The organism is Mycobacterium sp. Aquia_216 (genome assembly GCF_026723865.1).
In the GTDB taxonomy this organism is placed as follows: domain Bacteria; phylum Actinomycetota; class Actinomycetes; order Mycobacteriales; family Mycobacteriaceae; genus Mycobacterium.
The window spans coordinates 1,147,402-1,203,679 of record NZ_CP113529.1 but is presented as its reverse complement, the minus strand read 5'-3'; the positions used below and the strand labels follow the sequence as shown (position 1 = coordinate 1,203,679).

Below are 56,278 nucleotides of genomic sequence, written 5' to 3'. Positions count from 1 at the left end.
GTGAGCCCGACCGCCGGGGCCATCGCAGTGGCATCCCCGATCAGTGGTGCGGCCGCGATCGCGGCCCCGCGGGCCAGCGCGAAGGTGGGGTCTTCGGGAATCTGCACCCGCATCGTCGCGTCGCGAAGCTGGTCGGCGACCTCGGTCGGATCGGACGAGGCGTCCACCAGATACACGTCGTCCGTGGCGTCCGGGTGCTCGCCGAGCTGGGCCATCATCGTGTCCAACGTGCCGGTGGCGTCGCCGCCCAGGAACTCGCTGGCCAACATGGTGGGCGGCGCGTCCTGGTCAACTTCGGCCGAGCCCAGCACCGACAGCGTCGCCGTGTTGTCGTCGACCACCAGTACCCCGCCGGATCGGCCCGCGGCACGCATCAGGGCCGTCACCGCCTGCGACTGCGACAGCACCGCGACGTTGTGGACACCGGAGTCCTCCAGCGCCTGACGCAGCCGGTCGGCACCGGAATGGTCGGTCCAGCACAGCCGGGTCCCGACCAGCCGGTGGTTCTCGTTCGCCAGGAGCCGATTCGTACCGACCACGGTCTCCGTCAGTTGTGCGATCGGGTTGTTAGCCAGGTCGACGACGGATTGGTCGATCACGTCACTACCGCCCGCACCCGCTCCGACGAGCGCCAGGCGGGCGACGGGGCCGGTGACCGCGACCCCCAAAACGACGTCCATCCCTGCTCTCCTTCGGCTGGCCACCCCAGAACCAGCATCTCCCGGCATCATTACACTTCGGTACCGTCGGCAGTAACAATCATTCGGGCGACCCCGTTCGCCTTACAGGCGCAGCGTAACCGCGTTCCCAGACCGGGGACGCACTCCCGCGTCGTCCGAACGGAGATTATGTTTCCAAGTAAGCAACGGAGTCGCCGCGGCAGGGGGTTCCCTCGCCACCCAAGCGAAATCGCGCCGTCCGTAACCGTCCTCGACACCCGGGGGGAACCGTGAGTCAGAGCAGCGACGAGGCGCCCACCGGCCCCATCCGGGACCTGCCCCCGCAGCAGACCGCTCCGGGTCCGCCGGCTGACGCAACCCCGGCCCGGCGACGCAACGTCGTGGCCGACCTGAGCGCAGCAGTCTTGCTCCTCCTCGCGCCGCTACTGCCGTGGAACCTTTACTTCGGCATTGCGATCCCCGATAGCAACCCGACGGTGTTCGCGGTGCTGATCGCGGTGACGCTGCTGTCTTTGATCGCTCTTGCTTTGCCCAGTTCGGGGCACACTGCCCGCGGACTTCGGCTGGCGCTCAACGTTCCCTATTTGCTGCTGGTGCTCGCCTTCGTCGGATTCGACGTCTTCGAGACCGTCCGGTTCGGCGGGACCGTGACCGTGCCGGGCGGTGTCGGACCGGGGGCCTGGCTGGGTGTCGCCGGTGCGCTGTTGAGCGCGCAGTCGGCCGGCAGCGCCGCGGCGGACGACGACGCCTCGAACGGGCGGCAGAGGTCTGCCCAGGCCATCGGTTACGTATCGATGGTGGCCGCGGCACTGAGCTTCGGCTTCACCCTGTACTGGCGGGTGAAGTACGCGCTGGGCGACTCGGCCGACTTCGGTAAGCAGAACATCGCGGTCATCGCGACGGCGACGGTGTACGGCCTGGTCGCGTTGCTCGCCGTGCTCGTCGCCTCGCGGTGGCTGCTGCGCGGGACCCGGGCGTCCCGGCTGGCGACGATCGCGCTGGGGGCCTCGACGCTGGTCGCCGGGATCGTCGTCTGGTTCCTCCCGGTCGGCCGCGACATCGACGCATTCCATGGCATCGCGCAGAACACGTCGACGGCCGGCGTCGGGTTCGAGGGCTATCTGGCGTGGGCGGCGGCCGGGGCGATCTTCCTACCGCGGACGCTGTTCGGCCGGGCCGGCACCGTGTCGTCCGAGGAGGGCGCGTGGCGGGGGGCGACCCGAACCGGCTTGCTGCTGATCGCCGTCTGGTGCCTGGGATCGACGGCGATGCGGATCACCGACCTCGCCGTCGCGGTGAGCCTGGACTACCCCTACTCGCGGTACGACAGCGTGGTGCTGGCCATGTTCGATGCTGCCACCGCGGGGCTGGCGATCTGGCTGCGGATCACCCTGCGCAACGACTCCGCCTCCGCACGGCTGATCACGACGGTGTCCGGACTTGTTGCCACGCTGAGCATTTCGCGCGTGATCGTCGGCGTCGTGCTCGCGCCGCGCTTCCTGGAAGCACCCAATGCGGCGCAAAATCCAGTCTACGGAAACGATCTCGCCCAACAGATCACCAGCATCTTCGACGTGGCGTTGTCCGCGTTGGCCCTGTGCATCCTTGCGGCGGCGATCGTCACCGGGCATTTCAGCGCCCGGCGCCGCCGGCGGCGTGCCGCCCGCAGGCACGCCGTCGCACAGAACGCTGCGGCGCCGACGACCCGCATCCCGACCGGCGCTGCCCCGCCCTCGGCCGCCGCGACCACCCGGATCCAGACCGGCGACTCACCCACCACCGCAATACCGCAACTGACCGGCTCGCCCCGCATCTTCCGCGGTGACGACTCGGCCACCCGGCAGATACCGATCTCGAAGCCCAAGATCTACCGGCCGCCGCACGACCCGTCCTAAACGTGGATTACCGCAGCGGCGCGAACGCGAAATCGCGCAGGCCCGCGCGCGGGTCCACGGCCGCACGGAAACCCAATACCTCGGCCGCGCGTGCGGGGTCGGCGACGATGTGGCGCACGTCGCCGCTGCGGTACTGCCCGGTGATCACCGGCGACACCGCCTCGTCGCGCGCGGCGCAGAGCGCGGAGGCCACCTCCAGGATCGAAATCGGCCGGCCCGAGCAGACGTTGACCGCAGTGAAGCCGGAACCGTCGGTTGCCAGCAGCTGCGCCGACGCCAGGTTGGCGGCCGCCACATCGTCGACGTGGACGAAGTCACGCATCTGACCGCCGTCCTCGAAAACCCTTGGCGGCTGGCCTTTTTCCAGCGCTGAGCGGAAGATGGCCGCCACTCCGGAGTACGGGGTGTCGCGCGGCATGCCGGGACCGTAAACGTTGTGGTAGCGCAACGCCAGCACCGATCCGCCCGTCGACTCCGACCACGCCAGCGCGTAATGCTCCTGGGCCGTCTTGCTGGCGGCGTACAGGCTGCGCGGCCGCAAGGCGGCATCCTCGTCGACCAGCCCCCAGGACAGCTCCTCGCCGCCGAGCGGGCAGCGGTGCTCGAAGGTCCCGGCGTCGAGGTCCGCCCGCCGCCGCGGCAGCGGGTCGACGTCCCCGTGCTCGGGGCAGCGATAACGGCCCTGCCCGTACACCACCATCGACGACGCCAGCACCAGGCGGCGCACCCCAGCGGCGAACATCTGCGCCAGCAGCACCGTGGTGCCGTAGTCGTTGTGGCCCCCGTAGGCGGGGGCGTCGGCCGCATCGACACCGGCGCCCACCATCGCGGCCTGATGACACACCACATCGATGCCGTGCAACACCGGCGGCAGCGCCTCGGCATCGCGGACGTCGACCCGATGACATCCGTTCGGCAGCAACGAGTTTGGCCCGTGAGCGGCAGGCAACAACATGTCGATGCCGACCACCTCATGACCCGCCGCGCGCAGCGCCGCGTCCACCCGCGACCCGATGAATCCGGCCGCGCCGGTCAGCAATACCCTCACGGCAGCTCGAACGGCAGGGTGACGCCGGTGTGCGCCAGGCAGTGCGTGCAGCCCCGTTCGACCGCCACCCGGCCGATGGCTTCGCGCACCAGCTTCTTGAACAGCTCCATGTTCTTTTCGAATTGCGCGTACACGTCGACGGCCTTGACACCTTCGCCGACGCTGACCCCCGCATCCAGATCTGTCACTAAAGCTATTGCCGCATAGCAAACTTCGAGTTCACGCGCCAGCACCGCCTCCGGGTATCCGGTCATGTTGACCAGAGTGAATCCCGCCGAGGCGTACCACTGACTTTCGGCGCGGGTGGAGAATCTCGGCCCCTGGATCACCACCATGGTGCCGCCGTCGACCACGTCCGCCAGCCCGGTGACCGCCTCGCGCAGCGTCGGGCAATAGGGGTCGGCGAAGTCGACGTGAATCGCACCGGAATCGAAGTAGGTGTCGGCGCGGCCGTTGGTGCGATCCACCAGCTGGTCGGGCACCACCACGGCGCCGGGCCCGTACGCCGGGTTCAGGCTGCCCACCGCGCACGGTGCGAACACCCGCCGCACCCCCAGCGTGCGCAGGGCCCACATGTTGGCGCGGTACGGCACGGTGTGCGCCGAGTATTCGTGCTTGGCGCCGTGCCGGGGCAGGAAAGCGACTTCGTGCTCCCCGATGGTGCCGATGGTGACCGGGGCGCTGGGCTGGCCGTAGGGGGTGTCCGGATTGACGTGGTGAACGTCGGAGCCGAAGAACGTATAGAAGCCGCTGCCGCCGATCACTCCGAGCATCTGCGCCGCTCCTCCTCATCGCTCCGCTCTGCATCGTCGCCGGCGGGCATTCGCCCATTGTGGTGCATAGGGCAGGATGCCCTGGTGGCCAGTTTTGCGCAGTGGATCTCGGGCGCCCGGCCGCGGACGCTGCCCAACGCGATCGCGCCGGTGATCGCGGGGACAGGTGCCGCGGCCTGGCTGCATTCGGCGCTGTGGTGGAAAGCGCTGCTGGCGCTGGCCGTCGCGGTCGCGCTGATCATCGGCGTCAACTACGCCAACGACTACTCCGACGGCGTCCGGGGCACCGACGACGTCCGGACCGGCCCGGCGCGACTGGTGGGCTCGCGACTGGCGACCCCGCGGTCGGTGCTGACCGCGGCGGTGGCCTCGCTCACGATCGGTGCGGCGGCCGGTCTGGCACTGGCGCTCCTGTCCGCGCCGTGGCTGATCGCGGTCGGAGTCGTGTGCATCGCCGGGGCCTGGCTGTACACCGGCGGGTCCAGGCCCTACGGGTACGCGGGCTTCGGCGAGATCGCGGTGTTCGTGTTCTTCGGCCTGGTCGCCGTGCTGGGCACGCAGTACACCCAGGCGCTACGCGTGGACTGGGTGGGACTGGCGCTGGCGGTGGCGACGGGCGCGCTGTCGTCGTCGGTCCTGGTGGCCAACAACCTGCGGGACATCCCGACCGACGCGCAGGCGCACAAGATCACGCTGGCGGTACGCCTCGGCGATGCCCGCACCCGGGTGTTCTACCAGGCACTGCTGACAACGGCCGGGATGCTGACCCTGGTGCTGATGCTGGCGACGCCATGGTGTGCGGCGGGGCTGGTCGCCACGCCGTTGGCGCTGCGCGCCGCCGGGCCGGTGCGGTCCGGCCGCGGCGGCCCCGAACTCATCCCGGTGCTGCGTGACACCGGGCTGGCGATGCTGGTCTGGGCCGTCGCGATAGCCGGCGCGCTGACGCTGGCCCACTGACGCACCCGCGGCGATTTGGCACGCGCCGATCGACGACGGGTTAGCGTCAGCAGTGACCCGCATTACACAGCTAGCTGGATAACACCGAGCGAGGAGCGCAATGCAGCAGATCGCCGCGACCAGTGGGCCCAGGAACATCGGACTGCTCAGCGTCGGGGCATACCGCCCCGAACGCGTGGTCACGAACGAGGAGCTGTGTCAGAACATCGACTCGTCCGATGAGTGGATCTACACCCGAACCGGAATCAAGACGCGCCGGTTCGCCGCCCGCGACGAATCCGTCGCGTCGATGGCGACCGAGGCCAGCCGAGCAGCCATTGCCAAAGCCGCATTGCAGGCGACCGACATCGACGGCGTCATCGTCGCCACCAGCACCCAGTTTTTGCAGACCCCGGCCAGCGCCCCGGCCGTCGCGTCGGCGCTGGGCGCCACCGGTGTGCCCGCATTCGACATCTCGGCCGGATGCGCCGGCTTCGGCTACGCGGTCGGCGTCGCTGCCGACATGATCCGCGGCGGCAGCGTCGCCAAGATGTTGGTCATCGGTTCGGAGAAACTGTCCCCCACCGTGGACATGTTCGACCGCAGCAACTGCTTCATCTTCGCTGACGGCGCAGCCGCAGTCGTGGTGGGCGAGACACCGGAGCAGGGTATTGGGCCGACCGTCTGGGGTAGCGACGGCGAACAGGCCAGGGCCATCCGCCAGGACATCGACTGGATCGCTTATACGGAGAATCCCACCGGCCCGCGCCCGTTTCTTCGGCTGGAAGGCAGCGCGGTCTTCCGTTGGGCCGCATTCGAGATGGGCAAAGTCGGGCGCCAGGCCATGGACGCCGCGGGTGTGCGACCCGATCAGATCGACGTGTTCATCCCGCATCAGGCCAACGCCCGGATCAACGAGGTACTGGCCAAGAATCTGGACCTGCGGTCGGACACGATTGTCGCCAATGACATTGAGCACACCGGCAACACGTCCGCGGCATCCATTCCGCTGGCGATGGCCGAACTGCTCGCCACCGGGGCGTCCAAGCGCGGCGATCTGGCCCTGCTGATCGGATACGGCGCGGGCCTGAGCTATGCCGCTCAGGTCGTGCGGATGCCCAATTACTGAGCTCGGCTCTCGTCGGCTTCGTCGTCGGATCTGTCTTCGGGGACCACCTCGCCGCGCAGCCGCGCTTGCAGCTGTTCGCGTTCGGCGCGCCGACGTTCGCCGGCGACGGCAAGCGCGGCGGTGGCCCGCCGGCGCAGCGGGCTGAACAGCCAGATGCCCAGCGGCATCGCAATGATCAACGCGAACAACGCCGCGACGACGACCGGGAGCTGGGTGACGCCGAGCAACCGCGCCGCCAGGCAGATCACTGCGGTAAGCGCGACCGCCAGCAGCAGCCGGGCCGCGGCGTAGCGCAAAACGTCGACAACCACGCGGTCTCGCGTCCGCTGCTGCGCGCCGTCCGCCGGCTTGTCCCCAGTGCTGTTGTCGCTCGGCCCTTCTGACACGGGTCGAGCCTACGGCCCGGGTATATTCGCTCACAGGAGGTGTCGAGTGCTCTACCTGGTAGTCGTCCTGGTCCTGGGGACGCTGATCTATATCGGCTGGCGCGCGGCGCGGTCGCAGGCCCACCGACCGAAGACGCGCGTCATCGGACCCGACGACGATCCAGACTTCATGCGACGGTTGGGAAGCGGAGACGACGACTCCCGCTGACCGCGCCGGCCGCGTTCGTTCCCCCCGGACTAACCCAGGCCCAGGTTCGGCTGATCTCCCGGAAATCCTTCCGCGACAACGGCAGCCAAGCCAGTGAGCGCTTCGCGGGTCTCCCGCCGCAGCTGATCCAGATGGATCTCGGCACCCTCGTCGAGATGAGCGTCATAGGGCACCAACCGCACCGCGCGGCAGCGCCGGGAGAAGTGGTCGATCACCTTGTTCATGTCGACCTTGCCGTTGCGGGGGCGCACCGCGTTGATGACCGCGATCGAGTTGCGAACCAGCGCTTCGTGGCCGTGTGCGTCCAGCCAGTCCAGCGTCGCCGAAGCACTGCGCGCACCATCGATGGACCCAGAACTCACCACGATCAGAACGTCGGCGTTCTCTAGCACCGACGACATCGCCGAGTGCAGCAGCCCGGGCCCGCAGTCGGTGAGGACCAGGCCGTAGTACCGCTCCAGGATCGCCAGGGTGCGGGTGTAGTCGTCGGCGTCGAATGCCTCCGATACGGCCGGATCGCTTTCCGACGCCAGCACTTCCAATCCGCTCGGGCCCCGCGAGGTGTAACGGCGGACATCGCTGTAGCGCTCGACGGTCCCGGCGTCCTGCAGCAACTGACGCACCGTGCCCGCGGTCTCCAGCGGTACCTTCTGGCCCAGAGTGCCGCGGTCGGGGTTGGCGTCGACGGCCACCACCCGGTCGCCGCGGATCGCGGCGAAGGTGGCACCGAGCGTGGCCGTGATCGTGGTTTTTCCCACGCCACCTTTGAGCGAGATCACCGCGACCCGGTAAGAACCGCGCAGCGGCCGGTTGACCTGCGCCACCAAGTTGTTCTGCCGGGCGGCCCGAGGGCTCTCCCCGAGGTTGATGGTCCGGCCGGACAACACGTAGACCAGCCGGCGCCAGCCCTCCGAGGGCGGCGGCTTGATCGGCCGCAGCAGCATGCCGGTGGACAGTTCGGGGTAAGGCGTGTGGGGCACGTGCTCGGGGCGGTACGGGGCCGGGGCTTCCGGCGATGGCGCGTCGGCCCGGCCGTTGTAGTAGGCGCCGTATGCGGTCGGGTCGACCCGCGGGATGCCGGTCACCGGCGTGGAATCCCACGGCGGCATCCCGGGCGGTGCAGGCGTTGCGGCGGGCTGTGCCGCCGGCCGCTCGGTTGCCGGGACCCGACGCTCGGTGCGGAAACCGGCGAAGGCCCGAGTCGGCGCCTCGGCCACCGAATCCGCGGACTGCTGCTCCCGCGGAGCCGGGCCAGCCGTCGGATGTTCGGGCGCCCCCACGCCGCTCGCTGATTGCTCAGACACGTGCATTCCCCCTTGTTGCGGTGTCGATTCCTTACTGTCAGCCCACGCCCGCATAAGAATGCAGGCCCACGGTCACCAGGTTAACGAAGAACAGATTGAAGACCATGGCCACAAACCCGGCGACGTTGATCCAGGCGGCCTTGCGGTCCCGCCATCCCGCGGTTGACCGGGCATGCAGGTACGCGGCATAGATCACCCACGCGACGAACGAAACCGTCTCCTTGGGGTCCCAGCCCCAATACCTGCCCCAGGCCTCCTCGGCCCAGATGGCTCCGAAGATGACCCCGAAGCCGAACACGGGGAACGCGAAGATCGTGGTGCGGTAGGCGATGCGGTCCAGGGTCTGCGCGTCGGGCAGCCGATCCACTATTCGTTGCAGTGCGCCCCCGCCGCGCTGTTCGGCCGCGGGATCGCCCAGCCGTGAGGTGCGCAGCAGAAACAGAATGCTGGCAATGCCGGCGACCAGGAACACCCCGGAGCCGAGGCTGACCACCGACACGTGAATGGGCAGCCAGTAGGACTGCAGGGCCGGCATCACGGGTGCGGCATTGGTGTAGAGCCAGCGGCCGGAAACCGTGAGCAGGATCAGCACCGGCAGCAGCAGGAAAACCCAGAGCGGGCGGAACTGCGGGCGGCGCAGCACGATCGCGCCGGCGATCAGCCCGCACAGGCAGGTGAGGTTGATGAACTCGTACATGTTGCCCCACGGCACCCGCATGGTGGCCAGCCCGCGCAGCACCAGGCAGGCCAGCAGCAGCCCGATTCCGAGGTAGACCACCGCCAGCCCGGCCCGCCCCACGCGCTCGTCGAACGGCCGCTGCGCGACGTCGTCGACGATGCCAGGGGTGGCGCTGTCGGCGGTCACGGAACCGGCCAGTACTCGTGCGCGGTTGTCTGCTCGACGGCCGCCGACGTAGGCGAGCTCGAAGGCCAGCAGCAGCAGCGCGACAACCAGGGCGACCACCGCCGAGGTGAACGCCCAGTCGGAGTAGCGCGCCAGGCCGATATTGACGTGCAGGGTGTTCATGTGACGTCCACCTGAGAACTCCTTCTGGACGCTGGGTCGTCGGCCTGGTCCGCGGCGGCGGCTTCGTCAAGCCCGGTCAACACGCGCTCGGTGAGCCTTTCGAACTCCTCTCCCCAACCGGAGTTGTCGGTCCGCGCCAGGCCGCCCAGCTCGACGTTCACCGTACCGGGGGCCTGGCCGGCCCGGTCGGTGACCGGCGTGAGACGAACCCATACCCGGCGACGGCGCACCAACAGCGACACCAGCAGCCCACCCATCATCGTGATCGCGAAGACCAGCACCCAGGTTTGGCCGGGGTCGTGGGAGACCTGCAGGTTGACGAACGGCACGGCGCCGTCGAAGCGGATGGTGGTTCCCGCCGCCGGGCCCGCCTCGATCCGCACCTCCTGACCGGCGCGCAGGTTGACCCGCTTCTCCTTGGTCAGCCGGCCCTGCTCGATCAGCCGGGGATCCAGGGTGAACAACGACTGCGGACGCCCGGTGTCCAGGCCGGTGTCGCCACGGTAGATGTCGACAGCCACCGCTGGGGCGTCCAGGGCCGGGAACCGCGACGACAACAGGGCGCCGTCAAGCTGCTCGGTGGGAGCCAACAGGCCCTGGATCGCGATTTCGTGGTCGCGGCGCTCGGCGGCGTTGCGATAACTGCCGGCCGGCGGGTCGATGCGCGCCACCCCCGACGAGAGCAGGGTCTGCGGGTTGTCGGGCCGCCACTGCACGGTCGACGTGCGCGTCTGCCCATCAGGGAAGGTGACCGTGAAGCTGGGCGCATAGCCGTGGCCCTGCAGGTATACCCGGTCGCCGCCGACGCGCAGCGGGTGGTTGACCTCCAGCCGGTAGGGCCGCCAGCTGTTGGCTGCCAGGTCAGGACTGGCCGAGTAGTCCTGGTAGTCAATGTCCGCGGCGAACGACGTCGCCTGCCCCGACGACAGGTAGTGCGCTTGAAAGTCGTTGACCCGCACGCAAATTGGATGCAGCGATGTGCCGTCGACGGTGTTGCCGGCGCGGAACGAGTCGAACGCGGCCGGTGAGGCCGAGCAGAAGCCGGGGCCGCCGTCGGCGATCACGATGACGTTGCCCTCGTAGCCGAACAGCTTGCCGACGGCCACCGCGACCAGCAGCCCCAGTAGCGAAAAGTGGAAGACGATGTTGCCGAATTCGCGCAGGTAGCCCTTTTCGGCGGAGACCTCGGTGGCTTCAGTGGCTTCGTCGTGGCGGATCGCGGTGCGCCAGCCGTGCAGCCTCCCGGCAACCCTGTTCGCCACGGCGTTCAGGTCCGCCTCGTCGGCGAGTGTGAGCTGCGAGCTGGTGTGCTTGGGCAGCCGGGCCAGGTTGCGCGGGGCGGCGACGGGCGTGGCGCGCAGGCTGCGGGCGTGCTCGATCATCCGCGGCGTCAGGCAGCCGACGAGCGAGACGAACAGCAGCACGTAGATGGCGGTGAACCAGAAGCTGGAGAACACGTCGAAGGCCTGCAGCCGATTCAGCCACGGGCCGATCGTCGGGTGGGCGGTCAGGTACTCGTCGACCCTGCCGGCGTTGAGGCTGCGCTGGGGCAGCAGCGCGCCGGGTATCGCGCCGAGCGCCAGCAGGCACAACAGCACCAGCGCGGTGCCCATCGAGGTCAGCGCGCGCCAGGTATTGCGCCCCCAGGCCAGAAGCTGTCTCAAATCGGCAACCTCACGTCGCTGACGAAGGCGTCGCGCAGCCAGGAGATGAAGTCGTTCCACACGCCGGTCACCAGCAGCACCCCGACGGCGATCAGCAGCACACCGCCGAAGATCTGGATGGCCCGGCTGTGCCGTCGCAGCCAGCCCAGCCCGGTCACCGCGCGCGCCGAGCCAAAAGCCAAGAGCACGAACGGGATTCCCAGCCCCAGGCAGTAGGCGATCACCAGCAGGATTCCGCGGGCCACATTGGCGCCTTCGGTGGCCGAGGCGACGGTGATCACGCCGGTCAGCGTCGGGCCCAGGCACGGCGTCCAGCCGAGCGCGAACACCGCGCCGAGCACCGGCGCCCCGGCGACCGTCGTCAGCTGTTGCGGGCTGAACCGGACCTGGCGCTGCAGGGCCGGGATCAGGCCCACGAACACCAGCCCCATCACAACGGTCAGCACGCCCCCGACCCGCTGCAGCACCAGCTGATTGGTGATCAGCGTCGTCGTCATCCCGAGTACGGCGACGGTGCCCAGGACGAACACCGTGGTGAATCCGGCGACGAACAGGGCCGCCGACGCCGCGACTCGCCACCGGGCCGCCGGCGGGGCCTTGACTATTCCCGCTTCCGAGCCCGAGCCCGGCCGGTCATCCACCCCGACCACCGCGGCCAGATACGACAGATAGCCGGGCACCAACGGCACCACGCAGGGCGAGGCGAACGACACCAGCCCGGCGAGCACGCAGGCGCCCAGCGCCAGCAGCAGTGGCCCGGCGGCGGCGGTCTGCGCGAAACCGGTCATTGCTTGCCCGTTGTCTTCAGGCCCGGTGGTGCTTCCCGAGTCAGCTTCTGCACCACGGGCTGCAGGTCGGATGCCAGCAATTCCCGCAGAAACACCGCCGCGACCCGGTGCTCGCGATCGAGCACCAGCGTGGACGGGATGACCGTGGTGGGGTACTTGCCGCCGAAAGCGATCAGGGTGCGCATGGCCGGGTCGTAGATCGACGGGAACGTGACGGCGCGATCGTTGACGAAGTCCAGGGCCGCCTGGCGGTTGTTGTCGCGGACATCGATGCCGAGGAAGGATGCCCCGGATCCGCGGGTGGCGTCATACACCTGCTGCAGCTGGGTGACCTCGGCGCGACACGGGCCACACCACTGACCCCAGACGTTGATGACGACGACGTTGCCGGAGAAGATCGGGTCGTCCACCGACATCGTGTGCGACGGGTCGGATAGGTCCGGTCCGGACAGCGGGCCGGGGCGGCTACGACTCGAGGGCGGGTCGTAAAAGATGTCGGTTTTCCCTCCGGGCGAGACGAATTCGAAGGTGCCGCCCTGCGCGACGGCGTCGCGGCCGGCGGAGCAGCCGGCGAGCAACCCGCAGATTGCCACCACCGCCCCGGCGACCAACCGCCGATGCATGCTCAAGCGCCTGCCGGTTGGGAGTATTCGACGCCGACCAGCCGATCGCCGTCGTAGACCAGCGTGGTCAGCGAGGCGAGATCGCACTCGCGCCGCCGCGGGTCGTGCCACAGCCGCCTGCCGGTCAGGTGCAGCCGCAGCGTCCACACCGGCAGCTGGTGGCTGACGCACACCACCTCGTGGCCGGCACCGCGAACGCGCGCCTTGTCCACCGCGGTGGACATGCGGGCGGCGATCTCGCGGTAGGGCTCACCCCACGACGGCGTGAACGGATTGCGCAGCTGCCACCAGAACCGCGGGTTTCGCCAGGCACCGTCGCCCGGACTCATGCGCTTGCCCTCGAAGAAGTTGGCCGACTCGATCAGATCGGGGTCGGTGTCAATAGTCAGGTCGAGCTTCGCAGCGATCGGGGCGGCGGTCTCCTGTGCCCGCTGCAGCGGCGAGGCGATGACAGCGACGATGTCGCGGCCGGCCAGCGCGTCGGCGACCGCCGCGGCCTGCGCTTTCCCCTTGTCGGACAGGTGAAATCCGGGCCGCCGGCCGTAGAGGATGCCGTCGGGGTTGTGCACCTCGCCGTGCCGCATCACATGCACCCGGGTTTGCTCGGCCATCAGGAATTCCCCTCCGGGGTCGCGCTCGCGGCCGCGCGGGCCGCGGCCGGCAACGCGTTCGCGATTCGGTCGAACGCGGTGTCGTCGAGTGCCGCCGAAACGAACCAGGCCTCGAAGGCGCTGCACGGCGGGTATACGCCCGCGTCCAGCAGGGCGTGAAAGAACGGCGGATAGCGCCAGGTCTGGCTGTTGCGCGCGGAAGCGAAGTCCGTGATCGGCGTGTCCGCGAAGAACACACTGAGCATATTGCCTGCGCGCGGAATCTGGTGTGGCACACCAACATTGGTGAGAACCTCGGAGAACAGTCCGGCCAGCCGGTCGGCGTTGGCGTCCAGTGCCGCGTAGACGGCGTCGTCCGCGGTGCGCAGCGTGGCCAGCCCGGCGGCCATCGCCACCGGGTTACCCGACAACGTGCCGGCCTGATACACCGGCCCCAGCGGCGCGAGGCGCTCCATCACCTCGACCCGCCCGCCGAACGCGGCGGCCGGCAGCCCGCCGCTCATCACCTTTCCGAACGTGAACAGGTCGGCAGCGACGGGATCGATTCCGTACCAACCGCTTCGGCTGACCCGAAAACCGGTCATCACCTCGTCGACGATCAGTAGTGCGCCGTGCTCGGCGGTGATCGTCCGCAACGCCGCGTTGTAGCCGGCAGTTGGCGGGACCACCCCCATGTTGCCGGGGCTGGCCTCGGTGATCACCGCGGCGATCTGGTCGCCCAACTGCTCGAATGTCTGCCTCACCACGTCGATGTCGTTGTAGGGCAACACGATTGTGTCGGCCGCCGCGGCGCCGGTAACCCCGGGCGAGGACGGCAGACCCAGCGTCGCCACCCCGGAACCCGCGTCGGCGAGCAACGCGTCCGCATGGCCGTGATAGCAGCCGGAGAACTTGACGATCTTGGCGCGCCCGGTGAACCCGCGGGCCAGCCGCACCGCACTCATGGTGGCCTCGGTGCCGGAGTTCACCAGCCGGAGGCGCTGCACCGGCGCGACCCGGCCGATGATCTCGGTGGCCAGCTCGGTCTCCGCGGGGGTGGGGGCCCCGAACGACAATCCCGTCGCCGCGGCCTTGGCGACCGCGTCGACAACAGCCGGATGCGCGTGGCCGAGAATCATCGGGCCCCACGAACAGACCAGGTCGACGTAGCGGTTGTCGTCGGCGTCGGTGAGCCAGCAGCCGTGTGCCTCGGTGATGAAGCGCGGCGTGCCGCCCACCGCGGTGAAGGCACGGACCGGCGAATTCACCCCGCCGGGGATCACCGCGCACGCGTCCTGGAAAAGACGCGCCGAATTGGTCACGGCCCCCCTGGGCACAGCGGCGGCCTGATCAGTGCTGCCCATGACGACCAGTGTTCCAGCCTGCGAACAGCGATCAACTACAGGGTGTAAGAGTTGGTTGCGGGTTGAAGTGGGCCGGGTCCGGCGAGTTGGATGGTGGTATGCGACTCCCCGAAGGCCTGGCCCGTTTCAACCGGCACGTCACCAACCCCATTCAGCGGCTGTGGGCTGGCTGGGCCCCGTCGTTCGCGATCATCGAGCACGTCGGCAGGCGCTCCGGGAAGGCCTACCGGACGCCGGTGAGCGCCTTCAACGCCACCGTCGACGGCAAACCCGGCATTGCGGTCCTGCTCACCTACGGCCCGGACCGCGACTGGCTGAAGAACCTCGAGGCGGCCGGCGGCGGGCAGATGCGCCGCCACGGCAAGACCTTCGGCATCGCCGCCCCCCAGGTCGTCACCAGGGACGAGGCGGCCGAGCATGTGAGCAGCGGGACGCGACGGGTGTTCGGCAGGCTGCCATTCGAGCAGGCGGTGCTGTTCACCCGGACGTCCTAGCGGCGGCGGTTCGGCCCCGGGCGCTGCCGATGGCGTAGATCGCCAGCACCACCGCCCACGACAACAGGGACAGCCACAGCTGACTGCGCGCCGACTGGTCGAACGCCATCTGTACCAGTACCGCAGTGATCCCGGCCAGCGTCAGGATCGACAGCACCGGGAAAAACCACATCCTCACCCGCAGCTTCTCCGCGGGCGTGCGGCGGCGCAGGATGATCTGCGACAGCGCGATCAGCCAGTAGACGAACAAGATGATCGCGCCCGATGAGTTGAGCAGGAACAGAAATACCGTGTGCGGCGCCAGCCAGGACATGATGACGCACAGGAAACCGATCGCCGACGAGAACAAGATGGCGATGTGCGGGACGCCACGACCGCTGAGTTTGACCAGCCGCATTGGCGCCTCATGGCGTGCGGCGAGCACGAACAGCATGCGCGACGCCGTGTACAAACCGGAGTTCAGGCAGGACAGCACCGCGGTGAGCACGACCGCGTTCATCACCTGATCGGCGCCGGCCAGGCCCATGTGCTTGAACGCGGCGACATACGGTGACGCGCCGAGCTCCACCGAATTCCACGGCAGGATGACGACGAGCAGAAAGACCGAGCCGACGAAGAAGATTCCGATACGCGCGACGACCGATCGCGTCGCCCGTTGGACTGCCAGCGCCGGATCCCGACTTTCGGCCGCGGCGATGGTGACGATTTCGGCGCCCACCATCGAGAAAATCACCACCACGATCGCGGCGAAGACCGCGCCGACGCCTTGCGGGAAGAATCCGCCGTGCACGGTCAGATTGGCGAACCCGCCGCGGTGCCCCGGCCACAGGCCGGACACGAATACCGCGCCGATGCCGAGGAAAATGACGATGGTCGCGACTTTGATTCCGGCGAACCAGAATTCGAACTCTCCGAACGATGTTACCGAGAACAAGTTCGTCGCCGTCATCAACACCATCAGGCATAGCGACAAGGCCCAGAGCGGGGCATGGAACCAGTAGTTGAGGACTTTGCCGCCGGCGACCGCCTCGAACCCGACGACGATCACCCAGAAGTACCAATACAGCCAGCCCACCGAAAATCCGGCCCAGCCGCCCAGCGCCTTGGCCGCGTAATCGGCGAACGACCCGGTCGACGGGTTCGCGGCCGCCATCTCCCCCAGCATCCGCATCACCAGGACAACCAATACGCCGCAAAGGGCATACGTCAGGAACGCGGCGGGCCCGGTGTCCCGGATCACCACGCCCGATCCAACGAACAACCCGGCGCCGATCACACCGCCGAGCGCGATCATGCTCAGCTGCCGCTGCGAAAGCCCTTGGCGCAGTTGAGTATTAGCACCGCTATCCGGCCCACCGACGCCGGTGCCCGCAGACCCGGGGCCCACCTGGCGTTTCGTGCGCCGCATGCCCGGACGCTAGCGGGCTTCCCGGTCCGCAGCAACCGCCGGATTACAGGTACAGGTCTTGTTCGCGGATCAGCGCCGTGGCGATCACGCTTATCACTGCCGTCGCAACGAGATACCCGCACGCCAGCCACGGCGTGCCCCCGGCGACGGCGATCAGCGCAGTCAGGATCATCGGGGTCACCCCGGAGGCGTAGATGCCCGAGAACTGATAGACGAACGACAATCCGGTGTAGCGGGTCTGGGTCGGAAACAACGACGAGAACAGCGTGCCCTGCGCACCGTAGAACAGCGCGTGCACGACACCGAACACGATGACCATCGCCACCCCGAACAACACCAGGTTCTTGCTGCCGAACAGGGCGAACACCGGGAAGGTCACCAGGCCGTAGCAGACCACGCCCACCAGGTACACGCGCCGGGGCCCGTAGCGGTCGGTCAGCACTCCCGAAACCGGCAACAGCACGGCCATCACCAGGGCGGCGACGGTCACGACGAGCAGGACGGGCACCTTGTGAAAGCCCAGGGCCCCGGTGGCGTAGCTGATCGCGAACACACCCCAGGTGTTGAACGCCGAGCCCTCGGCCCAGCGGGCCAGCAGCCCGAGCAGCGTGTTGCGCCTGGCCCGGGCCCCGCGGAAGATCCCGCGGATCGGCACGGTCGACGCCACCTCGAGGTCGCGCAATTGCTGAAACGCCGGCGTCTCATCGACCCGCCACCGCACCAGGACGCCGACCACGACCAGCACCAGGCTCAGCAGGAAGCCGATGCGCCAGCCGTAGGCGAGGAACTCCGCCGAACCCAACTCGACCTGCAGGAGCGCGAAGATGCCGGTGCCCAGCGCCAGGCCCAGCGCCAGGCCGATCTGGGGGATCGCCCCGTAGCGGCCGCGCCGGTCCCCCGGGCTGTGCTCGACGGCCAGCAGCACCGCGCCACCCCACTCGCCGCCCAGGGCGAAACCCTGCAGCACGCGCAGCACCAACAGCAGCACCGGCGCCCACGCCCCGATCTGGGCAGCGGTCGGCAGCACCCCGATCAAGGCCGTCGCGACGCCCATGATCAGCATCGTCAGCGCCAGGCTGCGCTTGCGTCCGATCCGGTCGCCGATGTGGCCGAACACCACGCCACCGACGGGCCGCATGACGAACCCGACAGCGAACGTCGCGAACGCCAGCAGCGTGCCGACCACGGAACTGGCGTTGGGAAAGAACAACTTGCTGAAGACCAGCCCGGCGGCGGTGGCGTACAGGAAGAAGTCGTACCACTCCACCGTGGTGCCCAGCAGGCTCGCGGCGACGACGGTGCGCAGCCGCCGGCGCCGCTCCGCGTCGGATTCGTCGAGGGTGTCGGCCGGCGCGGGGGCGGGCAGAGTCGTCGCCATGGCTACTGCGCCGAGGCGACCGCGAACGGTGTCGCCGACGCCGGCTGGGCCTTGCGGTTGGGATGTTTCCACACACCCCTACGCTCGAGCAGCGGCAGCACGCCCTCGCCGAACCAGTACGCCTCTTCCAAGTGCGGGTATCCCGACAGGATGAAGTGATCGATGCCGAGATCGGCATATTCGATCAGCCGCTCGGCGACCTCTTCGTGCGAACCGACCAGTGCGGTGCCCGCACCGCCACGGACCAGGCCGACGCCGGCCCACAGGTTGGGCGCGATCAGAAGCTCGCCGCTGCTGCCGCCGTGCAAATTCAGCATCCGGCGCTGTCCCTCGGATTCGCTGCGCGCCAGGCTGCTCTGCACCCGCTCGATGTCTGCCGGGTCGATGGCCTCCAGCAGCCGGTCGGCTTCGGCCCACGCTTCCTCGGCGGTGGGGCGGCTGATCACGTGGATCCGCAAGCCGAATTGCAGACTCCGGCCGGCATCGGCGGCCAGCCCGCGCACCCAGTCCAATTTCTCGCCAACGGCCGCCAGCGGCTCACCCCAGGTGAGGTAGACGTCGGAGTATTTGGCGGCGACCGGCCCGGCGGATCCCGACGATCCACCGAAGAACACCGCAGGTATCGGGTCGGGCGGGTTGTTGAGCTGTGCACCCTCGATGTGGATGTGCTCACCGGCGAACGTCACCGGTTCCTTCGAGGTCCACAGTTGGCGCACCACATCCAAGAACTCGGCGGTACGCGCGTAGCGCGCTTGTTTGTCCAGGAAATCCCCGTAGGCCTGTTGCTCGTGCGGTTCGCCGCCGGTGACGACGTTGAGCAGCAGCCGTCCCTCCGAGTGGCGCTGGAAGGTTCCGGCCATTTGTGCGGCCAGGGTGGGGCTGAGCAATCCCGGGCGGAACGCCACCAGGAACTTCAACGTCTCGGTGCGCTCGATCAGCATCGCCGTCGTCAACCACGCGTCCTCGCACCACAATCCGGTCGGTGTGAGCACCGCCTCAAAACCGTTGTCTTCGGCGGCGGCGCAAATCTGGTGCAGATAGCGCAACGTCGCAGGGCGGTCGCCGTGCATTGACGTGCCGTGTCCACCGGCGACTAGGTTGCGCGAATCGCCGTATGTCGGCAAAAACCAGTGAAATGCCAGAGTCATCCAATTCTCTTCCGCTCTTGATCTGCATTCGGTCGACTGTCCAAACCATGCACGAAAGCTCCAGCGTCCCGAAGCGCCGCCGACCGCGCGAGGGTTGAAACCTGCCAGATTCAATACCGCGCTACCGGCCTTCGGAGGGCGTTCGGGCGGCACACGTCACTGGTCGATGACTGCCGAATCACAATGCCCTTGCAAACGGCGTGGCAGGGTCGGAAAAACCCTGTCGGCGCGGCATTATGACGGTCGTGCCTGATCTGAACCGCCGCGCCGTGCTCCGCATGGGCGCCGGTGCCAGCGCTGCGGCCGCGGGCGCGTGGGCATTGAGCGCCTGGCTGGATCCGCTCGAACCACGAGCGGCGCCGCCGGCGCCGTTCGAGCCTTCCAACGCGGGTAGCAGCCTGCCCAACAAACTCACCGGATCGTTCATTTCGAAGGCACGCGGCGGCGTGAAGACCAACTGGGTGATCGCCCTGCCGCCCGGGCAGGCCGCGCAAAGCGGGCCCCTGCGCCCGGTGATTGCGTTGCACGGCAAGGACGGCGACGCGAACATGATGCTCGACTGCGGCGTCCAAGACGGGCTTGCCCGGCTGGCCAAGGAAGGCAAGCCGCCGTTCGCCGTGGTCGGGGTCGACGGCGGCTCCGATTCCTACTGGCACAAACGGGTCGACGGCAGCGACTCGGGCGCGATGGTTCTCGACGAGTTGCTGCCGATGCTGTCCTCGATGGGCCTCGATACGTCGCGGGTGGGCTTCATGGGCTGGTCGATGGGCGGATACGGGGCGCTGCACCTGGGCGCCAAGCTGGGGCCGTCGCAGACCGCGGGGATCTGCGCGATCAGCCCGGCGCTGTACACGTCCTACTCCGATTGCGCACCCGGGGCGTTCGACAGCTACGACGATTGGATGGCCAACAGCGTGATGGGCCTGCCCGCGCTGTCACAGATCCCGCTGCGGGTCGACTGCGGCACCTTCGACCGCTTTTATCCCGCCACCCGTCAGTTCGTCAGCCAACTCAAAACGCCACCGGCAGTGAGCTTCACGGTCGGCGGCCACGACGTGACCTGGTGGCGTTTGCAGTTGCCCGGCGAGCTCTCCTGGCTGGCGACCTAACCGAGGTATGACAGTCCGGCAGGAAACCGCCTCCACCCCGCCCCCGCGAGCGGGCGATAGCCCCACCCGACAAATACAGCGGCGCGGATTCCGTCCCGACATCGAAGGCCTGCGGGCCGTCGCGGTCGTCGCCGTCGTGCTCTACCACGCGGGCATCCCGGGAACCGCCGGCGGCTTCATCGGGGTGGACATTTTCTTCGTCATCTCCGGGTTCCTGATCACCGGCCTGCTCTGGCGCGAGGTCAGCACCTCGAATACCGTTGCGCTGGGCCGTTTTTACGGTGCGCGGGCGCGCCGGCTGCTGCCGGCCGCGGGTACCGTGGCCGTCGTCACCGCCATCGGGGCGGCTGTCGTGCTGCCGCCGCTACAGGCCCGAAGCGTCTTCCTCGACGGCATCGCCAGCGCGCTCTACGTCGGCAACTACCGGTTCGCCAACCAAGGCACCGACTACCTGAACGCCGAGATGCCCTCGCCGTTCCAGCACTACTGGTCGCTGGGCGTCGAGGAGCAGTTCTATCTGGTATGGCCGGTGTTGATCATCGGCACCGCGTGGCTCGCCGGACGCGCGCGGCGCGACGCTAAAGGGAATTCCAAGGCCAAGGCGACGCCTTACTCGGTGGTGCTGGCATTGGTCGCCGCGGCGTCGTTGGCGGCGGCGGTGCTGTTAACCCGCGCCTCGCCACCGTGGGCGTTCTTCTCGCTGCCCACCCGCGCCTGGGAACTCGCCGTCGGCGGCCTGGTCGCGCTGTCGATCGAGCAGTGGCGCCGGCTGCCGCTGCTGCCCGCGGCGATCGTCGGGTGGGGCGGCCTGGCGCTGATCCTGCTGACCTGCACCCAGCTGGGGCCCGCTACGCCCTATCCCGGGACCGCGGCGCTGTTGCCGGTGCTGGGAACCGCGCTGGTGATCGGCGGCGGCTGCGTCACCCGCAGCCTCGGGGTTGGGCGTTTGTTGTGCCGGCCGGCGATGCGCGCGATCGGGCGGGTGTCGTACTCCTGGTACCTCTGGCATTGGCCGGTGTTGTTGCTGTTGCCGCGGCTGCTGGGTGAGCCCGCCGGCCTGCCGGCCCGGCTCGCCGCGACCGCCGTTTCCGCCGGGCTGGCGGTGATCACGTTCCACCTGGTGGAGAACCCCGGGCGGTTCGCCGCTGCGCTGCGCCGATCGGCCAAGGCGAGCCTGGCCGTCGCCGGGATCGCCAGCGCTGCCACCGCCTCCGCGTGCGTGCTGTTGCTGACGGTGATACCGGTTCCGGTCGGCCACGGCCCGGCCGCGGCGAAGGCCAACATCATGGCGCTGCCCACGGCCGCTGCCAGCGCTGCGCAGCAGCAGGCCGTCCAGCAGGCTCTCGCGCAGGTGCGCGACGCCGTCGCGACGGCCGCGGGCCTGCTGGCCGTCCCGTCGAACCTGGACCCGCCGCTTGCCCAGGCACCGGCCGACAAGGCCGCCGTCTTCGTCAACGGCTGCGTGCGATCCTGGCGCGAGGTCGGCCAAAGCGAGTGCGCGGCAGGCGATATCGGCTCACCGACGACGGTCGCGCTGATCGGCGACTCGCACGCAGCGATGTGGAACCCGGCGTTCCAGCAGGTTGCCGAGCAGCGGCACTGGCGGCTGGAGACGATGGCCAAAGTGACCTGCCCGGTGCAGGACTTACCCATCGACAGCCCGTATCTGGGCCGCGAGTACACCGAGTGCGAACAATGGCGTGCCCAGGTCTTGGCCCGCGTCGCGGCCGAACACCCGCGTCTGGTGGTGCTGGACATGAGCCGCCGCTATGGGAGCGACTTCGGTTTCGTGTCCTACGACCCGGCATGGATCGACACCCTGGGTCGCACCGTCGCACAGCTGCGTCGCACCGGGGCGACCGTCCTGGTCCTCGGCCCTGCCCCGGATCCGCAATCCCCGGTGCCGACGTGCCTGTCCGGACACCTGGACGACGCCACCACCTGCGCGCCGGACCGGTCGGTCGCGGTCAACGACGGCGGCATCGCCGCGGAACGGGCGGCGACCACCGGCAACGGCGGTCACTACGCCGATCTCACCGACCTGTTCTGCACAGCCGAGCGCTGCCCGATGATCGTCGGTAACACCCTGGTGTTCCGCGACGACAACCACGTCACAACTGAATACGCGCAGTTGTTGGCCCCGGTGCTGGGAGCGTTGGCAGACAGTGCCATAACGGACCGATGACGTTGCGATGACTTTCTTTGCGAATGAACCCCACCACGAAACCGAACGTGTTAGGAATGTAAGGGTTTTGGAGGTTTGAAATGTCCCCGCTGTTGTTGGTCTGCATCGCGGCTGCTACGCCAGTCGTCGGAATTGGCTTGACGCAGCTGCAGGCACGCCTGGAGCAGTGGGACTACGAGCGGCATGCAGAAGACTGAACGCCATTTGGCGCGTTAAAAGCCTTGCGCGGCTGGCGCTTTGACGTGTAGTCGGTCCGCAGAAAACCTGAGTGGCTCGCTACCTGAATAGTTGCGTGCGAATCAGCGGTGCGATCTTGTCGGCCATATACCGATGCCCGGCATCGTTGGGGTGCACGCCATCTGGGCCGATCAGGTCGGGCCGGTCGACGAACCAGTGGGCGCCGATCGGATCGACGAACGCCGCGCCCGCAGCCCGCGCCTCGGAGTTCAGCACGTCGCGAATCTGCAGTACGGATTCGGGCACGTCGGCGGTCGGCCACGGCGGCCCGATCACCAGGAACCTCGCCGTCGGCGCCAGGATCCGCGCCACATTGAACGTGTCGCGCGCCCTGCCGGCCAGTAGGCCGGGATCGGTGCCCTGGTCGTTGCGAGAGCCGAAGAACACCACCAGCACGTCGTCGGACTTGACCGCGCGCGAGGTTAGATCCTCGAACACGCTGCCGTGGTCTCCGGTCACGACGTAGCCGGCCCTGCCCTCGGCGGCCACATCGGGGGCGATTTGCAACCCGCGCTTGGTGAGCGTCTGCCAGGTCAGAGCGGTCCACGATTTCGGGCCCAGGCCGCCCTCGTCGGTGCCGGTCGTATACGAGTCACCGACGACCGCGATGTGGGTCAGCCGGCCATCCAGCGTCAATGGCGCATCGGCCCCCGCCCGCGCCGACTGTGCCACGAACAGGCCGGCCAACAGGGCGAGGCTGAAGACAAACGCAGCCCGGCGACTCACTCCAGCCTCCCCCCTGTGCACGGCATGGCCGTCTGGCGCACCCAATCAACGGAAATCGTACGAAGAACCGACGCGAACTGCCCCTCAACGCGCTGTTGCGCCTATCTGATCCATGCCCGAGCCGATCAGCAAAGCCCAAACTACCAGTTCGGCGCGGCTACCACTGTCGAATCCATACGAGAGGTTATGGCGCACAGCATGATTCGCGGACCGTCATACGGCGCGGGCGGTAACCGAGTCCCGTCCGCCATCGATCTGATGAACCTTGGCCGGGGCCGACTCCTCGGACCCGGTGCGCTGTGTCGCGGGCCGCACGTCGACCATCCTGCGCATCCAGCGACGCGCGGGCTCCTCCACGACGTGATACAGCAGGCTCGAGAGCGCCAGGGCGATCGCGAACAGGCCGAGGACGTTCCATTTCCACGGGGAATCGGATTCCCACGGCGTGAGCTCGAAATTATCGACCGCCCATCCCCAGGATGTGTGCACCAGCTCATGCACCATGTACAGGCAGAACGAGATCTGCCCGCCGTAGACCATCACCCGAGTGGACAACAGGCGCGGCAGGCTGCCCAGGCCGACCGCCAGCGTGATGACCAGCGGTACGAACAGCGCATCGACCACCCCGCCGCTGTCGTTTTCCACGACTCCGGAGATCGGGTGCGCGTTGAACCAGTAGAGGACTCCCACCACGGCAGCCAGGAGAAGCAGGGAGAGGTATCCGGCGATGTGGCGACCACGGTCGCTGAGCCGCAAACGGCGCACGGCAGCACACGCCAGCGCCCCCGCGGCGAACTGGGTCACGATCCGCGGCAGCCAGCTCCACGGCGTGTAAAAGTGACCACTGGCCAACAGCATGACCACCGGCGGCAGCGAGGCCACCACGGCCAGCCACATCAGCGTCCGCGCGCGGGTGGCCAGCCTCATCCGGAAGATCACCAGCGCAAACAGGCCGAACAGCAGGTAGGCCAGCCACTCGGCGCTGATCGACCAGGCCGGCCCATCCCAGCTGGTGCCGTCGAAGAACGGCTCGAACCACAGCTGCACGAGCAGGACCTGACGCACGTAGCTGATCGCCGTGAGTGAACTGCCCTCGGGCAGCGGCACGTGACCGACGTGCAGCGATAGGATCACCAGCAGTGCGGCCAGGTGCATGGTGACCAGGTAAACGGGCCACACCCGGGCCAGCCGCAGCCACAGGAAGTGCAGGGTCTCGCGCGTCGACCAGGACCGGCCCATGCGGTCGAGGTAGTTCCAGGTCAGCACGAACCCGCTGAGGATGAAGAACAAGTCGACGCCTTGAGCGCCACAGTTGAGCACCGGTGCGAGGTTCTCCCGGAAATCGGGGGAGATGTCACTCAGCATCGGCCGGAAATGGAACAGCACCACCCACACCGCGGCGATGATGCGGAGTCCCGTCAGGGCCTTGATCTCACCCTTGATCTCTCCGGTGCGCACAGGGCTTTTCTTTCGGTCTGGACTCTGCAGTTTCGTTCGCCTTCTCACCCGGCTGACCGGGCGATTTCGCCCTATCACAAGCCCCCCGACTTGCCCACCGGCAGCCAGAGCAGCCTAACAGCGCGACAGCCGGGAGTGCGTGACGGCGGCGGTGTGGCCGCTCATTGACCTCCACACGCACCGTGCGGGTCACCTTTTTAGCAAACAGTTAGACGTAACTGTCGGTCCCCTTAACTTTGTCGGGCAACGTTGTAGTCAGCTTCGGTCGGCGTTGTGTCGGCCTTCGCAACACGGGAATGGAGTGCTCATGACGATCGCGATGAGCCGACAGGGAAACGGCAGCTTCGAATGCAGTGGCGCTCAGATTCGGGCACAGTGCCGTCACCTCGCGACGGTGGTGTCTATCCGGGGCGAAATCGACGCCGTCAATGTCGATCGGGTTCGTGAATATCTCCGCCGTTTCACCGTCGGCACCAATTCAGTGTTGCTCGACATGACCGAGGTGACCCACTTCGCCGGTGCCGGTATCGCGTTGTTGTACGGGTTCGACGAGGACTGCCGCGCGGCCGGGGTGCAGTGGACATTGGCCGCCAGCCCGGCGGTGAGCGAGCTGCTTGGCGACAGCGACCACGAGGCCGGATTCCCGATTGCCGGGTCGGTCCGCGCGGCGCTGCGCAGCCTGGCCGATGCGATCGTCAGCCGGCGTCAGCAAGTGCTTCCGCTGATCAAGCACACGGCCTAGCGAGCGCGCCACAGCCTGGACGTTCCGACGACTGCCAGCACTCCGGCGATCATCGCCAGCAGCATGGCCAGCAGCAGCAACTGTGGGTGGTAATCCAACGCCGTAGTGGACGGCTGACCGTCCGTGATGGGCGCGACGGCCACCGTGTGGCGCGCGTGCACCCAGCTCACCCCGACGCCCACCAGCGCTGCGCAGGCCAAGGCGAGTTCGACCAGGGCCCGGTAGCGCATGATCACTGCTCGGAGCTGGGGTCGTCGAGGGTATCGATGTCGGTGGCGTCCGGCTCCACCCGCTCCTGAACCAACGGGGTCAGCACTTCCCGAAGACGACGGTGACGTTTTGCCCAGGCCTGCGCGGTACGACCCCCGGTGAGCTTCAGACCGATCCCCGTCCGCCCACGCGGCACCCCGAACAGCTCGCCGAGCGCCCGCGCCGACTGCCACTTGGCCAGCTCCTTGTCGGAATTCGCCGCGTGCTCTGGCTCGGGGAACACCTTGATGATTTCGCGCACCAGGATGGTCTCGGTGCCCTGCCGTAAGGCATCGGGGGTCAGTTCGACGGATACGTGGATCCGCGCCGCCTTCACCTGCAGGGAGATGAACGCCGACACCATCACCAGAAAGATCGCCGGAACCCAGAGCGATATCGCGGCGCCACTCCACATTTCGATCAGGATCATCGACACCGCCGCCGCCGGACCGCTCAGCACCCAAACCCAGCTGGCACCGGATTCGTAGAACAACGGCTTGGGGTTGACGTCCCCCGCTGTGGTCATCGCAGCCTCATCCTCTGATTGTTTACCGCCGACGTGGCCGTTACGAAAGCCAACCCGCCGCGTCCGCGGCCCAATAGGTCAGCACGATATCGGCTCCGGCACGGCGAATGCTGATCAGCGATTCCAGTGCCGCCGCGCGCCCGTCGATCCAATTGTTCTCTGCCGCAGCACAAATCATCGCGTACTCCCCCGACACCTGATAGGCGGCCACCGGCACCGGCGAGATCTCAGCCGCGGCGGCCACCACGTCCAGGTAGCTCATCGCAGGTTTCACCATGATGATGTCGGCGCCTTCGTCGATGTCCAATTCGATCTCGCGGACCGCTTCCCGGACGTTTCCGGGTTCTTGTTGGTAGGTCCGCCGATCACCGGACAGGCTGGAGCTCACCGCTTCGCGGAAAGGGCCGTAGAACGCCGAGGCGAACTTCGCGGCGTAGGCCAGTATCACCACATCCGTGTAGCCGGCCGCGTCCAGACCATCGCGAATGGCACCGACCTGACCGTCCATCATCCCGCTCGGGCCAACCACATGGGCGCCCGATTCTGCTTGTGCCACAGCTAATTTCACGTAACGCTTCAGGGTAGCGTCGTTGTCGACCCGGCCCCGGGCGTCCAGGACGCCGCAGTGGCCGTGGTCAGTGAACTCGTCGAGGCAGGTGTCCGCCATCAACACCGTGGCATCACCGAGATCCTTGGCCAGATCCCGAAGCGCGACGTTGAGAATGCCGTCGGGGTCGGTGCCGGCCGAGCCGGCCGAATCCTTGTCCTCGTCGCGCGGCACACCGAACAGCATCAGCCCGCCCACTCCGGCCGCCACCGCGTCGGCGGCCGTGCGGCGTAGCGAGTCGCGGGTATGCTGCACCACGTCGGGCATCGACGGGATGGGCCGGGGTTCGTCGATCCCGTCGGCGACGAACATCGGCAGCACCAAATGCCTTGGCTCTAAGGATGTTTGCGCCACCAACCGACGCAGCGCGGGGGTGGACCGGAGCCGACGCGGGCGCTGCCGCGGATAGCCGCCCCCGCTCATGAGTGGCGACCCGCGGCGCCCGGCTTCGCCGCGCTGGCGATCGCACCCAAACCCCACGAGTGTCGACCCGCGGCGCCCGGCTTCGCCGCGCTGGCGATCGCACCCAAACCCCACGAGTGTCGACCCGCGGCGCCCGGCTTCGCCGCGCTGGCGATCGCACTCAAACCACACGAGTGTCGACCCGCGGCGCCCGGCTTCGCCGCGCTGGCGATCGCCACTAGCGCCTGCGGCTCTTCTTGCGCGGTGGTGGCAGCGCACCTTCGGCGCGCAACCGCGAGGCGTGTTCGGCCAACGCGTCGACCAGTGGGCCGATGGCGGCGGTATCGGGCTGCACATCCACCCGCAAGCCGAACTCGGCAGCGGTCTCGGCCGTCTTGGGACCGATGCAGGCAATAATGGTGCGCGCGTGGGGTTTACCAGCGATGCCGACCAGGTTGCGCACCGTCGAGCTGGAAGTGAAGCACACCGCGTCGAAGCCGCCCGTCTTGATCATTTCGCGGGTGGACGCCGGCGGAGGCGCCGCACGTACCGTGCGGTACGCGGTGACATCCTCGATCTCCCAACCACGTTCGCGCAGGCCCTCGGCGAGCGTCTCGGTGGCGATGTCGGCCCGCGGCAGCAAGACCCGGTTCACCGGATCGAAAATGCTGTCGTAGGGCGGAAAGTCGTCCAGCAGGCCCAGCGAGGACTGTTCCCCGGCCGGCACCAGCTCGGGGCTGATCCCGAAGGCCCGGACCCGGTCGGCCGTCGACTCGCCAACGCAGGCGATCTTCACACCGGAGAACGCGCGGGCGTCCAGGCCGAATTCACCGAACTTCTCCCACACCGCGCGGACCGCGTTGGTGGAGGTGAATACCACCCACTGGAACCGGCCATCGACCAGTCCCTTGACCGCCCGCTCCATCTGAGCGGGGCTGCGCGGCGGCTCCACCGCGATGGTGGGCACCTCGACCGGCAGCGCACCGTACGACGTCAGCCGCTCGCTCATCTCGCCGGCCTGGTCCTTGGTACGCGGCACCAAGACGGTCCAGCCGTACAGGGCGCGGCTCTCCCACCAGTTCAGCTTCGACCGGCTGTTCACCGTCTTGCCGATGGTCACCACCAGCGGTCCGGTCAGCGGGCCCGCGGGGTCACCCGCGGCGGCCACGACCGCCGGATCGGTCAATCCGTGCAGCGTGGTCTCGACCGAACGCTGCTGACACGTGGTGCCCTGCGATGTCACCACGCAGGGAGTGGTGTCGGCCAGCTCGTGGTCGATCAGCGTGCGGGCCGCCTCAGCCAGATGCGTCGGGGTGGCCTGCAGGATCAGCGGTCCGGGGGCCGCGGCAAGCGCCTCCCAGTCCACGTCGCCGCGGACGTCGGCCACCGTGTAGGAGGAGCCCAGCGGCAGACCCGCGTAGGTAGGCACCGCGCTCGTCGCGGCCAGGCCGGGCACGATCTCGACGTGCAGGTGAGTGCGCGCGACGGCGTTCACCTCGCTGATGACCGCGTCAAGCGTCAGCGGGTCGCCGGCCACCAGCCGCACCACGTCGACGCCCGTGCGGGCCTCGGCGGTCAGCGTCTTGGCGACCTCGGCGGGCTCACCCAACGCCGGGCGGATGTCGGCGCCACCGGACAGCACCGTCGGCGCGGCCGGCGGTGGATCGCCGTCGGCTGACCCATCGGCCGTCCCAGGCGGCGGTTCGGCAGGTGCCGGGCCCGAAACGGGCGGCAGGTCCTTCCCGATCAGCGCCAGCACCGGTTCGGGTACGTCGGGATCGGTGAACACCAAGGCGGCGTTGGTCAGTACGGTGGCCGCCCGCGTGGTCAACAATCCCGGGTCACCCGGCCCGGAGCCCACGAACGTGATGCGGCCCGGTCTCGGCTTGCGCCCTCGCGTCGTCATTGTCGCTCCCAACACATCCCTTTTTGACGTCATTTAGTTCTCGTGCGCGGGGTTTTGCCGCGCTCCCCCAATCAGCTCTCCGGCGCCCAACTCCAACAGCTCCGCGGCCACCGAGAGCCCCAGCTCTCGTGCCCGTTCGGGAGCGCCGATGCCGGACGCACGGATCACGTCGGATCCATCCAGCGCCGCCACGCAGCCGCGCAGCGACAGCTCCTCGAAGACGCGTCCGTCCTCATCGATGGACTCGACCACCTCGGCGATCGCACCCACCGGTGCGGAGCATCCCGCCTCCAGTTCGGCCAACAGGGCCCGTTCCGCGGTGACCGCCGCGCGTGTGTCGGCGTCGTCCAACTCCGCCAGCACTGCCGCCAGCCCACCGTCGCCGGCGCGGCATTCGACGGCGAGCGCTCCTTGCGCCGGTGCTGGCAACATCTGCACCGGCTCTAGCGTCTCGGTGACATCAGCGAGACGGCCCAGGCGGGCCAGTCCGGCCCGGGCCACCACGATGGCATCAAGTTCACCCATGCTTACCCTGTTCAACCTGGTATCTAGGTTGCCTCGTAGGGGGCGGATTTCCAAACCGAGACCCAATGCCCTAAGCTGTGCGGCCCGCCGCGGGGAAGATGTGCCGACCAGCGAACCCGCGGGCAACTCCCCGAGCACCAGTCCGTCGCGCGCGACCAACGCGTCGCGCGGGTCATTGCGTGCCGGTATCGCCGCGATGGCGAACCTCGGGTCGTCGGCGGTTGGCAAATCCTTGTGCGAGTGCACGGCGGCGTCGACCCGGCCGTCCTCGATGGCCTCGCGTAACGCCGTGGTGAAGACGCCCACACCAAGACTTTCGATGGGCGCCGACGACTGGTCGCCTGCCGTGCTGATGATCACCAACTCCGCGGGATGGCCGTTGGCGATAAGAGTGTCCCTGATGACGGAGGCCTGGGTGGTGGCGAGCAGACTCCCCCGCGTGCCTAACCGGATCACGTGCGCCAATCAGCTACTCGGCGGATTGTGCCGGGCTGCCCGGCGTGGGTTGCGCGAGCGTACCGGCGTCGAATCCCGTTGACACCACTGGTAGTTCGCCCGCAGTGGCGACGGCGTCGACGGCGGTCTGGTCGAGTTCGAAAAGCTCGCGCAGGGCTTCGGCGTAGCTGTCGCCGCCGGGGGCGCTGGCGAGTTGTTTGATCCGTACCGTGGGCGCGTGCAGCAGCTTGTCCACCACCCGCCGGACCGTGCGGGCAACCTCCTCGCGCTGGGCGCTCTCGAGACCCGGAAGCCGGTTTTCCAGCCGCAGCAGCTCCGCTTCGACGACGTCGGCGGCACGCTGACGCAACGCGGTCACGGTCGGGGTCACTTCGGCCATCCGCTGACCCGCCAGGTAGGCGGCAACCTCGGCGGCCACGATGTGGCGCGCGGCGTCGACGTCGCCGGCGGCGGCGTGAGCCGCGGGCTCGTGTTGAATGCGGTCCACGTCGACAACCCAGACACCGGGGAGTCCAGCCACCGCCGGATCGACGTCGCGTGGCATGCCCAGGTCGCAGATCAGCAGCGGGTGGTCCGCTTCGGCACGCTGCGCGGTAGCCAGCGCGTTGTGGACGTCGGCCAGTGAGACCACGGGACTCACCGCACCCGTACAGCTGACCACCACGTCGGCGCCGGCCAGCGCCTCGGGAAGCCGGTCGAGCGTCAGCGCCTGGGCGCGCACGCCCGATTCGCGGATCTTGCGGACCAGCCGTTGACCCCGCGACAGCGACCGGTTGAGGACCAGGATGTTTTCGATGCCGGCCCGGATCAGGTGTGCTGCCGACAGGGCGCCCATCGCCCCGGCGCCGACGACGACCGCGGTCTTGCCCGCGAGCCCGTCCACCTTGCGTTCGGCCATGCCCAGCGCGACCGAAACCACCGAGGCACCGGCAGCGTCAATGGCCGTCTCGGAATGCACGCGCTTGCCCACGGACAACGCGCGTTGGGCCAGCTCATGCAGCACCCGCCCGACCGTGCGATTCGACTCGGCGGAGGTGTAGGCCCGGCGCACCTGACCAAGCACCTGCTGTTCGCCGATCACCGCGGAGTCCAGGCCGCTGGCGACGGCGAACAGGTGCTCGACGGCGGCCTCGCTGTAGCGGACATAAGCGTATTTGGTGAGGTCGCCCATCGTCATTCCGGAGTATTCCGACAGCACCTGCCCGATTACGGCCAATCCGCCGTGGAACGCCTCGACCACCGCGTAGACCTCGACGCGGTTGCACGTCGACAGCACCATGGCCTCGGTGACCAGCGGCGACTGCAAGACGCGATCGACGATCTTGTTGCGATCGGATTCGTCGATGCTGAGTTGTTCCAGAACGGAGACCGGCGCACTACGGTGCGAAACCCCGAAGAGCAAGATGCTCACGGCAGCATCACCTGGCCAGCTCCCTCGCTACTCCAGTAACTGAACTGGTGTCTACGGTAAACGTTTATTCGGTGGGCTACCAAATAATGAGTCAGTGCCCACCAAGCTCGGGGCCCGCAGCGTATCGGGCAAGGTCCGCGCGCAGCCGCGGTTCGTCGATCTCCCAGTAACTGTGCTCACTGCCGTCCAGCAAAATCACGGGCAGCCGGTCGCCGAACTCGGCCCGCAGTCCGGGGTTGCCGGTCGCGGCGGCGGCGTCGACGTCGACGCTGGCGAGGTCGAAATCCAGTTCCCCGGCCAGTTCGGCCAGGCGCGCGTGGGCCCGCGCGCAGATGCTGCATCCGGCGCGGGTCAGTAACTCCACCTTCGGGCGGCCGGCGACCTGGGTCATGGCACCAGTGTGGCATCAGCACCGCGGCGCCGACCGGCCTCGGGGCGGCTCAGGGTGAGGCTCAGGTGAATTGTGCCGGGATCCGACAATAATTAGGTTTCGGCTATGGCTGCCGACAAGAACGTGCGCGTCGATCCGCAGCTGATGCACGGTTTCGCCCAGGCGCTACTCGGTGGCGCCGAGAATATGCGACAGCAGCTGGCCGAGCTGGATGGTCAGGTCGGCGAGATGCTGGGCGGCTGGCAGGGCGGATCGGGAAACGCCTACGCCGCCGCGTGGGAGCTCTGGCATCGCGGGGCTCGCGAGGTCGAGACCGGTTTATCGGTCCTGGCAACGGCAGTCGCGCACGCCGGCAAGGAATATCAGCACAACGAAGCTGTGTCCACCCACGCGATTCGGCAGGTGCACGATGGCTGACGCGTTTCGGGTGGATCCCAAGGCGTTGGCCGATGCGGTGCTGCGGATGGCCGAGTTTCAACGCACTGCCGAAAGCATGCTCACCGAAATCGATTCGCTGGTAAGCAATCTGCACGCGACGTGGTCGGGTGAAGCGGCGGCAGCACACGCTGAAGCCCATGAACGCTGGGCTCGCGGCGAGGCGATGATGCGCGCCGCATTGGCGCGGTTACAGGCGGCCGGCGCGACGGCGCACGGCAGCTACGTGGGCGCCATGTCAATGAATTTAGCGATGTGGTCGTGAGCTAGCGGCGCCCGGCGTCCAGCTCGCCGAGGTCATGGTCTAGACCGAAATAGGTTTTGTAGACTCGGTATTGGTTTCCGGACGCGGCGCATAACTCCCGGTGGCCGACTCGACGTCAGGGCCTTTAGCGGCGGGGGAGGCGCCGTCAGGGGCCCCGCCTTACTTGCGATTTCAGCGCCACCGGAGGGCCTCGACGGCCGATTCCGCTTGATGCTTACCCGAATAATCCTTCCCAAGAAGATGTTTCATGTCGAAACCGAACATTCGGACAGTCTGTCGCCTTATCCGACGCTGTGAGATCGATCAATCGATCTCGCTAGCTGACGTCAGGCGTTGTCAGGAACCGGACGGGATCACCGCATGAATCATTGCCTCGCAAGAACTAATCCATTGGCGCCCAATGATGTACGGCGGTCGGGTGCCGATCGCAGTCGAACAAACAAACTCCGCACCACGCGACGGGTCTTGTGGGCCCTCGCCGTTTTGATACTGACCGTGCCCTTGGCATCGGACGGCGCGAACTCTGATGCTGACCCGAATGTGTTATGGGCAATGGTCAACCAATGTGTCACCGACGAGCGCGACCATCATGACCCAACGCCCTGCGTCGAAGTTGAATTGAATAGCGGCTACAGCGTATTGAAAGACAGCGATGGCGCAACGCAGTTTCTGGCGATCGCGGACACTCGCATAACAGGCATCGAGAGCCCTCAACTCCTGCGACCTGGCACTCCAAACTATTTCGCGGATGCATGGCAGGCTCGATCGTGGGTGGAACGCACAGTCGGGCGGTCGCTTCCACGCGACTGGATAAGTCTGGCAATCAATTCCGTGCAGGGCCGTACACAAAACCAGTTGCACATTCACATCGACTGCGTCCGGGCGGACGTGCGGCAGATACTGATTGATCGCGCCGCCGACATTAGCTCAGTGTGGGCGCCCCTTCCCATGCCTCTGGCCGGCCATACTTACAGTGCGGTCAGGGTTGTGAGCGAGAACCTCGACCTCGTCAACCCGTTTAAAGTGCTAGCCGATGGCCTAGCCGGCGCTCGGGCCGATATGGGTTCGCAGACTCTGGCGGTGGTGGGCACCTTCTTCGATAAGCGTCCTGAATTTGTGCTTCTCGCAGACCACGCCGATGCGGCAACGGGAGACACTGGAAGCAGCGAAGAACTCCAAGATCACACGTCGTGCCCGCCTACGAGTCCCTAAAGCTTGCCGTCGGATCTATGGCATGACTGCCCACACACCGTCGGCCGTCGTGACACCGACTGATGCCAGAGGCGTAAAACCGACCATCACAACTGCCCGATAGGGTTGATAGCGGCCGCAGCACCGGCCACCAGGCGGCACGGTGATCTAGGAGGTGTGACGATGACTTCCTCTGAGTCGGGTGAGTCGGACAGCACAGATCCCGACGTTCGAGTTGACCTGGAATCCATCGCCGCCAACGCCAGTGCCGCTCGTGCCCTCGAGGGCCTGCAGGAGACGACCGCCGCCGCGGGCGGCCCGCAGCCGCCGATCGACCTGACCGCCGCCGCGTTCTTCGACGTGGACAACACGCTGGTGCAAGGCTCCTCCGCGGTGCATTTCGGACGCGGACTGGCCGCGCGCAAATACTTCACTTATCGCGATGTTGTCGGATTCATCTACGCGCAGGCCAAGTTTCAGCTGCTCGGCAAGGAGAACAGCAACGACGTCGCCGCCGGCCGGCGCAAGGCGCTTACCTTCATCGAGGGCCGCTCGGTCGACGAGCTGGTCGCTCTCGGCGAGGACGTCTACGACGAGATCATCGCCGACAAGATCTGGACCGGGACTCGCGAGCTCACCCAGATGCACCTCGACGCCGGCCAGCAGGTGTGGCTGATCACGGCAACGCCGTATGAGCTCGCCGCGACCATCGCGCGCCGGCTCGGCCTGACCGGTGCGCTCGGGACCGTCGCGGAGTCGGTCGACGGCGTATTCACCGGCCGGTTGGTCGGCGACATCCTGCACGGCCCCGGCAAGGCGCACGCCGTGCGGTCCCTGGCGATCCGCGAGGGCCTCAACCTCAAACGGTGTACTGCCTATTCCGACAGCTACAACGACGTGCCGATGCTGTCGCTGGTAGGCACGGCCGTGGCCATCAACCCCGATGCGCGTCTACGCAGCCTGGCCCGCGAACGGGGATGGGAAATCCGCGATTTTCGGACCGCACGAAAGGCGGCCCGGATCGGGGTGCCGTCGGCGCTGGCACTCGGCGCGGCGGGCGGTGCGCTGGCGGCGTTGGCGTCCCGACGCCAATCCCGCTGATAGGCTGCGCCGCTAGCAACGATTCGAATGGGGAGCTGGTAAGGCATGACAATTCCAGAGGGGACCGAGGGTCTCATCGGCAGCCATTACCGGGCACCGGATTACTTCGAGGTCGGGCGCGAGAAGATCCGCGAGTTCGCGACCTCGGTGCAAGACGATCACCCGACTCACTTCAACGAGGTTGACGCCGCCGAGGCAGGGTATTCCGCCCTGGTGGCTCCGCTGACCTTCCTGGCGATCGCGGGACGGCGCGTGCAGCTGGACATCTTCACCAAGTTCAGCATTCCGATCAACATCGCCAGAGTGCTGCACCGGGACCAAAAGTTCCGGTTCCACCGCCCCATCCTGGCCCACGATAAGTTGCACTTCGACACCTATCTAGACTCGGTGATCGAGTCCCACGGCACCGTCATCGCGGAGATCCGCAGCGAAGTCACCGATGCCGAAGGACAACCGCTCGTCACCAGTGTCGTCACGATGCTGGGGGAGGCGGCGAATCAAGAAGCCGGCGCTGAAGAAACCGTCGCCGCAATTGCATCAATATCTGCCGGAAAGTAGGGTCCGTTTAATGACGTCACAGGGGGAAACGGGTGGCACCCAGTTAAAGCCACCAGTCGAAGCAGTCCGATCCCACTACGACAAATCGAACGAGTTCTTCAAGCTCTGGCTTGATCCTTCGATGACCTACAGCTGCGGCTACTTTGACGAGAATCCGGACCCGCAGCATCTGACCAAGACGCTCGAAGAAGCGCAGTACGCCAAGCGCAAGCTCGCCCTGGACAAGCTCAACCTCGAGCCCGGCATGAAGCTACTCGATATCGGCAGCGGCTGGGGTTCGACGATGCGGCACGCGGTGGCCGAGTACGACGTCGACGTCATCGGCTTGACGCTGAGCGAGAACCAGTACGCCCACTGTGTGGCCGAGTTCGAAAAGATGGACAGCCCCCGCCGTAAAGAGGTGCGGATTCAGGGCTGGGAAGAATTCGACGAGCCGGTCGACCGGATCGTGTCGCTCGGTGCGTTTGAGCACTTTGCCGACGGCGCAGGTGACGCCGGGTACGAGCGCTACGCCACCTTCTTCAAGAAGTACTACGACTTGCTGCCCGACGACGGCCGCATGCTGCTGCACACCATCGTGGTCCCTAGCCGCGAAGAGGGCAACGCGATGGGCTTGAAGGTGAACATGACCCTGCTGCGGTTCATCAGTTTCATCTTGAAGGAGATCTACCCGGGCGGGAAGTTGCCCCAGATCGACCTGGTCGACAAGTACTCGACGGACGCGGGTTTCAAGATCGAGCGCCACCACAAGATCGGTAAGAACTACGTCCCGACACTGACCGCCTGGGGCGATGCCCTCGAGGCGCACAAGGACGAGGCGATCGCCCTGAAGGGGCAGGAGACCTACGACATCTACTTGAAATACCTGCGGGGCTGCTCGGACCTGTTCCGCGACGGCTACACGAACGTGTGCCAGTTCACCTTGGTCAAGTAACGCTTGCACGCAGAGTGCCCCGGTGCCGCTGGCGCCGGGGCACTTGCTTTTCCAGGGGGCACCGCGAAAGTCGAGTTGTTGGGCCAGAAATAAAATCGCCCGACAACTCGACGTTGGACGCAGCAGAGAGCGTCAGCCCAGGAAGATGTTGCGACGCCCGGCCAGCAGCCGGTACAGCGTCTGCTGGATCGTCTCCCGCACCTGATCGGTCAACTCGAAGGTGACCATCGGGTCCTCGGCGTCGGAGGCGGCGTAGTCGTTGGTGTAGATCGGCTCACCGAATGCGATGCGCCACTTGGACGGCAGCGGCACCAGGCCCGCCGGTCCGGCCAGCGGGAACAGCGGGGTGACCGGGAAGTAGGGCAGGCCGAACAGCCGCGCCAGGAGCTTCACGTCGGCGAGCATCGGGTAGATCTCTTCGGACCCGATGATCGAGCACGGGATGATCGGCGCTTTGGTGCGCAGCGCGGCCGTCACGAAACCACCGCGACCGAACCTCTGCAGTCGATAGCGGTCCTCGAAGCGCTTGCCCAGCCCCTTGTAGCCCTCTGGGAACACGGCGGTGAGCTCGCCCGCGGCCAGCAGCCGGTGCGCGTCCGTCGTGCAGGCCATGGTGTGGCCGGCCTTGCGAGCGGCTTCGCCGATCAGCGGTAGGTCGAACACCATGTCGGCAGCCAGCAGTCGCATGTCCCGCTGCGCCGGATGCTCGTCGTGCACCGCCACCGACAGCATCAGTCCGTCGAACGGCAACACACCGGCGTGATTGGCCACCAACAGCGCGGCGCCTTCGCTCGGCAGGTTCTCGATGCCGCTGACCTCGACCCGGAACCACGACTTGAAAAAGAATCTCAGCAAAGGCCGAACGATGGCGTTGTTGAAATGCGGATCGAATCCGAACTCGTCGACGGTGTAGTCGCCCGTCAGTCGCTGCCGGAAAAATCCGGCGACCGCGGCGACCTGTTGAGCAAACTCGTTGAGCGGCGCTTCGGTGGACGACGCTCCGCCCGGGCCGCGACGGTGCTCGTCGATTTCACGGACCACCGCGGCGAGCTGTTCGGCCGACGCAGGGCCGTGCGGATCGGAGAGCAAGGAAGGATGTTGACGCGACGCTTCGGCTCTCCTGCGAGCTGCTACCCGACCCCTATTGCTATGCAGTGGAATAACATTCGCTCTGGTGTCACCCGCCACGATCTCTACCTGACCCCACCCCATGGAATTGGATTTCGGCTACCCCAGCGCTGCGCTAAGGCTATGGCGCGACCTTCCATGGAGCGTACCCGATGTGGGTCGATTATGGGAGTCAGGCCACGACCACGAACGTAGTCGTCAAACGCCTCCGCCGTCGTCCATTTCGGCTGGTAGCCGAGCTCGGAGTGCATCCTCGTAGTATCCATAACTCGGCCATAACTTAAGTAATTAAATTGCTCACGATTGATCTCGGTATAACGGTTAGCCCGTCTCAGCGAATCGAGCGCCCACAGCCCGAAACCCGGTACCGGCAACGGAATCCGGCCCGCCCGCCGGATCGCCTGCGACAGCATCACGATGCCGTCGGCGCCGATGTTGAAGGTGCCGGCCTTGCCGGCCATCGCCGCGCGCTCCAGCGCACCCAACGCATCTTGCTCGTGCAGCAACTGCAATCGCGCGTCGCGGCCGAACATCGTCGGGACCAACGGCCCGGCCAGATATCGCGACAGCGTGGTGTCCATCGCCGGTCCAATCATGTTGGCCAGCCGTAGAATCGTCACCGCGATGTCGGGCCGCCGCCGGCCCAGTCCGCGCACGTATCCCTCGATATCGAGGCTGTCCTTGGCGAAACCACCGCGCAGCGGACGACGGCTACTGCTGTCCTCGGTGAACATCACCGGGTCGCGTGGGCTCGACCCGTACACCTCCGAGGTCGATTTCAGCACGACGCGTCGGACCGAGGGCGCTTTCTGGCAGGCCGCGAAAAGCTGCATCGCGCCCATCACGTTCAGTTCCTTCAGCGCCGCCGTGCCGCCGGAGCGCGGCGCATACGACGCCGCCGAGGCATGCACCACCGTGTCGACGTCGCCGTTGCGAATCACCTTGGCTATGAAGGGATTACGGATGTCGGCGCGTACGAACTCGGCCCGTCCCATCCGACGCAGCATGTCCTTGCTGGGGGCGATCGCATCCACCGCGATGACCCCTTGAATCAGCGGGTTCTGCGCCAGTCGGGCAGTCAGGTAGCCGCCGAGAAACCGGCACGCACCAGTAACCAGCACTACCTTGGGGTAGTGCGTGGTGTTATCCGCGTTGTCGCCGGTTCCGGCGCCGCCCCCGCTCGACGAATCCACCCAAACAGCCTAACGGCCGAGATGAGCCGCGGCGCTATGGCCGCGCGACGGTCGGCGAGTTCGGGAGTGCGGCCTGGCGGGACTTACTTGCCAAGTTTTCTGCGCTGCACCCGCGTACGGCGCAGCAGCTTGCGGTGCTTTTTCTTCGACATACGCTTGCGCCGCTTCTTGATGACTGAACCCATGAACTCCGCTATCTAACCTATGACCGCTTCTTGAGGACTGCTAAAGGACTCGAATACTTCGGGGTCACTTTACCCGGCGGCCCGCACCGAACACCAAACCGGCAGTCGCATGACCGCTCACGCGGCCATGCGCCAGTCCCGATCCGTCCGCCGTCGTCTGCGCGAGGAGGCTTCGGTTCAGCCAGCGTCGAAGTAGGACGTCTCCAGCATGTCGTGCACCGCCTTGGCGTGCACCCGGAAGGACCGGCCAACTCGAACCGCCGGCAGCTCTCCGTTGTGCACCAAGCGGTAAACCGTCATCTTGGAGACCCGCATCAGGGCCGCCACCTCGGCGACGGTCAGAAATTGTGTCCTGCCCTGCTGGCTATCGACAGAAGCGGTTTCCCGCTTTCCGGCGGAATCCCGCGCCGATGGACCGTTCGTAGACGTCATCGCAACCCAATCGTGTCAGGCCCGCGCAACGCCAGCGGCTTCCCCTCCGCCGGCACCCACACGTGCATACACAAAGGAGAATAGCGGGACTAGTGGGGTTACTGGTACTGGTGGGGGTCAATCATTTTGAAATCTTTAAATTATTCGGATGTAATTCTTAGCTGCTCAGAGCGCCTTTTAGCGGCCTGAACTGCCGCGTCGACGGCTGTCCGCAAGCCTCCACGTTCGAGTTCGCGCAGCGCAGCGGCGGTGGTACCGCCAGGCGAAGTCACCGTGGCCCGCAGCTGCGTCGCAGTGGCATCCGCCTGCTTACCCAGCGCCTCGCTGTCCGCCGGTCGCTGCTCTTGATCCAGCCGTTCCAGCAGCAGCGCCGCTGATCCGGCCATCGTCTGTGCCGTGAGGTCCGTCGCCACGCCTCGGCTCAGGCCCGCCGCGACGCCGGCGTCCACCAGCGCCTCGACCATCAGAAAGAAATATGCGGGCCCCGAGCCCGACAGCGCGGTCACCGCGTCCATTTGGGACTCGGGCACGGTCAGCACGCCGCCGACCGCATCGAACAGCGCCATCACCTCCTCGAGCTGTGGCGCGGCGACGAAACGCCCCTTGGCCAGGGCCGTCACCCCCGCACCCACCACTGCCGCAGCATTCGGCATCGCCCGGACCACCGGCGTCCCGGCCGGCAGCTTCGACTCGAAGTAGGTGAGCGTGATCCCCGCCGCGACGGTGACGAAAACCTGTTCGGCGCTGTCACCCTCGGCCGCCGACGCGGCACGGGCCAACTCCCCCAGCACCGACTCGACGTCGGCGGGCTTCACCGCGACGACGACAAATGTCGCGTTGTCCACGGCATCGGCCAACGACGACGTCACCAACACCGAATAGCTGTCAGCTAGGTACTTGGCGCGTTCGGGCACACGTTCGGCCACCACCAGGTCCTTGACCTGCCGCCCCGCCCGGAGCAGACCCGACAGCAAGGCCTCGCCGATGCTGCCACCACCGATGATCGCGATTCTCGCCATGGGAGAAAGCATCGCAGACGGCCCGGCTTCTCCCGGTTACCGGGGCGCGGGCACCAGCGCCAATTGGCGTGACTGGACAACGAGCCGGCCCAGGCTGTCGACGACGACGTGATCCTCGTCGAACCAGTCGTGCCCGATCTCCAGGCAGGTGCAGATCACACGCAACCAGCCATCGGCGGGCAGCGCCCTAAGGAAGGCGGTGAGCTGGATCGTCGGCGCCCAGCCGGTGCGCTCCACGGCGAACGTCACCGGCGCCGATAGATCCCCGCACATCAGCGCAAAGAGGGCGTCAGGCGCGACGTCACGCGGCCGGGCCCACATCTGCAGTACCGGGGGGCGGCCGGCGGTGCTGGGCGCAAAGGTGGACAGCAGGGGCCGAACATCGCAGCCCTCGCCCAGGTGCACCAGACCGGCCAGTGGGTGACCGGGTCCGATCGGTTCGATGTCGTCGGGCGGTTCCGGCGCCATCAGCTCCGCGACGGGGTTCGCCGACAACAACGGCGCCGTGTCGCCGCCGGGCGGAAAGTGTTCCGGCTCGCCGAGGTTGACCACGGCGTGGACGGCGGTGCGATCGCCTTGGATGAGTTCGACGTCGACGACGCGGATTCGGCGGCCGCGCTTGCGGATCGACGTCACTACCCGCATGGGCCCCGGGTCCGGTGCCCACAGGAAGCTCGCCGACACCGCGACGGGCTCGAATCCGGCCGATTGCCCGCCGCCCGCGATGCGCGCGGCGTTGGCACACAGCGCCAGCATCGCGCCGCCGTGCACCTTGGGCCCGATGGTCCAGTGCTTGTCGAGTTCGCCTTCGAAGACACCCGGATCGACCTCCCGCAGCGTCATTGCGGTGGTGAATAGCGCGGTCATGATCTCCTGAGGGCTAGAAGGGCGGCCAGGGTGGTCATCGCAGCAGATGCGTGCGGGCGAACTGAAGCGATTCGGCGAGCATGGCCTCACGCTCACTGGCTGAGCGGGCGCTTGAGGTGGACACCTCGAGGATGGCGTGGCCGGCGAATTGGCCGGCGGCCAGCATCTGGCACACCTCGGCGGTCGGTTGCGTGCCGCGTCCGGGCACCAGGTGCTCGTCGGCGGGCAGGCCGCTGCCGTCGCACAGGTGCAGATGCACTAGCCCCGCCCCCATCCGCTGAGTCATTTCCAGCGCGTCGGTGCCTGCCGTCGACGTATGCGACAGGTCCAGCGTGTAGTGGGCATGGTTGCCGTCCAGCGGGTCGTAGGACGGCGCGAATGCCGAAATCGCCGGCCCCGGGCCACCGCCGCGCCTGCGCATCCGTTCCCGCGACTGGTCGGCCCCGAAAAACCGATCCGCCCGGAACGGGAACATGTTCTCCACGGCGACCATCACGTCGCTCGACGCTTCCAGGGCCGTCACCTGCTCGGCGAATCCCTCGGCGTAACGCCGCTGCCAGCGAAACGGCGGGTGCACGACCACGGTCTGCGCGCCGAGTTGCTCGGCGGCCCGCACGCTGCGTTCCAGCTTGGGAATCGGGTTGGAACCCCACACCCGCTGCGAGATCAGCAGGCAGGGCGCGTGGACCGACAGCACCGGCACGTTGTAGCGTCGCGACAGCTTCTTGACGGCGGCGATGTCCTGGCTGACCGACTCACTCCACACCATCAGCTCGACCCCGTCGTAGCCGAGTCTGGCCGCATACTCGAACGCGGCCTCTGCCCTCAACGGATAGACCGAGGCCGTAGACAGGCCGACTTTGATTGCGGGGCGCACTGTTTGCGGGTGACGCCTAGCCGGACTGCATGGATAGCGCCAGCGGTCCCAAGGTGATCAGCGCCCCGACCGCCACCGCGATGAGCGTGCTCGCGATGTCCTCGGTTTTGCGAACCACCCGCACCCCCGCCACCAGGCCGAGGATGACCAGCACCGACAGCACCAGGGCGACCAGGCTGTTCCATCGCCACAGTTGGTCGAACGCGATGAACAACCCGGCGCCGAATGCGACGGCCATGATCGACTGCACCACGATCACGCTGCCGCGCCAGAGCGCCTCGAGCTTCCCGGGTGCCGGGTGGGCCTGGATGGGCTGGTACGTGCGGGCTGCCTCGACGTCAGCATGCTGCTCGTCGGGCGTCTTCGTGGCGGTCAGCGAGTCCGCGTCGGCGGCGTCGCGCTCGTCGCTGCGCCGCCGGGCCACCTCGTCGGCGAGGGTCTGCCCGCCGAACAGGGTCGAATCCGAGGCCTGCAGGAAGGAGCGCACGTAGGCGGAATCCTCGGTCGCGAGCTCGGCTTCGCGCACCTCGGAATCCATGACGTCCACCGGAATATCGGCGTATTGCTCCAGCGGGTCTGGGCTCATGTCCTCGGCACCGGATGACGCCGACGGCTTGCCGGCGGGCTCCGCCGGTCGTTCGGCTTCTGGTGCGTCGGGGCGGCGCGTGGGCCGCGGGTAGGCGCTGCGCTCGGGCCCCACCCGGGGTGGCTGCGGCGGCGACTTGGGCCACCGCGGCTCGGGCCGGTACCCGGGCTTGGGCTTGTCTTCGGTGGCCGGTTCGGCGACGACGTGTTCGGAGGCCTGTGCGGGGAGCGCTTCGACCTCGGGTCCCGCTGCGACCGCGGATTCGCCGACCTCGACCGACCCGTGGGCTGCGTGCGCTGCCTCGTCGTGCTCGTCGTCGTCCCGGATGACGGGTATTTCACCGGTCAGCTCGGCGACGGTGACCGCGTCGCTATCGCCGCGCCGGCGGCGGCGCCGTCGGGTAACGGCCGGGGCGCCAATGGTTCCGTTCCTGGCCAGCAGTTCGGCCACCGAGATGGGCCGAGTGCCGGGGCTCTCGGTCTCGGAGTGTGGTCCGGTCATGGTTTGTCGCCTCTCGATCGGTTGGCGTTCCGATCAACTCCCTGACCTCCAGCATTGCGCACCGAAGTCTCTACGAGGGCGGTTCCGTCGGCTTCGCTGTCGAGCTTGCGCAAGATGAGACCTTCCCGTAATGCCCACGGGCAGATATCCACTGTGTCTATCGACAGCGCTCGCATGCTCGCCTCCGCCACCAAAGCGCCCGCCACGATCTGCGGCGCCCGCTCGGCACTGACTCCTTCCAATTCCGCCCTGTCAGCGGTGGTCATCCTAGAGATAAAAGATATGAGTTGCCTGAGGCCGTTTGCCGTCAACGTTCGCTTGACCCGCGGTCCGGCGGCCGACGGCGCGGCGCCGGTCAGCCGCGCCAGCGAGCGGAAGGTCTTCGACGTGGCGACCGCGAGGTCCGGGGCGCCGGCTTCCAGGACGGCCTCGGCGGAATCCGCCAGTTCGGCGTCCAGCCAATCGCGCAGCATTCCCACCCGGCGCCGCCCGGGCGGGTCGTCGGGCAGCCACTCGCGGGTCAACCGCCCGGCGCCCAGCGGCAGCGACAGGGCGACTTCGGGTTCCTCGTCGACACCGCTGGACAGCTCCAGCGAGCCGCCGCCGATGTCGAGGTTGATGATTCGCCCGGCGCTCCACCCGTACCAGCGGCGCACCGCCAGGAAGGTCAGCCGCGACTCGTCCACGCCGGTCAGCACTTGCAGCGCGACACCGGCCTCTTTGCGCACCCGGCTCAGCACGTCGTCGGAATTCTCGGCGTCGCGGACCGCGGAGGTGGCGAAGGCCATCAGCTCCGCACAACCGGAGCTGACGGCAATCTTGGCGAACTCGTCGATCGTAGAGATCAGCTTTTCGGCGCCGCGCTTGGTGATCTTGCCCGAGCTGTCGGTGGCCTCGGCCAACCGCAGGGTGGCCTTCGTCGAACTCATTGGGGTCGGATGCCCGCCGCGGTGGGCATCGACCACCAGCAGATGGACCGTATTGCTACCCACGTCGAGCACGCCTAATCGCACGAAAACAAACTAGCGGGACGTCGATGAGGTTTGGGCTGCGCCCCGCTGAGGAGGCCGCAATTCACCATCCCGCGGCCCGGGTGTCAGCCAAGCGAACAGGGGGAATTTTGGTCTAACGTTGCATCCGTGGCGAATTCGCACCCCGGGCCTGGGCAAGAAGTCGAAATGGATTTTGCCCGTGAATGGGTGGAGTTCTTCGATCCCGACAACCCGGAGCACCTGATCGCGGCCGACCTCACCTGGCTGCTGTCCCGCTGGACGTGTGTATTCGGCACGCCGGCCTGTCGCGGCACGGTCGAGGGCCGCCCGGACGACGGGTGTTGCTCGCACGGCGCGTTTCTGTCCGACGACGACGACCGGGCCAGCTTGGACGACGCGGTCGCACAACTCACCGACGATGACTGGCAATTCCGCGAAAAGGGTTTGGGCCGAAAGGGTTACCTCGAACTCGACGAGTATGAAGGCCAACCCCAACACCGCACCCGCAAATACAAGGGTGCGTGCATTTTCTTGAACCGCCCCGGCTTTCCCGGCGGGATCGGCTGCGCGCTGCACAGCAAAGCCCTCAAGCTGGGCGTGCCGCCTCTGACGATGAAACCCGAGGTCTGCTGGCAGTTACCGATCCGGCGCAGCCAGGAATGGGTGACCCGGCCCGACGGCACCGAAATCCTGAAAACCTGGATCACCGAATACGACCGCCGCGGCTGGGGCTCCGGTGGCGCCGACTTGCACTGGTACTGCACCGGCGACCCGGCCGCCCACGTCGGCGCCAAACCCGTGTGGGAGAGCCTGGCCGACGAACTCGCCGAACTCCTCGGCGCCAAGGCCTACGCCGAACTGGCGGCAATGTGCAAGCGCCGCAGCCAATTAGGGCTCATCGCCATACATCCGGCAACCCGCATCGCCGAGTAGCCGCAGGCCGCTCACATCGTGCGAGTTTCGGTGCAGGCCAACACCATTGGCAATGCCCCACCTGGCGCAGCACAAGACGTCCCCGCCCTCAGCCAGCCGCCCCCGCCAAATCAGCGCCAGCCAGGTCGGCACCCGATACGCTTTGGGCCCACTGCAAAAGCAAATCCGCATTGAGCTGCGGCTGAATCCCCGCCGTCCCCGCCAAACCCGGCAAACCCGCCCCGCCCAACGCCGACACCGCCCCCGACCCACCCGACACGACCGGGGTCGGGATGACGGCAGCGCTGATGGCGACCGGCCCGCCGATTCCACCGAAGCCAGACTCAACGACGCCACCGTTGATCACGATGTTGCCAACTCCGAGCGTATCCAGAGAACTGTTTGAGACGATAGTGACGATGCTGCTGACGATGTTGATGCTGGCTTGAGCGGCAGTGAGGCTACCGCCGCCCTCCAGGGTAAGGGCGCTGCTAGACCCGACCGTCAAGGTGCCGCCGGGCAAGACTAGGACTTCGCCGGCAGACTCGACGGTGAGGGTACTGCCACCCTCGACAATGACCTGGCCACCCGAGGCGACTACAAAGCTGCTGCCGTTCTCGAGGGTGAGGGTGCTGCCAGGGCCGATGGTGACGGTGCCCCCGCCGTCGGTGACGGTGTAGGTGCCGGGGCCGCTGATGGTGCGGCCGGTCGAGCTGAGTTGCTGGGCCAGGGTTTGGGTGCGCGCGGCAGTGTTATTACCCGCACTCTGAACTACCGCACGGGCCTGCGCGTCTTGCCCCGACTCATTCGTAGTCTGCGGGGGCTGCTCAAACGGAGTCAGCGTGCTCGCCGGCATCGACGCCGCAGCATAGCCATACATCGCCGTGGCGTTGCCACAACCCCTTTGCCCAACAGGGGGTGGCGTTAGCCGAGATCGAGTCGAGGGCCTTGCCGATGATGGCGTTAGCCGATCAACGCCACATCGCCAAGTCTGTCCCGACCGCGTCAGCCCGCAACACGCAAGCACCACAACAAGTTTGGGCTCATGGAGTGAGCCCCCAGGCGTCGACCGTGGCGTTTGCTTCGGCAGTTCCTGCCGAGAGGGTCGCCCAGGAATCCACTCGGAGTGCGCAAATCTGCGTCCTGGAAACGCGCTCAACTCCCTAGCGCTGGCTTCTCATCGTCCGCGTCGCCACTTGCGCAGCACCCACCCACCATTCCCATCAGGCCCTCCTGGAACGTGTGCCAACGAGGCCTATCCACCGGGGAGGCCTGGGCGGCGTCGACAGCGCCAGCCGACGGCAAACGCGAAACCGCCCCTATCCGCGGGGCAGCCGCCACCCAGCTCGGCGGCACCGACAACGACCCCAGCGAGACCGCCTTGCCCTGGCCTTCACACCCCACACGAATACTGGAGAAGTCATGGAACGACGTCGGCATCGCGACGTTCACCTTGCCCCCCGTCTCACCACGTTCCATGGGAGCCCTCACCCTCAGCCCGCTTCCACCGCGAGGTCAGCAGCGACGCTTTGAGCCCATTCCACAAGCCCGTCCACGTCGAGCTGGGGTTGATTCTCGCGCTTCCCGGCAGGCCTGGTGAGCGGCCTGGCGCGGATGCCGCCCGCAACGCTCCAGACGAGCTGGAGGCGACGTGGGTGACCGCCGTGGTGGCGACGCCGCCGACGCGGTTCACCATGAGCTGCCCCTCGGCAGCAACCCAAAATCCATGCGCTCCATCCCTTTTCGAATCCAGCACGGCGACTGTTCGCGTGGCTTGATACGAGGGTCTAACAGTCTCGCCTAAACGCCTTGAAGCAATATCCGTCGCTTATAGCGAACTCTGAGTAAATCTAAGTGATCACTTTGTACAGGTCAACGGTTATACCACCATCGACCCGAGAAACGTGTCAGAGAGCCGATGCGGCGGCTCAGCGCCAATGGGTTTGCAGGCGCGAGCGGGTCCTAGATCGAAGCCGCAGCGCGACTCTCGACGCCCGACCGGCAGCTCGACCACCGCCACGTAGGCTGTCGCACCCAGCAAGGTCTGGGGCACCCCTAACCGGGACTGGCCGCACTGTGCAGGCGCTCGCAGCGCGTTAGGGGACATCGCGGCGGCCCACTGAGCGGGGTTGCGCGCTAATGGCATCGGTAGCGCACACTCGGCCACACGGAGCCGGAATTGCGGCCCCCGATCCAGGACCCAGTGTGCTAGGAACGGCAAGTGCCGATTCCCGAGTCATGGCTGAGCTGCGTCGTGCAGTTGGCAACGCACCGTTGTGCCCGATCGATGGGTTGCCCGCGGGTGAGCACTGGTCCGCTATTGCAGGTCAGGAATTGCAGTAAGTCGAATACTTTTGAAGGCTATTCAAACACTTGGATTTCGAGGCAGCGCAGCCGCTCGATACACCCGGCTATCAACAAGTAACGTTCCGGGTCATATGGCCCCGCAGTCGCCTTAGACCGGAGATATCTCCATGCGCTGCACTACGTTCGGCCGATGAACTTCACGTGCGAGAAATCCATATAATTCTGTGCGCAACCCGCGCCTATCGCAGCGTCAGTACCTAGAGCAACGACAGGACCCGGGACGACGCACTCCTACGGCCCCTCCACACCGACCGGAACTTGAATCCCTGCGTCACCCGCAACGCCCGACGCATTTCCCGCCACGCTCCCCGAGGTGCTTCCGGCCGCACTCGCTGAACTGCTGCTCGCCGCGCTCGCCGAGCTGCCGCTCGCCGCGGTCGCCGCTGATGCCGCCGCTGCCCCGCTCGAACTCGGAACCGGGAGCGGAGTGGCGACGGCGGGACCGGTGATGACGGCGCCGCTGTTGACGGCAAGGATTGCGCCGCTGGAATCGAGGGAGACACCGGCACCCGCGCCGGTGGCAGTGAGGCCACCGGATGGGACGGTGACAGCGCCTGGCGCACCCCCAATTATGCCCGTGCCGCTATAGATGGTGGCCGTGCCGCTCCCGACTGCGAGAGTAAACGGCTTATCCGTGGTGAAAAGCCCAAACGAGGAAGTGTAAAAGGTCATCGGACCGAGAGAAACGATGTCACCCTGCGCATCGACATAGAAGTTGCTGAAGGACCCGCCCGCGACGATGGTGACCGGGTAGCCGTCCGCGACGGTGACCGTGGTGCCGGGCTCGAGAACGGCGCCGCCGGGTCCGACGTTGCCGCTGCTGCCGGGTGGCAGCGACGAACCCGACTGCTGGGATGTCGCGAGTTGCATCACGGATTGGGTGCGGGCACTGGTGGCGTCGCCGCTGGATTTGGCGACCGCGCTGGCCTGCCGAGCCTGCCCGGACTGGTCGGTCGTGCGCGGCGGTTCCTCAAACGGGGCCAGCGTGCTCGCCGAGGCGGACGCGGTCGCGTAGCCGTACATGGCAGTGGCGTCTTGGATCCACATCTCCGCGTATTGGGCTTCGGTGGCCGCGATCGCCGGAGTGTTCTGCCCCAGGAAATTGGTCGCAATCAACGCCATCAACTGCGCCCGATTGGCCGCAATCACCGGCGGAGGAACCGTGGCCGCAAACGCCGCCTCATAGGCCGCCGCCGCCCCATAGGCCTGGGCCGCGGTCTGCGCAGCCTGGGCGGCACTAGCCTGCAGCCACGCCGTGTATGGTGCGGCCGCGGCCGCCATCGTCAGCGACGACGGGCCAACCCACGCGCCGGTCAACGCGGAAACTTCCGACGAATACCCGCTGGCGGTCGACTCCAACTGCGCGGCCACTTCGTCCCAGCCGGCAGCGGCCGCTAGCAGCGGCCCCACCCCGGAACCCGTATACATCAACCCCGAATTGACCTCCGGTGGTAGCAACCCAAAATCCATGACAGTACCCCTTTTCTTGAGGCAAATGAATATGAACTGGACAAGAGTACAATAAGCGGATTCCGGGCGCGGTCAGGTAATTGGCTGAGGGTCAAAAGGAATTCCCTCAGCACCAATCCGAGTTATATTTTTGGGGGAATTCCCGGCGCATGGTCTTTCTTGGGGGAGATTGCCGAATTCAAGTCGGCCACAAGTAGAGAGTTCGTACCCCAGGTACGGACTCTTTGACACGACGTGCATTTGTCAAGCACGGCGAGCGTCGCGCGCCAAGCGCAATTGCCGGAATCAGCCCTCGAGCTTGTATCCCAGGCCGCGAACCGTCACCAGGTGCACCGGGTTGGCCGGGTCGGCTTCGATCTTGGACCGCAGGCGCTTGACGTGGACGTCCAGTGTCTTGGTATCGCCGACGTAGTCCGCGCCCCAGACCCGATCGATCAGCTGCCCACGGGTGAGCACCCGCCCGCTGTTGCGCATCAGGTACTCGAGCAGATCAAACTCCTTGAGCGGCAAGGTGATTGTGTCGCCATTGACCGACACGACATGCCGCTCGACGTCCATCCGCACCGGACCGGATTCCAATACGCCGTCGCTGATCTCGGAGTCGTCGTCGCCACCGCGGCGCAGCACCGCCCGGATCCGGGCGATCAACTCACGCGCCGAATAGGGTTTGGTCACATAGTCATCGGCGCCGAGCTCCAGGCCGACCACCTTGTCGATCTCGCTGTCGCGGGCAGTCACCATGATCACCGGCACGCTGGAGCGAGCGCGCAGCTGCTTGCACACGTCCGTTCCCGACATGCCCGGCAACATCAGATCAAGCAGCACGATGTCCGCGCCGGCACGGTCGAACTCGGACAGCGCCGCTGAACCATCGGTCACCACGGTGGCTTCGAAGCCTTCCTTACGAAGCAGGAAGGCCAGTGGATCGGCAAGCGACTCCTCGTCCTCCACGATCAGCACACTGGTCATCGACTTAATTCTTCCTCTCGTTGTGACCTGCTGGGCCGCGCGTCGCGAACCCGGGGTTGCTCGGTTTCTTCGTCGCTATCGCTGTCCTGATAGGCCGGGATGGACAACGTGAACGTCGAACCGGTTCCCGGCTTGCTCCACACGCCGATGCTGCCGTCATGGTTGGCCGCAACGTGTTTGACGATCGCCAGCCCCAGCCCACTGCCGCCGGTGGCTCGCGAACGCGCCTTGTCCCCCCGGAAAAACCGCTCGAAGACCCGCTCCTGATCTTCGAGAGCAATGCCGATGCCGCGATCGGTGACCGCGATCTCGATGTTGTCGCCACGACGGCGACGGCTGATCGACACCGGTGAACCCGGCGGCGAATACGCGATCGCATTAGAGACCAGATTGGCCAATGCGGTCACCAGCAGCGTTTGGTCCCCCAGCACCCGCAGGCCGGTAGGCGAGTCGGTGCGAACCTCGATCTTAGCGTTGTCCGCAGCCACCTTGTGACGCGAAATCGCTTCGGACACAACGCTATCGACGTCTACAGCGGTCACGTTGGGCAACCGCTCGGCGCCCTGCAGCCGGGACAACTCGATCAGCTCGGCGACCATGTCGCCCAGCCTGTTGGCCTCGATCAGCACCTTCTCGGCGAACCGGCGCACGGTTTCCGAGTCGTCCGCCGACGCCAGCAGGGCCTCGGCGAGCAGGGCCATGGCGCCGACCGGGGTCTTGAGCTCGTGGCTGACGTTGGCCACGAAGTCGCGCCTGGTGGCCTCCATGCGGGCGTAGTCGGACTGGTCGTGGACAAAGACCACTGCGAACCGGCGGTCCTCTTCGCTGAGCAGCCGGGCTTGACCGTGCACCGATATCCCGGACCGTCCAGCGGCCCCACGCTTGCCGGGCTGGAGGTCGAATTCGACGTCATCGCCGCCGAGCGCCTGCTGCGCCGCTTGCCAGGCCTGGTCGTCGAGCTGACGATCGCGCACCAGGCCCAATTCCTTGGCCCGCTCGTTGAGGTAGACGACGTCGCGATGTGAATCCACCACAGCGGCGCCCAGCGGCATCAGGGTGACGATTTGTTGGAGCATCTGCGCGACGGTGATTCCGGTCGATTCGGTGGCCACTCGGTGGCGGCGCCGCACCACATGTGCGGACAACCGAGTGCCGGCCGCTACACCAACGGCCAGCGCCAGCACGGACAAGACCCCGGCCAGCAACAGCGCCGAGAACACAGTCACGAACGAAATCCTACAAATCTGGTGAACGCAGCCCTAGCGGAACGAGGCCAAAATCGGACAAGTCACAGCTTGAGCTACAGGTGTTCGGCCGTCGTTCACTCGATGTTTGGCCGACGGGCCTTTGACGCTTGAAAGCGGCGAAATCAGCCAGCCCCCGCAAGCCTACCGGGCACCCTGGCTGGCTACCGCCGCGGCGCCGGCAGCGGCGGCCTCAGGGTCCAGGTAGATACCGCCGGGCACTAACGGACGCAGATCGGCGCCCAGATCGTAGCGCAACGGAATACCGGTCGGGATGTTGAGCTCCGAGATCTCCTCGTCGGATACCTGGTCGAGGTGCTTGACCAGGGCGCGCAACGAGTTGCCGTGGGCGACGATCAGCACCGTCTTGCCGAAGCGCAGATCCGGGACGATGACGTCGGTGAAGTAGGGCAGGAAACGCACAACCACGTCGGCCAGGCATTCGGTGAGCGGTCCGCCGCCGATGTCGGCGTAGCGCGGGTCGGCGTCCTGGCTGAACTCGCTGCCCTTCTCGATCGGCGGTGGCGGGGTGTCGTAGCTGCGCCGCCACGCCATGAACTGCTCGTCGCCGTAGCGGGCCTTGGTTTCGGCCTTGTCCAGGCCCTGCAGCGCGCCGTAGTGGCGTTCGTTGAGCCGCCAGCTGCGCTGTACTGGGATCCACAGCCGGTCGGCGGCGTCCAACGCCAGATGCGCCGTGGTGATCGCGCGCCGCAACAGCGAGGTGTAGAGCACGTCGGGCAGCAGATCGTGTTCGGTCAGCAACTGGCCGCTGCGAACCGCTTCGGCCCGGCCTTTTTCGGTGAGGCCGACGTCGACCCAGCCCGTGAACAGGTTCAGCGAGTTCCATTCGCTTTCGCCATGGCGAAGCAGTACCAGTGTGGCAGTGTCACCCATGCCGCTTAGTCTCTCACGCAGGTTCTGCGGCTCGCCGAGCGTAACGCCACCGCGAAATGCGGGCCCGAAAATCGCAGCCACGTTACGCTCGCGGAGCTAATCGACCTGATCGTCGTCGTCGATCAGGTGGGCGAAGGCCTCCAAATTCTTCAGCGACTCGCCGCGGGATACCCGCCAATCCCATTCCTTCTGAATCGATGAGCGAAAACCCAACTCCAGCAACGTATTAAAGTCCGAATCCACCGCTTCGAGTACCTGACCCAGCACGCGGTCGATTTCGTCGGCGTCAACCGATGCCAGCGACATCCGGCCGACCAAATAGATGTCGCCGACGTTGTCGAGCGTGTAGGCGACTCCGTAGAGCCGGCGGTTGCGCCTGAGCAGGAACCGATAGACGCCCTCGTGGTTCTCGTCGGGCTTGCGGCACACGAACGCCTCGACGCGCACCGAATGCTCACCGATGCTCAGGATGGTGTTGGTCTTGAGCTTGCGCTCGCCGGGCAATTCCACCACCAGCCCCGGCCGGCCGCCATGTGCGCCTTCGTGTTTGGAGTAGGTCAGCTCGCTGACCTCGAGGGCATGCTCGATCACCTGCTGCACCGACGAACTCATGCGCCCACCCCGCGACGCGGTGTCCAGCGGCGCGGTTTGCGTGCCGCTACCCGGTCGCGAACCCGGCGCTGCCGCGCCGCGGCGAAGTCGCCGATGGCCCGCCGATAGCTGCCCAGCAGCGCGTCGGTGGTGTTCTCCCAGGAGAACGTCGCCGCGTGCGCGGCCGCGGCCCGGCTCATCGCGGCGGCTTGCGGCGTCCCGTCGAGCCGCAGCAGCTCACCGAGCGCGTGCGCCCAGTCGTCGACGTCATGCCCGGAAACCAACGAGCCGGTGACACCGTCGCGCACCGCGACCGGCAACCCGCCGACCGCGGCGGCCACCACCGGCGTGCCGCAAGCCTGCGCCTCGACGGCAACCAAGCCGAACGACTCCGAATAGCTCGGCACCGCAACCAGATTCGCGGCCTGGAACAAAGTGGCCAGGTTCGGTCGGGATTGCGGCGGCAAGAATGTCACCCGCGCCGTGATCCCGAGTTCGTCGGCGAGGCGGACCAGCCCGTCCGGCGTAGCCAGACCACTGCCCGACGGGCCGCCGGCCACCACGATGCGCACCTCCGGCAGTTTCGCCGCTGCCCGCAACACGATGTCGGGCGCCTTCAGAGGCTGGATTCGTCCGACGAAGGCGACGATCTGTTCGTCGAGCGGGAGCCCCAGTGCGGCGCGGGCCGCCCGTCGATCACCCGGATGGAACACCTCCAGGTCGACGCCGGGATGGACCACGTCGATTCGCTCCGGATCGGCGTGGTGGATCGAAAGCAGTTGCCTTGCTTCGTCATCGGTGTTGACGATCAGCCGGTCCGCCTCATCGACGACCTGCTGCTCCCCCACGGTGCGCAGCGGCGGCTCGGGTGCGTCGCCTGCGGCCAGCGCCGCGTTCTTGACCGCGGCAAGCGTATGCGCGGTGTGCACCAGCGGCACCGCCCAGCGATCGCGCGCCAGCCAGCCGACCTGCCCGGACAGCCAATAGTGCGAGTGCACGATGTCGTAGTAGCCGGGTTCGTGCGACGCCTCGGCGCGCAGCACCCCGGCCGCGAACGCGCACAGCTGGGTAGGCAGGTCATATTTGTCCAGGCCCTCGAACGGCCCCGCCACCACGTTGCGCACCAGCACGCCGGGCTCGACCTGGACGACCGGCGGATCGGCCGACGCGGTGGCCCGGGTGAAGATCTCCACCTCGATCCCGCGCCGGGCCAGATGCAACGCGCTTTGCAGCACGTAGACGTTCATCCCGCCGGCGTCGCCGGTACCCGGTTGGGCCAGGGGTGAAGTGTGCACTGCCAACAGCGCGACCCGACGGGGATCGTTCAACAGGAGGACATCGTCGTGCCGCACACTTTCATCTTTACAGCACGGGTGTGCAGGCAACCCACGCCGTTCGCGTCAGGCGGACGACTCCGGGACGATTTCCGGGATCCGTGAACCGATCACGCCGGCGCGGCGCATCGCACCCAGCGGGTCGGCGTACAGCCCGCCGAGCGACACAATGCCCGCTCCGGCCTCCTGCACCCGGTTGCCGAAGGCGGTGACGCGGATATCCCGCGGCGTGAGCACCGAACGCTCGGCGAACGCCGCTTCCACCTGCTCCATCGCCTCCGGGTACTCGGTGAAGGCCTGCCCACCGACCACCAGCTCGTCGGGATTGAGCAGGTCACGCAGCAACGCGACCGCCTCACCCAACACCCGGGCCCGCTCCGAGAGCAGATCCTTGGCCTGCTGGTTCCCGGCCCGGGCCACCCGCAGCAGATCCGTGATGCCCGTGGCCGAGCCGTTGGCACGACCCGCGGGAGCCGCCGGCAGGATGCGCAGTCGGCGCGCCGCGGCCAGCACGGCCTCGTCGCTGACCGTGGACTCCAGCGCCCCGGTCCCGCCGAGCAATTCAGAGTAGGCGGGCAGACCCGCGATGGTGCCGGGGCCGCTGGACGGGCAGTGCACCCGTCCGCCGATCACCAGCGCGTAGCCCACGGTCTCGCGGGCGTAGACGTAGAGGCTGGTCGGCGAGCTCGGCGCGAACCGCCGCATACCCAGCAGCAGCTCGGCTCCCGCCATCGCGTCGACGTGGGAGGCCACCGACACCGGCAGGCTCAGCGCGTCGGCAAGCACCGGTCCGACCGGCGCTTGCCGCCAGCCCAACCGCGGGTGGTCGACGTGCCCGGTGGCCCCGTCGACGGTGCCACCGATGGCCACCCCGACCCAGAGCGGCCGCCGGCGATGCCAGCGCCTCAGGTACCGGCTGGCGCTCTCGGCCAGCGATGTCAGTGCGGCTCCCGGCGGGCTCAGCGGTGTCGGGGTTTCCACCGTGTCCAGCGTGCGGCCGAACAGGTCGGTGGCCACGATGCTGGTGGTCCGGGCGCCGATGTGGATGCCCAGCGTCACGAACGGCTCGTGGTTGATCTCCACCGGTACCCGCGGGCGTCCGATGGCTCCGGAGACTGCCAGGTCGGCGCGTTCCCGCAGTAGTCCCGCGTCAAGCAGCGCGATGACCTGGCGGTTTACCGTCGCAATGCTCAGCGACGTGACTCCGGCGATGACGTCGCGGCCGACCGGGCCGCGCAGCCTGACCGCCCGGAACACCGAGGCGGCGGCGGAGTCGGAGATGTGCAGCGACGGCGGCAGAATCTGGCGGTGCAGCCGCAGGTGGCCCTTACGGCTGGGCGAATGAAGTGTATGGGTGAGAGAAGTCGAGCGCACGAGCGTCCTTTGTCCGAGTTCCGAGGGCCGGTCTTGGCCACAACCTGTTTGGGTTCAGGCGCGGCAAAGTGCGCGGCAACAACACGCACATGCCGCGCAAAGACACGCGGCAGTGTTGTTGAACAGGGCGCTGTGGTGCACATCAGGAATTTAGCACGTTTATTAGAGTTGTCTCAGTGAGTTCAAATAACGCGCACCAACGGGTCGCCGTCGTGACTGGCGCCAGCTCCGGGATCGGCGAAGCAACCGCCAAAACCCTTGCCGCTCTTGGGTTTCACGTCGTCGCAGTGGCGCGACGCGCGGATCGGATAAACGCCCTCGCGAAAGAGATCGGCGGCACCGCAATTGTGGCTGACGTCACAGACGACGCGGCCGTCGAGACGCTCGCCGGCAAATTGAGCCGAGTCGACGTGCTGATCAATAACGCCGGCGGCGCCCGCGGATTGGCGCCCGTGGCCGATGCGGACCTCGAGCACTGGCGGTGGATGTGGGAGACCAACGTGCTCGGCACGCTGCGGGTCACCCGCGCGCTGCTGCCCAAGCTGGTCGACTCCGGCGACGGCCTGATCGTCACTGTCACCTCGGTGGCCGCGCTGGAGGTTTACGACGGCGGCGCCGGCTACACCGCGGCCAAGCACGCCCAGGGCGCGCTGCACCGCACGCTGCGCGGGGAGCTGCTGGGGAAGCCGGTGCGGCTCACCGAAATCGCCCCGGGCGCAGTGGAAACCGAGTTCTCGCTGGCCCGTTTCGACGGCGATCAACAGCGTGCCGACTCGGTCTATGCCGGCATCACGCCGCTGACGGCGGGCGACGTGGCCGAGGTGATCGGGTTCGTGGCGTCGCGGCCTTCGCACGTGGACTTGGACCTGATCGTCCTCAAGCCACGCGATCAGGCCAACACCATGCGGTTTAACCGCCAGGGCTAGGCGACGACGACGTCGTGGTCGTCGTGGTGGTCGGGGTCCCCGACAAACTCGGCGCGGTCGACGGTGTCACGGGCGCGGTGACCGGGATCTGGCTCGCCGGCGGATGCGCGTTCGGGGGCGGCAGCGCCGACATGGCCACCCAGGTATCCCAATCGACGGC

At 67.2% G+C, this 56,278-nt stretch carries 58 protein-coding genes and 1 pseudogene (2 of these 59 running past the window's edge); 16 read left to right on the top strand and 43 right to left on the bottom strand.

Annotation, left to right across the window (positions count from 1 at the left end; genetic code table 11):
- Positions 1–680 carry the beginning of a hypothetical protein gene (locus OK015_RS05755; protein ID WP_268129923.1) on the bottom strand. It extends 1,078 nt beyond the left edge of the window, so the window shows 680 of its 1,758 coding nt (coding positions 1–680); the start codon lies at positions 678–680; its stop codon lies beyond the left edge, outside the window.
- 314 nt (positions 681–994) lie between these two features.
- Between OK015_RS05755 and OK015_RS05750 the strand changes: the two genes are divergently transcribed.
- Positions 995–2,575 (top strand): DUF7937 domain-containing protein, encoded by a 1,581-nt coding sequence (locus OK015_RS05750; RefSeq protein WP_268132471.1) that lies wholly within the window; start codon positions 995–997, stop codon positions 2,573–2,575.
- Between the two features lie 7 nt (positions 2,576–2,582).
- On the opposite strand, the gene OK015_RS05745 is transcribed toward OK015_RS05750, so the two are convergent.
- Complete coding sequence (locus tag OK015_RS05745) at positions 2,583–3,623, bottom strand: NAD-dependent epimerase/dehydratase family protein (RefSeq protein WP_268129922.1); 1,041 nt, start codon at positions 3,621–3,623, stop codon at positions 2,583–2,585.
- The gene (locus OK015_RS05740; protein ID WP_268129920.1) at positions 3,620–4,396 is read right to left on the bottom strand and encodes an S-methyl-5'-thioadenosine phosphorylase; all 777 of its coding nucleotides are present in this window, start codon (positions 4,394–4,396) and stop codon (positions 3,620–3,622) included. The genes OK015_RS05745 and OK015_RS05740 overlap by 4 nt, the downstream gene beginning before the upstream one ends.
- Before the next feature lie 84 nt (positions 4,397–4,480).
- On the opposite strand from OK015_RS05740, the gene OK015_RS05735 reads away from it, so the two are divergent.
- Positions 4,481–5,353: a 1,4-dihydroxy-2-naphthoate polyprenyltransferase gene (locus tag OK015_RS05735; RefSeq protein WP_268129919.1), complete on the top strand. Its 873-nt coding sequence runs from the start codon at positions 4,481–4,483 to the stop codon at positions 5,351–5,353.
- A gap of 100 nt (positions 5,354–5,453) precedes the next feature.
- Positions 5,454–6,461, top strand: coding sequence for a beta-ketoacyl-ACP synthase III (fabH, locus tag OK015_RS05730; protein ID WP_268129917.1), 1,008 nt, complete (start codon positions 5,454–5,456; stop codon positions 6,459–6,461).
- On the opposite strand, the gene OK015_RS05725 is transcribed toward fabH, so the two are convergent.
- On the bottom strand, positions 6,455–6,847 hold the full coding sequence (locus OK015_RS05725) for a DUF4229 domain-containing protein (RefSeq protein ID WP_442791209.1): 393 nt from the start codon (positions 6,845–6,847) through the stop codon (positions 6,455–6,457). The genes fabH and OK015_RS05725 overlap by 7 nt on opposite strands.
- Before the next feature lie 46 nt (positions 6,848–6,893).
- Here OK015_RS05725 and OK015_RS05720 point away from each other — a divergent pair, with 46 nt between their 5' ends.
- Positions 6,894–7,055 (top strand): hypothetical protein, encoded by a 162-nt coding sequence (locus OK015_RS05720; RefSeq protein ID WP_268129916.1) that lies wholly within the window; start codon positions 6,894–6,896, stop codon positions 7,053–7,055.
- A 29-nt stretch (positions 7,056–7,084) separates the two neighbouring features.
- Here OK015_RS05720 and OK015_RS05715 read toward each other — a convergent pair whose 3' ends face one another.
- The 7 genes from OK015_RS05715 to hemL are packed head-to-tail and all read right to left on the bottom strand — an operon-like array spanning position 7,085 to position 14,415.
- Entirely contained in the window at positions 7,085–8,365 is a 1,281-nt protein-coding gene (locus tag OK015_RS05715) for a MinD/ParA family ATP-binding protein (RefSeq protein WP_268129915.1), read from the bottom strand.
- A gap of 31 nt (positions 8,366–8,396) precedes the next feature.
- Positions 8,397–9,386, bottom strand: a complete 990-nt coding sequence (gene ccsB, locus OK015_RS05710; RefSeq protein WP_268129913.1) for a c-type cytochrome biogenesis protein CcsB — start codon at positions 9,384–9,386, stop codon at positions 8,397–8,399.
- A complete protein-coding gene (locus OK015_RS05705) occupies positions 9,383–10,999 on the bottom strand; it encodes a cytochrome c biogenesis protein ResB (protein ID WP_268132467.1) in 1,617 nt (538 codons plus the stop codon). Before OK015_RS05705 ends, ccsB begins: the two co-directional genes overlap by 4 nt.
- 47 nt (positions 11,000–11,046) lie before the next feature.
- Positions 11,047–11,838, bottom strand: coding sequence for a cytochrome c biogenesis CcdA family protein (locus tag OK015_RS05700; RefSeq protein ID WP_268129912.1), 792 nt, complete (start codon positions 11,836–11,838; stop codon positions 11,047–11,049).
- Positions 11,835–12,461 (bottom strand): TlpA disulfide reductase family protein, encoded by a 627-nt coding sequence (locus OK015_RS05695; RefSeq protein ID WP_268129911.1) that lies wholly within the window; start codon positions 12,459–12,461, stop codon positions 11,835–11,837. The genes OK015_RS05700 and OK015_RS05695 overlap by 4 nt, the downstream gene beginning before the upstream one ends.
- Before the next feature lie 2 nt (positions 12,462–12,463).
- Entirely contained in the window at positions 12,464–13,072 is a 609-nt protein-coding gene (locus OK015_RS05690; protein ID WP_268129910.1) for a histidine phosphatase family protein, read from the bottom strand.
- Positions 13,072–14,415, bottom strand: a complete 1,344-nt coding sequence (gene hemL / locus OK015_RS05685; RefSeq protein ID WP_268129908.1) for a glutamate-1-semialdehyde 2,1-aminomutase — start codon at positions 14,413–14,415, stop codon at positions 13,072–13,074. The genes OK015_RS05690 and hemL overlap by 1 nt, the downstream gene beginning before the upstream one ends.
- A gap of 98 nt (positions 14,416–14,513) precedes the next feature.
- Here hemL and OK015_RS05680 point away from each other — a divergent pair, with 98 nt between their 5' ends.
- Positions 14,514–14,909, top strand: a complete 396-nt coding sequence (locus OK015_RS05680) for a nitroreductase family deazaflavin-dependent oxidoreductase (RefSeq protein WP_268129906.1) — start codon at positions 14,514–14,516, stop codon at positions 14,907–14,909.
- On the opposite strand, the gene OK015_RS05675 is transcribed toward OK015_RS05680, so the two are convergent.
- The 3 genes from OK015_RS05675 to OK015_RS05665 form a co-directional block, all read right to left on the bottom strand.
- Positions 14,893–16,203 (bottom strand): amino acid permease, encoded by a 1,311-nt coding sequence (locus tag OK015_RS05675; RefSeq protein ID WP_268132465.1) that lies wholly within the window; start codon positions 16,201–16,203, stop codon positions 14,893–14,895. The genes OK015_RS05680 and OK015_RS05675 overlap by 17 nt on opposite strands.
- A 157-nt stretch (positions 16,204–16,360) precedes the next feature.
- A complete protein-coding gene (locus OK015_RS05670; protein ID WP_268129905.1) occupies positions 16,361–17,695 on the bottom strand; it encodes an MFS transporter in 1,335 nt (444 codons plus the stop codon).
- Positions 17,696–17,697: 2 nt separating this feature from the next.
- Positions 17,698–18,843: an LLM class flavin-dependent oxidoreductase gene (locus tag OK015_RS05665; RefSeq protein ID WP_268129904.1), complete on the bottom strand. Its 1,146-nt coding sequence runs from the start codon at positions 18,841–18,843 to the stop codon at positions 17,698–17,700.
- Positions 18,844–19,079: 236 nt separating this feature from the next.
- Here OK015_RS05665 and OK015_RS05660 point away from each other — a divergent pair, with 236 nt between their 5' ends.
- Complete coding sequence (locus OK015_RS05660) at positions 19,080–19,952, top strand: alpha/beta hydrolase (protein ID WP_326498518.1); 873 nt, start codon at positions 19,080–19,082, stop codon at positions 19,950–19,952.
- Positions 19,953–19,959: 7 nt separating this feature from the next.
- The gene (locus OK015_RS05655; RefSeq protein WP_268129903.1) at positions 19,960–22,137 is read left to right on the top strand and encodes an acyltransferase family protein; all 2,178 of its coding nucleotides are present in this window, start codon (positions 19,960–19,962) and stop codon (positions 22,135–22,137) included.
- Positions 22,138–22,413: 276 nt separating this feature from the next.
- Here OK015_RS05655 and OK015_RS05650 read toward each other — a convergent pair whose 3' ends face one another.
- The gene (locus tag OK015_RS05650; RefSeq protein ID WP_268129901.1) at positions 22,414–23,100 is read right to left on the bottom strand and encodes an Rv0518 family GDSL lipase; all 687 of its coding nucleotides are present in this window, start codon (positions 23,098–23,100) and stop codon (positions 22,414–22,416) included.
- A gap of 213 nt (positions 23,101–23,313) precedes the next feature.
- Positions 23,314–24,558: an acyltransferase family protein gene (locus OK015_RS05645; protein ID WP_268129900.1), complete on the bottom strand. Its 1,245-nt coding sequence runs from the start codon at positions 24,556–24,558 to the stop codon at positions 23,314–23,316.
- Between the two features lie 307 nt (positions 24,559–24,865).
- On the opposite strand from OK015_RS05645, the gene OK015_RS05640 reads away from it, so the two are divergent.
- A complete protein-coding gene (locus OK015_RS05640) occupies positions 24,866–25,300 on the top strand; it encodes an STAS domain-containing protein (RefSeq protein WP_268129899.1) in 435 nt (144 codons plus the stop codon).
- Here OK015_RS05640 and OK015_RS05635 read toward each other — a convergent pair.
- The 7 genes and pseudogenes from OK015_RS05635 to OK015_RS05605 form a co-directional block, all read right to left on the bottom strand.
- A complete protein-coding gene (locus OK015_RS05635; RefSeq protein WP_268129898.1) occupies positions 25,297–25,536 on the bottom strand; it encodes a hypothetical protein in 240 nt (79 codons plus the stop codon). The two genes, OK015_RS05640 and OK015_RS05635, sit on opposite strands and share 4 nt — an antisense overlap.
- On the bottom strand, positions 25,533–26,075 hold the full coding sequence (locus OK015_RS05630) for a DUF3093 domain-containing protein (RefSeq protein WP_268129896.1): 543 nt from the start codon (positions 26,073–26,075) through the stop codon (positions 25,533–25,535). Before OK015_RS05630 ends, OK015_RS05635 begins: the two co-directional genes overlap by 4 nt.
- 40 nt (positions 26,076–26,115) lie before the next feature.
- A complete protein-coding gene (gene hemB / locus OK015_RS05625) occupies positions 26,116–27,105 on the bottom strand; it encodes a porphobilinogen synthase (RefSeq protein ID WP_268129894.1) in 990 nt (329 codons plus the stop codon).
- Positions 27,106–27,322: 217 nt separating this feature from the next.
- The gene (locus tag OK015_RS05620) at positions 27,323–28,990 is read right to left on the bottom strand and encodes a uroporphyrinogen-III synthase (RefSeq protein WP_268129893.1); all 1,668 of its coding nucleotides are present in this window, start codon (positions 28,988–28,990) and stop codon (positions 27,323–27,325) included.
- A 33-nt stretch (positions 28,991–29,023) separates the two neighbouring features.
- Positions 29,024–29,971: a hydroxymethylbilane synthase gene (gene hemC / locus OK015_RS05615; protein WP_268129891.1), complete on the bottom strand. Its 948-nt coding sequence runs from the start codon at positions 29,969–29,971 to the stop codon at positions 29,024–29,026.
- A gap of 13 nt (positions 29,972–29,984) precedes the next feature.
- Positions 29,985–31,382, bottom strand: coding sequence for a glutamyl-tRNA reductase (locus OK015_RS05610; RefSeq protein ID WP_268129890.1), 1,398 nt, complete (start codon positions 31,380–31,382; stop codon positions 29,985–29,987).
- A gap of 51 nt (positions 31,383–31,433) precedes the next feature.
- Positions 31,434–31,773, bottom strand: a pseudogene (locus tag OK015_RS05605) (glutaredoxin family protein).
- Positions 31,774–31,878: 105 nt separating this feature from the next.
- Here OK015_RS05605 and OK015_RS05600 point away from each other — a divergent pair.
- From OK015_RS05600 to cmaA2, 6 genes are all read left to right on the top strand, one after another.
- Complete coding sequence (locus OK015_RS05600) at positions 31,879–32,190, top strand: WXG100 family type VII secretion target (RefSeq protein ID WP_268129886.1); 312 nt, start codon at positions 31,879–31,881, stop codon at positions 32,188–32,190.
- The gene (locus tag OK015_RS05595) at positions 32,183–32,473 is read left to right on the top strand and encodes a WXG100 family type VII secretion target (protein WP_268129885.1); all 291 of its coding nucleotides are present in this window, start codon (positions 32,183–32,185) and stop codon (positions 32,471–32,473) included. The genes OK015_RS05600 and OK015_RS05595 overlap by 8 nt, the downstream gene beginning before the upstream one ends.
- Positions 32,474–32,956: 483 nt before the next feature.
- Positions 32,957–33,685: a CDP-diacylglycerol diphosphatase gene (locus OK015_RS05590; protein ID WP_268129884.1), complete on the top strand. Its 729-nt coding sequence runs from the start codon at positions 32,957–32,959 to the stop codon at positions 33,683–33,685.
- A 162-nt stretch (positions 33,686–33,847) separates the two neighbouring features.
- Positions 33,848–34,765 carry an HAD family hydrolase gene (locus OK015_RS05585; protein WP_268129883.1) on the top strand — a complete coding sequence of 306 codons (918 nt, stop codon included), beginning with the start codon at positions 33,848–33,850 and terminating at the stop codon, positions 34,763–34,765.
- Between the two features lie 45 nt (positions 34,766–34,810).
- Positions 34,811–35,323, top strand: a complete 513-nt coding sequence (locus OK015_RS05580) for an FAS1-like dehydratase domain-containing protein (protein WP_268129882.1) — start codon at positions 34,811–34,813, stop codon at positions 35,321–35,323.
- 10 nt (positions 35,324–35,333) lie between these two features.
- A complete protein-coding gene (gene cmaA2 / locus OK015_RS05575; protein WP_268129880.1) occupies positions 35,334–36,257 on the top strand; it encodes a cyclopropane mycolic acid synthase CmaA2 in 924 nt (307 codons plus the stop codon).
- A 132-nt stretch (positions 36,258–36,389) separates the two neighbouring features.
- On the opposite strand, the gene OK015_RS05570 is transcribed toward cmaA2, so the two are convergent.
- The 9 genes from OK015_RS05570 to OK015_RS05530 all read right to left on the bottom strand — a co-directional run bounded on the left by OK015_RS05570 (position 36,390) and on the right by OK015_RS05530 (position 44,058).
- Positions 36,390–37,469 (bottom strand): lysophospholipid acyltransferase family protein, encoded by a 1,080-nt coding sequence (locus OK015_RS05570; RefSeq protein ID WP_268129879.1) that lies wholly within the window; start codon positions 37,467–37,469, stop codon positions 36,390–36,392.
- Complete coding sequence (locus OK015_RS05565; protein WP_268129877.1) at positions 37,451–38,578, bottom strand: SDR family oxidoreductase; 1,128 nt, start codon at positions 38,576–38,578, stop codon at positions 37,451–37,453. The genes OK015_RS05570 and OK015_RS05565 overlap by 19 nt, the downstream gene beginning before the upstream one ends.
- Before the next feature lie 83 nt (positions 38,579–38,661).
- Complete coding sequence (locus tag OK015_RS05560) at positions 38,662–38,763, bottom strand: 30S ribosomal protein bS22 (RefSeq protein WP_003402602.1); 102 nt, start codon at positions 38,761–38,763, stop codon at positions 38,662–38,664.
- 177 nt (positions 38,764–38,940) lie between these two features.
- Positions 38,941–39,195 carry a cell division/environmental response transcriptional regulator gene (locus OK015_RS05555; RefSeq protein ID WP_268129876.1) on the bottom strand — a complete coding sequence of 85 codons (255 nt, stop codon included), beginning with the start codon at positions 39,193–39,195 and terminating at the stop codon, positions 38,941–38,943.
- A 140-nt stretch (positions 39,196–39,335) separates the two neighbouring features.
- On the bottom strand, positions 39,336–40,214 hold the full coding sequence (gene proC / locus OK015_RS05550) for a pyrroline-5-carboxylate reductase (protein WP_268129875.1): 879 nt from the start codon (positions 40,212–40,214) through the stop codon (positions 39,336–39,338).
- 36 nt (positions 40,215–40,250) lie between these two features.
- The gene (locus OK015_RS05545; RefSeq protein WP_268129874.1) at positions 40,251–41,081 is read right to left on the bottom strand and encodes a thioesterase family protein; all 831 of its coding nucleotides are present in this window, start codon (positions 41,079–41,081) and stop codon (positions 40,251–40,253) included.
- Positions 41,082–41,115: 34 nt separating this feature from the next.
- On the bottom strand, positions 41,116–41,958 hold the full coding sequence (locus OK015_RS05540) for a sugar phosphate isomerase/epimerase family protein (RefSeq protein WP_268129873.1): 843 nt from the start codon (positions 41,956–41,958) through the stop codon (positions 41,116–41,118).
- A gap of 16 nt (positions 41,959–41,974) precedes the next feature.
- Entirely contained in the window at positions 41,975–43,045 is a 1,071-nt protein-coding gene (locus OK015_RS05535; RefSeq protein WP_268129872.1) for a hypothetical protein, read from the bottom strand.
- Positions 43,042–44,058, bottom strand: coding sequence for a Ppx/GppA family phosphatase (locus OK015_RS05530; protein ID WP_268129870.1), 1,017 nt, complete (start codon positions 44,056–44,058; stop codon positions 43,042–43,044). The genes OK015_RS05535 and OK015_RS05530 overlap by 4 nt, the downstream gene beginning before the upstream one ends.
- Before the next feature lie 165 nt (positions 44,059–44,223).
- Here OK015_RS05530 and OK015_RS05525 point away from each other — a divergent pair, with 165 nt between their 5' ends.
- A complete protein-coding gene (locus OK015_RS05525; RefSeq protein WP_268129869.1) occupies positions 44,224–44,970 on the top strand; it encodes a hypothetical protein in 747 nt (248 codons plus the stop codon).
- An 88-nt stretch (positions 44,971–45,058) separates the two neighbouring features.
- Here the strand turns inward: OK015_RS05525 and OK015_RS29045 are convergent, their stop codons facing one another.
- The 10 genes from OK015_RS29045 to OK015_RS05480 form a co-directional block, all read right to left on the bottom strand.
- Positions 45,059–45,805: a hypothetical protein gene (locus tag OK015_RS29045; RefSeq protein WP_326498517.1), complete on the bottom strand. Its 747-nt coding sequence runs from the start codon at positions 45,803–45,805 to the stop codon at positions 45,059–45,061.
- 299 nt (positions 45,806–46,104) lie between these two features.
- Positions 46,105–46,389 (bottom strand): PE/PPE C-terminal domain-containing protein, encoded by a 285-nt coding sequence (locus OK015_RS29215; RefSeq protein WP_442791266.1) that lies wholly within the window; start codon positions 46,387–46,389, stop codon positions 46,105–46,107.
- Positions 46,390–46,414: 25 nt separating this feature from the next.
- Positions 46,415–46,645: a hypothetical protein gene (locus OK015_RS05515; protein ID WP_268129868.1), complete on the bottom strand. Its 231-nt coding sequence runs from the start codon at positions 46,643–46,645 to the stop codon at positions 46,415–46,417.
- A gap of 902 nt (positions 46,646–47,547) precedes the next feature.
- Positions 47,548–48,786, bottom strand: coding sequence for a PPE family protein (locus OK015_RS29040; RefSeq protein WP_326498516.1), 1,239 nt, complete (start codon positions 48,784–48,786; stop codon positions 47,548–47,550).
- A gap of 285 nt (positions 48,787–49,071) precedes the next feature.
- The gene (regX, locus tag OK015_RS05505; protein ID WP_090599796.1) at positions 49,072–49,755 is read right to left on the bottom strand and encodes a two-component sensory transduction protein RegX; all 684 of its coding nucleotides are present in this window, start codon (positions 49,753–49,755) and stop codon (positions 49,072–49,074) included.
- On the bottom strand, positions 49,752–50,981 hold the full coding sequence (locus OK015_RS05500) for a sensor histidine kinase (protein WP_268129865.1): 1,230 nt from the start codon (positions 50,979–50,981) through the stop codon (positions 49,752–49,754). Before OK015_RS05500 ends, regX begins: the two co-directional genes overlap by 4 nt.
- Before the next feature lie 162 nt (positions 50,982–51,143).
- The gene (locus OK015_RS05495; protein ID WP_268129864.1) at positions 51,144–51,893 is read right to left on the bottom strand and encodes a phosphoglyceromutase; all 750 of its coding nucleotides are present in this window, start codon (positions 51,891–51,893) and stop codon (positions 51,144–51,146) included.
- A gap of 96 nt (positions 51,894–51,989) precedes the next feature.
- Entirely contained in the window at positions 51,990–52,505 is a 516-nt protein-coding gene (locus OK015_RS05490; protein WP_268129863.1) for a YbjN domain-containing protein, read from the bottom strand.
- Positions 52,502–53,836 (bottom strand): D-inositol-3-phosphate glycosyltransferase, encoded by a 1,335-nt coding sequence (mshA, locus tag OK015_RS05485; RefSeq protein ID WP_442791208.1) that lies wholly within the window; start codon positions 53,834–53,836, stop codon positions 52,502–52,504. The genes OK015_RS05490 and mshA overlap by 4 nt, the downstream gene beginning before the upstream one ends.
- 48 nt (positions 53,837–53,884) lie before the next feature.
- Complete coding sequence (locus tag OK015_RS05480) at positions 53,885–55,192, bottom strand: ROK family transcriptional regulator (protein WP_268129861.1); 1,308 nt, start codon at positions 55,190–55,192, stop codon at positions 53,885–53,887.
- Positions 55,193–55,368: 176 nt separating this feature from the next.
- Here OK015_RS05480 and OK015_RS05475 point away from each other — a divergent pair, with 176 nt between their 5' ends.
- The gene (locus OK015_RS05475; protein WP_268129859.1) at positions 55,369–56,118 is read left to right on the top strand and encodes an SDR family oxidoreductase; all 750 of its coding nucleotides are present in this window, start codon (positions 55,369–55,371) and stop codon (positions 56,116–56,118) included.
- Here the strand turns inward: OK015_RS05475 and OK015_RS05470 are convergent.
- A protein-coding gene (locus OK015_RS05470) for a L,D-transpeptidase (protein WP_268129857.1) crosses the window boundary here: on the bottom strand, positions 56,102–56,278 show its 3' end. It continues 1,191 nt past the right edge of the window; 177 of the gene's 1,368 nt are visible here — the last part of the coding sequence; its start codon lies beyond the right edge, outside the window — the gene reads right to left on this strand; the stop codon is at positions 56,102–56,104. The two genes, OK015_RS05475 and OK015_RS05470, sit on opposite strands and share 17 nt — an antisense overlap.

What these genes read in the sequence shown, in the direction of transcription:
- OK015_RS05740 (WP_268129920.1), bottom strand. Translation starts at nt 4,396, where the DNA reads ATGCTCGGAGTGATCGGCGGCAGCGGCTTCTATACGTTCTTCGGCTCC.
- fabH (WP_268129917.1), top strand. Translation starts at nt 5,454, where the DNA reads ATGCAGCAGATCGCCGCGACCAGTGGGCCCAGGAACATCGGACTGCTC.
- OK015_RS05715 (WP_268129915.1), bottom strand. Translation starts at nt 8,365, where the DNA reads ATGCACGTGTCTGAGCAATCAGCGAGCGGCGTGGGGGCGCCCGAACAT.
- ccsB (WP_268129913.1), bottom strand. Translation starts at nt 9,386, where the DNA reads ATGAACACCCTGCACGTCAATATCGGCCTGGCGCGCTACTCCGACTGG.
- OK015_RS05705 (WP_268132467.1), bottom strand. Translation starts at nt 10,999, where the DNA reads ATGGGCACCGCGCTGGTGCTGTTGTGCCTGCTGGCGCTCGGCGCGATA.
- OK015_RS05700 (WP_268129912.1), bottom strand. Translation starts at nt 11,838, where the DNA reads ATGACCGGTTTCGCGCAGACCGCCGCCGCCGGGCCACTGCTGCTGGCG.
- OK015_RS05695 (WP_268129911.1), bottom strand. Translation starts at nt 12,461, where the DNA reads ATGCATCGGCGGTTGGTCGCCGGGGCGGTGGTGGCAATCTGCGGGTTG.
- OK015_RS05690 (WP_268129910.1), bottom strand. Translation starts at nt 13,072, where the DNA reads ATGGCCGAGCAAACCCGGGTGCATGTGATGCGGCACGGCGAGGTGCAC.
- hemL (WP_268129908.1), bottom strand. Translation starts at nt 14,415, where the DNA reads ATGGGCAGCACTGATCAGGCCGCCGCTGTGCCCAGGGGGGCCGTGACC.
- OK015_RS05680 (WP_268129906.1), top strand. Translation starts at nt 14,514, where the DNA reads ATGCGACTCCCCGAAGGCCTGGCCCGTTTCAACCGGCACGTCACCAAC.
- OK015_RS05675 (WP_268132465.1), bottom strand. Translation starts at nt 16,203, where the DNA reads ATGATCGCGCTCGGCGGTGTGATCGGCGCCGGGTTGTTCGTTGGATCG.
- OK015_RS05670 (WP_268129905.1), bottom strand. Translation starts at nt 17,695, where the DNA reads ATGGCGACGACTCTGCCCGCCCCCGCGCCGGCCGACACCCTCGACGAA.
- OK015_RS05665 (WP_268129904.1), bottom strand. Translation starts at nt 18,843, where the DNA reads ATGACTCTGGCATTTCACTGGTTTTTGCCGACATACGGCGATTCGCGC.
- OK015_RS05660 (WP_326498518.1), top strand. Translation starts at nt 19,080, where the DNA reads ATGACGGTCGTGCCTGATCTGAACCGCCGCGCCGTGCTCCGCATGGGC.
- OK015_RS05655 (WP_268129903.1), top strand. Translation starts at nt 19,960, where the DNA reads ATGACAGTCCGGCAGGAAACCGCCTCCACCCCGCCCCCGCGAGCGGGC.
- OK015_RS05640 (WP_268129899.1), top strand. Translation starts at nt 24,866, where the DNA reads ATGACGATCGCGATGAGCCGACAGGGAAACGGCAGCTTCGAATGCAGT.
- OK015_RS05630 (WP_268129896.1), bottom strand. Translation starts at nt 26,075, where the DNA reads ATGACCACAGCGGGGGACGTCAACCCCAAGCCGTTGTTCTACGAATCC.
- hemB (WP_268129894.1), bottom strand. Translation starts at nt 27,105, where the DNA reads ATGAGCGGGGGCGGCTATCCGCGGCAGCGCCCGCGTCGGCTCCGGTCC.
- OK015_RS05620 (WP_268129893.1), bottom strand. Translation starts at nt 28,990, where the DNA reads ATGACGACGCGAGGGCGCAAGCCGAGACCGGGCCGCATCACGTTCGTG.
- OK015_RS05600 (WP_268129886.1), top strand. Translation starts at nt 31,879, where the DNA reads ATGGCTGCCGACAAGAACGTGCGCGTCGATCCGCAGCTGATGCACGGT.
- OK015_RS05595 (WP_268129885.1), top strand. Translation starts at nt 32,183, where the DNA reads ATGGCTGACGCGTTTCGGGTGGATCCCAAGGCGTTGGCCGATGCGGTG.
- OK015_RS05585 (WP_268129883.1), top strand. Translation starts at nt 33,848, where the DNA reads ATGACTTCCTCTGAGTCGGGTGAGTCGGACAGCACAGATCCCGACGTT.
- OK015_RS05580 (WP_268129882.1), top strand. Translation starts at nt 34,811, where the DNA reads ATGACAATTCCAGAGGGGACCGAGGGTCTCATCGGCAGCCATTACCGG.
- cmaA2 (WP_268129880.1), top strand. Translation starts at nt 35,334, where the DNA reads ATGACGTCACAGGGGGAAACGGGTGGCACCCAGTTAAAGCCACCAGTC.
- OK015_RS05570 (WP_268129879.1), bottom strand. Translation starts at nt 37,469, where the DNA reads ATGGGGTGGGGTCAGGTAGAGATCGTGGCGGGTGACACCAGAGCGAAT.
- OK015_RS05560 (WP_003402602.1), bottom strand. Translation starts at nt 38,763, where the DNA reads ATGGGTTCAGTCATCAAGAAGCGGCGCAAGCGTATGTCGAAGAAAAAG.
- OK015_RS05555 (WP_268129876.1), bottom strand. Translation starts at nt 39,195, where the DNA reads ATGACGTCTACGAACGGTCCATCGGCGCGGGATTCCGCCGGAAAGCGG.
- proC (WP_268129875.1), bottom strand. Translation starts at nt 40,214, where the DNA reads ATGGCGAGAATCGCGATCATCGGTGGTGGCAGCATCGGCGAGGCCTTG.
- OK015_RS05545 (WP_268129874.1), bottom strand. Translation starts at nt 41,081, where the DNA reads ATGACCGCGCTATTCACCACCGCAATGACGCTGCGGGAGGTCGATCCG.
- OK015_RS05535 (WP_268129872.1), bottom strand. Translation starts at nt 43,045, where the DNA reads ATGACCGGACCACACTCCGAGACCGAGAGCCCCGGCACTCGGCCCATC.
- OK015_RS05525 (WP_268129869.1), top strand. Translation starts at nt 44,224, where the DNA reads ATGGATTTTGCCCGTGAATGGGTGGAGTTCTTCGATCCCGACAACCCG.
- OK015_RS29045 (WP_326498517.1), bottom strand. Translation starts at nt 45,805, where the DNA reads ATGCCGGCGAGCACGCTGACTCCGTTTGAGCAGCCCCCGCAGACTACG.
- OK015_RS29215 (WP_442791266.1), bottom strand. Translation starts at nt 46,389, where the DNA reads ATGCCGACGTCGTTCCATGACTTCTCCAGTATTCGTGTGGGGTGTGAA.
- OK015_RS05515 (WP_268129868.1), bottom strand. Translation starts at nt 46,645, where the DNA reads ATGGTGAACCGCGTCGGCGGCGTCGCCACCACGGCGGTCACCCACGTC.
- OK015_RS29040 (WP_326498516.1), bottom strand. Translation starts at nt 48,786, where the DNA reads ATGGATTTTGGGTTGCTACCACCGGAGGTCAATTCGGGGTTGATGTAT.
- regX (WP_090599796.1), bottom strand. Translation starts at nt 49,755, where the DNA reads ATGACCAGTGTGCTGATCGTGGAGGACGAGGAGTCGCTTGCCGATCCA.
- OK015_RS05495 (WP_268129864.1), bottom strand. Translation starts at nt 51,893, where the DNA reads ATGGGTGACACTGCCACACTGGTACTGCTTCGCCATGGCGAAAGCGAA.
- OK015_RS05490 (WP_268129863.1), bottom strand. Translation starts at nt 52,505, where the DNA reads ATGAGTTCGTCGGTGCAGCAGGTGATCGAGCATGCCCTCGAGGTCAGC.